Origin of the sequence: Pseudomonas sp. I2 (assembly GCF_040984075.1) — a bacterium.
Taxonomy (GTDB): Bacteria; Pseudomonadota; Gammaproteobacteria; order Pseudomonadales; family Pseudomonadaceae; genus Aquipseudomonas; species Aquipseudomonas guariconensis_B.
Map to the genome: position 1 here is coordinate 1 of NZ_JBCGFQ010000007.1, position 57671 is coordinate 57671.

Below are 57671 nucleotides of genomic sequence, written 5' to 3' on the forward strand. Positions count from 1 at the left end.
GCAAGCCGGCTCTCACAGGTTGTGCGCAAGGCCGAGGCATGAACGACAACGGCGCCCCTGTGGGAGCGGGCTTGCCCGCGAACACCGGCGAAGCCGGTGCCATCCACCGCGTCACCTGCTTCGCCGGCAAGCCGGCTCTCACAGGTTGTGCGCAAGGCCGAGGCATGAACGACAACGGCGCCCCTGTGGGAGCGGGCTTGCCCGCGAACACCGGCGAAGCCGGTGCCATCCACCGCGTCACCTGCTTCGCCGGTAAGCCGGCTCTCACAGGTTGTGCGCAAGGCCGAGGCATGAACGACAACGGCGCCCAAAAGGCGCCGTTGTCGTTTGCGTCGGTTCGCTCAGTAAACGCCACCACCTGTACTGCCGAACGCTGGCGTTTCCTTGAACTTGCCCGCCAGCTCCCGCAGGCCGCGCATCAGCACGGTGGTGTCGACGCCGACCGCGACGAAGGCCGCACCCAGCTCGATATAGCGCCGGGCCAGCTTCTCGTCCGCGCTGAGGATCCCGGCCGCCTTGCCAGCCTTGACGATGCGCACGATGGCATCTTCGATGGCCGCCTGCACTTCAGGATGCCCCGGGTTGCCACGATGGCCCATGGCTGCGCTGAGGTCGGCCGGGCCGATGAACACGCCATCGACCCCGTCGACCGCGACGATCTCGTCCAGGTTGGCCAGGCCTTCTGTGTTCTCGATCTGCACCAGCAGGCACATCTGCTCGTCGGCATGGTCGAGGTAGCCGGCGATGCTGTTCCAGCGCGAGGCTCGTGCCAGTGCGCTGCCCACACCACGGATGCCCGTGGGTGGGTAATGCACGGCCCTGACCAGCTGGCGCGCCTGCTCGGCGCTTTCGACCATGGGCACCAGCAGGGTCTGCGCACCGATGTCCAGCACTTGCTTGAGCAGCGCAGTATCGCCGATCACCGGGCGGATCACCGGTTGGCTGGGGTAGGGCGCCACGGCCTGCAACTGCGCGAGCATGCCGCGCAGGTCGTTCGGTGCGTGCTCGCCGTCGATCAGCAGCCAGTCGAAACCGGCATTGGCGGCCAGTTCCGCACAGTAGGCGTCAGCCAGGCCGAGCCACAGGCCGATTTGTGCCTGGCCGCTGCGCAGGCGTTGCTTGAAGCTGTTGATGGGCATGTGCATGGCGGGCTCCTCAGACGAAACGGCAGGCAATCGAGCCGAGCATGTCGTAGTCGACGTGGAAGGTGTCACCGGGCCGCGCGGCGACCGGGCGGGTGAACGAGCCGCCGAGGATGACCTGGCCCGGCTGCAGGGTAACGTCATACGCTGCCAGCTTGTTGGCCAGCCAGGTGACGCCCTTGGCCGGGTGGTTGAGCACTGCGGCGCTGACCCCCGACTCTTCGATCACGCCGTTGCGGTAGAGCACCGCCGGTACCTTGCGCAGGTCGATCTCGGTGGGGCGCACGGCGCGCCCGCCCATGACCACGCCGGCGTTCGCCGCGTTGTCGGAAATGGTGTCGAACACCTTGCGGGTCGCCTGGGTCTGCGGGTCGACCTGCTGGATGCGCGCATCGATGATTTCCAGTGCCGGGATCACCCACTCGGTGGCGTCCAGCACATCGAACAGGGTCACGTCCGGGCCTTTGAGCGGCTTGCCGAGGATGAACGCCAGCTCGACCTCGACCCGCGGCACGATGAAGCGCTCGAAGGGAATGTCGCTGCCTTCGTCGAACAGCATGTCATCCAGCAGGGCACCGTAGTCAGGTTCGGTGATATTCGACGATACCTGCATGGCCCGCGAGGTCAGGCCGATCTTGTGGCCGACCAGGCGGCGGCCGGCGGCGATCTTCTTGGCGACCCAGGCACGCTGGATGGCGTAGGCATCTTCAATGGTGATGCCCGGTTGCTCCAGCGAGAACTGGCGAACCTGCTCGCGGGTGCGTTCGGCCTGGTCGAGGCGCTCGGCGGCCTGCTGGATGAAAGCGTTATCAAGCATGGTTGGAATCTCTTGGTTCAAGGATTGACGATGGCCGCCCGGGTGCGCAGCACCAGCAGGCCGCCAAGGGTGATGAAGATCGCCAGCAGGTACAGCGCGAGGCTGGCGCTTTGCGTGGTGTCGCGGACCCAGCCGATGAAATAGGGCGCGGCGAACGAAGCGATGCTGCCCAGCGAACTGATCAGGGCGATGCCGGCCGCCTGGGTGCGTGCGTTGAGGAAGGCCGGCGGCAACTGCCAGAACATCGGCAGCGCGGCGCTGGCGCCCATGCCCGCCAGGACCAGCCCGGCCAGTACCGGCCAGGGCTGCTGCGGCATCAACCCGGCGATGGCGATGCCGGCGGCGGCCATCAGCATGGGCACGCACAGGTGCCAGCGGCGCTCGCGCTGGCGGTCGCTGGAGCGCCCGCAGGCGAGCATGAACACACAGCCGGCCAGGTAGGGCAGGGCACTGAGCAGGCCGACGCTGGCGTCGCTGCCGATGCCAGCACCATGGATCAGGCTGGGCATCCAGAAGGCCAGGGTGTTGACCGCCAGCATGACCGCGCAGTACACCGCCACCAGCAGCCACACGGCCCGGCTGGCGATGATCCCGCCCAGGGAGGTCACCGACTTGCGCTGCTCCTCGGCGCCGAACTGGGCGCGCAGTGTCGCCTTCTGCCGCTCGTCGAGCCAACGCACCTGCTCGAAGCCTTCCGGCAGCGCGGCCAGCACCACCAGGCCCAGCAGTATCACGGGGGCGCCTTCGAGCAGGAACATCCACTGCCAGCCGCGCAGCCCGGCGGTGTCGTGCATGAAGGCCAGGATCGTTCCGGAAACCGGCCCGCCGATGACGCCGGCCAACGGCACGGCAACGGCGAACAGCGCGGTGACCTGGGCCCTGCGCCCGGCGGGGTACCAGCGGTTGAGGTAGACCAGGATGCCCGGGAAGAAGCCGGCCTCGGCTGCGCCCAGGGCGAAGCGCAACAGGTAGAAGGCGCTGCTGGTCTCGATCAGCAGCATGCTGGTCGACAGCGCGCCCCAGACCACCATCAGGGTGGCGATCCAGCGGCGTGGGCCGATGCGCTCGAGCACCAGGTTGCTGGGCACGCCGAACAACGCATAGGCGATGAAGAACAACCCGGCGCCCAGGCCGTAGACCGTGTCGGAGAACTGCAGGTCCTGGCTCATCTGCATCTTGGCGAAGCCGATGTTGATACGGTCGAGGTGGGCGAACAGGTAGCACACCAGCAGCAGCGGCATCAGCCGCCAGGTGACCGTGCGGTGGGTACTGTCGGCCAGTTCGGCTTGGGTCTTGGCAGGCGAGGCATGTTCGAGAGTGCTCATGTTCTTGTACTTGTTCTGTGATGAGGGGGCAACGGCCCGTCGGCAGGCGTCACGCCGGGCGGTTGAACAGGGGGTGCAAGGTGCTGTGCTTGGCGTCGTAGACCTGCTGGGTGCTCTCGTCGATTTGCAGGGTGATGCCGATCGGACGGCGTTGCAGCAGCCCGTCCAGGCGGCTCTTGAGCACCTGCAGCAGGCTGTCTCCGACACGTTCGTGAACCTCGGCGCGGCGGCCGCTGCCCATGCGCAGGTTGGCGTACAGGAAGCCGTAGTCGCCCTGACCGTCAGCCACCGCGCAATGGGCGGCAGGGTAGGCCAGCACGCGGGTGCCGCCGGTGGGGAATACCGCTTTGCCGGTTTCGTCGCGCTGTTCGAGCATGCTGTCGGCCAGGGCACGGCACAGCCCTGGAATGTCGGCTTCAGTTTCCAGGTCGGGGGTGTAGAGCAGAACCAGATGGGGCATGAAGGGCCTCCTCGTTGCAGAAGCGGCTGGCCGCCCGCCAGGGACGGCCAGGTGGGTCACAGGCGGCTGGTGGAAACCACCGCCGCCGGGTGGGCAGCCTGGGCCGGGGGAATGGCCGAGCCATCCTGGGGCGTGACCGGGAAGATCGCGTTGATCTGGCCGGTACCCGAAGAGCCGAAGTAAGGCGTCACCACCTCGGCCTTGCCGTCGTACCCGGACCAGCCCAGGGCGCCGAGCAGCATCGCGGTGTCGTGCATGAAGCCTTCGCCGTGCCCCTTGGCGGCGTACTCCGGGAGCATGCCGCAGAACGCCTCCCACTCGGCGTTCTCCCACATCGAGACCACGCGGTTGTCCAGCGTCTCGAGGAACGGGCTCCAGACCTTGGTGGCGAACTCCGGTGCCTGGCCGTTCTGGGCGAAGCGGTGCGACAACGAGCCACTGGCCAGGAAGGCCACGGTGCCGTCGTAGTGATCTTCCACCGCCTTGCGCATGGCCCAGCCGAGGCGGGCACTGTCGGCCAGGTAGTGCGAGGTGCACAGCGCCGAGACCGAGATCACCTTGAAGTGCTGGTCCTGGTTCATGTAGCGCATCGGTACCAGGGTGCCGTATTCCGGGCCGAGGGTGGTGGCGTGGTGGGCCATGGTCTCGACGTCGAAGCGGTTGCACGCCTCGGCCAGCAGTTGGCCGAGTTCGGTATTGCCGGGAAATGCGTAGGGCATGTTGCTGATGAAGTGCGGCAGCTCGTTGCTGGTGTACACGCCCTGGAAGTGCGGCGCGCACAGCACGTGGTAATTGGCGTTGACCAGCCAGTGGGTGTCGAACACGACGATGGTGTCCACGCCCAGTTCGCGGCAGCGGCGGCTGATCTCGTAATGCCCGTCGATGGCCGCCTGGCGAAAGCCCTGGCGCGGGCCTGGCAGCTCCGACAGGTACATGGAGGGAACATGAGTGATCTTGGCTGCGAGTGCCAGCTTGCCCATGGTGAAACTCCTTGTTGTTGTGTAGCCACCCGGCTGGCGACATTCGCCAGCCGGGTGGAGGAGGGGTCATACGCCCCAGCGAGGGATGTGGTGGCTGCCCATCGAGATGCACACGTTCTTGATCTCGGCGAACACTTCGAAGCTGTATTGTCCACCTTCACGCCCGGTGCCGGAGCCTTTGACGCCGCCGAACGGCTGGCGCAGGTCGCGCACGTTCTGGCTGTTGATGAACACCATGCCGGCTTCGATGCCACGGGCCAGGCGATGGGCCTTGCCGATGTCCTGGGTCCAGATGTACGAGGCCAGGCCGTACTCGGTGTCGTTGGCCAACTGCAGTGCTTCGGCTTCGTCCTTGAACGGAATCAGGCAGACCACCGGCCCGAAGATTTCCTCCTGGGCGATGCGCATCTTGTTGTTGACGTCGGCGAACACGGTCGGCTGGATGAACTGCCCCTTGGCCAGGTGCGCCGGCAGGTTGGCCGGGCGCTCCAGGCCGCCGGCGACCAGGCGTGCACCTTCTTCGATGCCGATGCGGATGTAGCCGGTGACCTTGTCGTAGTGCTGCTGGGTGATCATCGAGCCGACTTGGGTCTTCGGGTCGGTCGGGTCGCCGACGATCAGGCGCTTGGCACGGGCGGCGAATTCGGCCACGAATTGGGGATACACGCTCTCCTGGATGAAGATACGGCTGCCGGCGGTGCACCGTTCGCCGTTGAGCGAGAAGATGGTGAACAGCGCCGCGTCCAGGGCGCGCTCAAGGTCGGCGTCCTCGAAGATCAGCACCGGCGACTTGCCGCCCAGCTCCATCGAGTACTTCTTCAGGCCCGCGCTCTGCATGATCTTGCGGCCGGTGGCGGTGCCGCCGGTGAAGGAGATGGCGCGTACGTCCGGGTGGCGTACCAGGGCGTCGCCCGCGGTGGCGCCATAGCCCTGGATCACGTTCAGCACACCGTTGGGGATGCCGGCTTCGACGGCCAGGCGGCCCAGTTCGTTGGCGGTCAGCGGCGACAACTCGCTCATCTTCAAGACTGCGGTGTTGCCCAGTGCCAGGCACGGTGCAGTCTTCCAGGTGGCGGTCATGAACGGCACGTTCCATGGCGACACCAGGCCGCATACCCCCACCGGCTGGTACAAGGTGTAGTTGAGCATCTGGTCGTCGACCGGGTAGGTGTGGCCGTCCATGCGCGTGCACACTTCGGCGAAGAAGTCGAAGTTGTGCGAGGCACGCGGGATCAGCACGTTCTTGGTCTGGTGGATCGGCAGGCCGGTGTCGAGGGTTTCCAGTTCGGCCAGTTTCGGCACGTTCTGTTCGATCAGCTCACCGAGCTTGCGCATCAGGCGGGCGCGTTCCTTGGCCGGGGTGTTGGCCCACTTCGGAAAGGCCTCTTTGGCCGCGGCCACGGCCTGGGCGACTTCCTCGGCGCCACCGCTGGCGACTTCGCCGATGGCCTCGCCGGTGGCCGGGTTGTAGTTGACGAAGGTGTCTTTGCTCTCGACCTCACGGCCGTTGATCCAGTGCTTGATCATGCTGCTCATGCCTTGTTGTTCTTGAAGAAGTCAGCCTCGCTGACGATGCGGTTGACCAGGCGGCCCACGCCTTCCACCTCCACCACCACTTCATCGCCCGGCACCACGTCGGCCAGGCCCTCCGGCGTGCCGGTGGCGATCATGTCGCCCGGCTGCAGGGTCATGAAGCTGGAGAAGTATTCGATCAGGTAGGGGATGTCGAAGATCATGTCGGCCGTGGTGCCTTCCTGCTTCAGTTCGCCGTTGATCCAGGTGCGCAGCTTCAGGGCGCTGACGTCCGGTACATCGGCCGCATCGACGATCCACGGGCCCACCGGGGTGGTGGCGTCACGGTTCTTCACCCGCAGGTTGGGGCGGTAGTAGTTCTCCAGGTAGTCGCGGATGGCGTAGTCGTTGCACACCGTGTAGCCGGCGACGTAGTCCAGGGCGTTTTCGCGCTTGACGTTCTTGGCCGCCTTGCCGATGACCGCGACCAGCTCGCACTCGTAGTGCATGTATTGGACGTTGTCCGGGCGCCAGGTGACCTGGTTGTGACCGGTGTAGGTGCCTGACGACTTGATGAAGGCCAGCGGTTCGGTCGGCGGGGTGAAGGCCAGCTCACGGGCGTGGTCGGCGTAGTTCAGGCCCAGGGCGAACATGCTGCCGGTGGCCGGTGGCAGCCACTCGACCTGGTCTTCGCCAAGCCGCCGGCCATCGACCAGGCGTACGGCGTTGTCGTCCTCGACCGTGACGGCATGGACGCTGCCTTCATAACGGATACGTGCGTGCTTCATGCTGGTTCCCCCGACTCGGCAACGATGGTGTTCGCCAGGCGGCCAAGGCCGGTGATCTCGACCTCGACGTGATCGCCCGGGTGGACGTCGACGCGCCCCTCCGGGGTTCCGGTGATCAGCACATCCCCCGCGTGCAGGGTCATGAATTCGCTGAGTTCGGCGATCAGTTGTGGAATACGGCGAACCAGGTTGGCGGTGGTGTTTTCCTGGACGACCACGCCGTTGACGTAGAGCTTCAGGGTCAGCTGGTGCGGATCGGCGATCGCCGCTGTCGGGACCAGTTGCGGGCCGATCGCGCAGAAGCCGTCGCGGCACTTGGCCTTGACCGCCGGGCGGTAGTAGCTGTCTTCCGGCAGGCTGTATTCATTGACGATGGTGTAGCCGAGCACATGGTCCAGCGCATCGTCCGCGCTCACCCGGCTGGCATCCTTGCCGATCACCACGCCCAGCGCCGGGCCTGGCTGCAGGCGCTCGACACCCGATGGGTAGATCACATCCGCACCATGGGCGTTGCGCGTGTTCGGTGTCTTGATGAACAGCACCGGTTTGACCGGCGCTTGCTTGTAGGGCGGCTGTTCGAACTCAGCCAGACGCTGCTGCAGCAGACCGTTGTAGTTCAGCGCTACGCCGAACAAGGTGCCGTTCGCAACGTCATGCAACGCATGGCTCATGCTTTTCTCCTGGCGGTGCTGGGCAACAGGTGCTCTCCAGCGATATCGTTAATGTGTTAACTTTATAATTAAGATGTTAACGAACGTCAAGATTCCATCCTGTGGCATCTGCCGTGCGGCGGGTGCACCATGGAAGCTGGTCAATTCGGTCAAGCGATTAGCGAGCAAGCAGTGATGAGCGATCGGCACCCCATTCCGAACATCAACATCGGCCAGGTCTACGACCAGCGCTACAGCGACAGCGAGGTGCATTACGATCGGCTCGGCAACCTGGCCGGCTTTTTCGGGCGCAACATGCCGGTGCATCGCCACGACCGGTTTTTCCAGGTGCATTACGTCAAGTCCGGCACGGTGCGGGTCTACCTGGACGACCAGCAGTTCATCGAGTCGGGGCCGATGTTCTTCCTCACGCCGCCCACGGTGACCCATTCCTTCGTCACCGAGCCCGACAGCGACGGGCATGTGCTGACGGTGCGCCAGCAACTGGTATGGCAACTGATCGAGGCGGATGCCAGCCTGCTGCCGGCGGGGGTGCACGTGCGCCCGGCCTGCGTGGCGCTGGCCAAGGTACCGGCGGCGGACCAGGCCGAGGCACGGCGCCTGGAGCACTGGCTGGAAGCGCTCAGCGACGAGTTCGCCAGCCCCCATCCGGGGCGTGAGGCGGCGCTGCAGTCGCTGACCCGGTTGATCATGATCAGCCTGCTGCGGCTGTGCCCCAACTCGCGGGAGTCGACCCCGGCCAGGCACGAAGACCTGAAGATCTTCCACCGTTTCAATGCACTGATCGAGGCGCACTACCTCGAGCACTGGCCGCTGGCGCGCTATGCGCAGCAGATCGGGGTGACCGAGGCGCGGCTCAACGATATCTGCCGGCGCATCGCCGACTTGCCTTCCAAGCGGCTGGTGCTGGAGCGGCTGATGCAGGAGGCCAGGCGCCTGCTGCTGTTTTCCAGCAGTTCGGTGAACGAAATCTGCTACCAGCTCGGCTTCAAGGACCCGGCCTACTTCAGCCGTTTCTTCAACCGGTATGCGAAGCTCACGCCCGGCGAGTACCGGCAGCGGCAGTCGCACCTGCAGTGAAATGGCCATGTAGGTCCACCCGGAGCGCTGTAGTTGTTTGCAGAGGATGCTCGCACCTTGCCGGGTCGCCTTGAATGGGTTTTCCGTGGAACAGATTGCACTTTCCATGGGGCTCATGGCGGTTGCCCGATGCCCCCGCGTAGCTACTGGATAACAATTAAAATGTTAACGACATTTGGATAAATGTTAAGATGTTATCGTTATTTTCCAGCCAACCCCTCCTGGAGTGCCGATGTTGCCCAACCCCAGTCGCCTGATCGTTCTACTGGCTGCCCTGGTAGCGTTCGCCCCCTTGTCGATCGACACCTACCTGCCGAGTTTGCCGGCCATCGCCGATGACCTCGCTGCCAGCGCTACCCATGTGCAACTGACAATCGGCGTGTTCCTGGCCGGGCTGTGCCTGGGCATGCTGTTCCATGGCCCGTGTTCCGACCGTTTCGGCCGCAGGCCGGTGTTGCTGTGCGGGATGCTGCTGTACCTGGGCGCGACCATCGGCTGCATGCTGGCGGGCAGCGTCAACGAGCTGATCGCCTGGCGCTTCCTGCAGGCACTCGGCGGGGCCGCCGCTTCGGTGCTGGCCAGGACCATCGTGCGGGACATCTTCTCGCTCAACGAGGCGGCCAGGACCCTGTCGCTGATGCACCTGGTGACGATGGTCGCCACGCTGGTGGCCCCTTTGGCCGGCAGCTTCCTGATGCTGGTGCACGGCTGGCGAACGATCTTCGCCGGGCTGTTCTGCTTCGCCGCGATCTGCCTGGCCGCCAGCGCGTGGAGCATTCCCGAGACCCATCCCGCCGACAGACGGGCAGGCTCCCTGGGTGTGGCCCTCGCTGGCTACTGGCACATCGCGCGAAACCCGCAGGCGCTGGCGTTCATCCTGTGCATGGGGCTGTCGTTCGGCGGCATGTTCGCCTTCATCACCGCATCGCCGTACGTCTACATCGAATATTTCGGGGTATCGACGCACCTGTATGGCTGGCTGTTCGCCCTGAACATCGCCGGGGTGATCGTGGTGACCACGCTCAACGCCCGCCTGGTGAGCCGGCTTGGCCCGTTGTCGATGCTCGGTGTCGGTGCGGCGATCGCCAGCGTGGCGGCGCTGGGGCTGGGCATCTTCGGGGCTGCGGGTGTGCTCGGCCTGAGCGAGATCGTGGTGCTGGTGGTGCTGTATGTGAGCGTCACCGGCCTGATGGGGGCGAACTGCGTGGCGAGGCTGTTGAAGCTGTTCCCCGGCAATGCCGGCGCCGCCGCCAGCCTGGCCGTCTCGACCCAGTTCGCCATGGGCGCTGCGTTCAGTGCGCTGGTGGGCAGTCTGGCCGATGGCTCGCCGCAGCCGATGTGCCTGGTTATCGCCGGCGCCGGGGCAGGGGCTGCGTTGTGCTACCTGTGGCTCAGACGGCGGGCGAAGTTGCTCGGCGAGGCGCCGGTTCCACGACCTTGCGACGACCGCGCCAGCCTGTAGAGGCGCTCAGGGGCGCCCGTCACCAGTCGTGCCCCTGGCCCAGCGACTACAAGGCGTGGTGACGGAGCTCCAGCAGCTTGTACGGCCAAGTTTGTATTCATGTCCAAGCCACATAAGGTAGCCTTCTCAACTTGACATGGAGGAAAAAGTGCAAAACAGGTATGGAAAACTCGCTTCCTGGATTTATCACCTGGATAAACCCATCGGTCACTCCTTCGGTGATCTGGAATACTATCGGCAGCGTCTGGCTGGGTGTGATGGTCCCATCCTGGAACCTGCGGTCGGCAATGGCCGGATCCTCATCCCGATGCTCGAGATGGGCCTGGTCATCGAAGGTTTCGACGCATCACAAGACATGCTCGACTACTGTCGGCAGGAATGCCTGAGTCGGGGTCTTCTCCCTACGCTGACATGCCAGACATTCGAGCAATTCAGCTACGACCGACGCTTCGCGGCCATCATCATGCCGGCGGGATCGTTTCAGTTGATTACGCAGACCGCCTCGGCAATGGCCGTGCTCACGCGCTTTCGGGATCATCTGCTGCCCGGTGGAAGGCTGATCCTGGACATTGATCCCATCGAAAGCATCGTTGCACAGGCGAGCCCCGTGCGCAGTTGGGCAGTGGGAGGTGGCGATCTACTCACGATGACCTGCCATCGGGCCGAGATCGATTACGTCAAACAAACGACCCTTTCGCATCTGCACTACCAACACTGGCGAGATAGCACGTTGCTGTCGGCAGAGCTTGATCTATTTCATTTGCGTTGGTGGGGTGTCGATGAGTTGGCATTCGCGTTGCGCGAAGCGGGTTTCGTGGATGTCGTGGTGTCGGGCGATTACCAGCATGGACGCCAACCCCGCAAGGGCGATCGGATCATCAGCTTCGAGGCGAGCCGCCCTGATGGATGAGTCGCTGGCCTAACACCGCATTCACCATTGCCCACTTTCGACCGAGGCTGTGTGAAAACTTCGACGGCGCTCAGGCTGGTTAAAAAACAGCGCGACACTGTGGGAGTGGCTTGCCGGAGTGCCGGACCATCGCGAAGCAGGCGCTGCGCTGGATGGCTCCGGCTGTGCCGGTGTTCGCGGCTCAAGCCCGCTCCCACAGCGGGCGCGCCGGCTTTTAGAGCTGGAGCAATGCCGCTGACTTTCGCTCACTACCACGCAGCCTTCTTCGGTCTCGAGGTGGGCGCAGGCGGTCGGGGCGGGGATGCGTGTCATGGGCGGCTCGGCGGCTGGCAAAAGAGGTACGGTAGCCAATGTCAGCGTTCAGTGCCTACCCCAGGGCGTCAGCCAATAGAGAATGAGCGCCTTGCCAGGCGTCGAAGCGGCCAGCTGCCGGCCTCGACGCCAGGGTGGGTGTCAGGCTTCGCGGTAGGTGCCTTTTTGCTTGGCGGCATGAATGGCCAGGGCGTCCATGAGCGCGGGCGACAGACAGTCGTAGGGCTCAAGGCCCAGCTCGCGCAGGCGCCCGCGGATCGCCTCCATCTGCGCCGGTGGCGTGCCGCTTTCGATCACCGAGGACACGAACGCGGCAAAACCCGGTGCAGACCAGCCGGTCTGCGGGGACAGCTCGGTATGCACGAAGTCGAGGCCGTAGAACGGGTGGCCGGTGTTCTCGATGCGGCCGAACAGGTGTGCGCCGCAATCGCGGCAGGCGTGGCGCTGGATCACCGCGTTCGGGTCCACCACCTGGAGCTTCTCGCCATGGGCCTGCACACTGACCTTGTCGCGTGGGACCACGGCCACCACCGAGAAGATCGCGCCTGCGGGCTTCCAGCACTTGGTGCAGCCACAGGCATGGTTGTGCAATGTTTGTGCGTTGACGGCGACTTGCACCTTGTCGGTCGGGCACAGGCACTGGAGGGTGCCACCGGCGAAACCGGGCTGCTCTGGTCGGATACCCTGGTCGATCGAGGGGTGTAGGTGTAGGGCGTTCATGGTACTGGTCCCTCCTGGTTCTGGCGTGATAGGCGTGGCCATGGACCACGCCCAGGGTGGTCAAGCGAAATGGATGACCGTGCGGATCGACTTGCCTTCGTGCATCAGGTCGAAGGCTGTGTTGATGTCTTCCAGCCCCATCGTGTGGGTGACGAAGGGCGCCAGCTCGATCTCGCCGCGCATGGCTTCCTCGACCATGCCGGGCAACTGGCTGCGCCCTTTGACCCCACCGAAGGCGGAGCCTCTCCAACTGCGGCCGGTGACCAGTTGGAACGGTCGGGTGGAGATCTCCTTCCCGGCACCAGCGACACCGATGACGATCGACTGACCCCAGCCACGGTGGGCCGACTCCAGGGCGGCCCGCATGACGTTGACGTTGCCGATGCACTCGAAGGTGTGGTCGATGCCCCAGCCGCTCATGTCCACGAGCACCTGCTGGATCGGCTTGTCATGGTCGTTGGGGTTGATGCAGTCGGTGGCGCCGAAGGCGCGCGCCAGCTCGAACTTGGCCGGGTTGGTGTCGATGGCGATGATGCGCCCGGCCTTGGCCTGGCGCGCTCCCTGGATCACGGCCAGGCCGATGCCGCCGAGACCGAACACGGCGACCGAGTCCCCCGGTTGCACCTTGGCGGTGTTGTGCACGGCGCCGATGCCGGTGGTGACACCGCAGCCCAGCAGGCAGACATGCTCATGGTTGGCATTGGGATTGATCTTGGCCAGCGAGACCTCGGCCACCACGGTGTACTCGCTGAAGGTCGAGCAGCCCATGTAGTGGAAGATCGGTTGCCCCTTGTAGGAGAAGCGTGTCGTGCCGTCCGGCATCAGGCCCTTGCCCTGGGTGGCGCGCACGGCTACGCACAGGTTGGTCTTGCCGGACTTGCAGAACAGGCATTCGCCGCATTCGGCGGTGTAGAGCGGTATGACATGGTCGCCGGACTCGAGGCTGGTGACGCCTTCGCCCACTTCCACCACCACGCCAGCGCCCTCGTGACCGAGCACGGCGGGGAACACACCCTCCGGGTCGTCGCCGGAGAGGGTGAACGCGTCGGTATGGCAGACGCCGGTATGGGAGATCCTCACCAATACCTCACCTTTGCGGGGCGGGGCTACGTCGATGTCCACGATTTCAAGCGGTTTGCCTGGCTCGAAGGCAACAGCGGCACGTGATTTCATGATGGGTCCTCGATGGGTTGCCTTACGCAGCGACGATTCAGATCGATCGTCGATGTATTTTCATGCCGGAGGCGTTTGTCGGCTGGGATACCAGACATCCGGCGTATGGCCAGTGTGCAGGGGAGGGTTAAATCCTGTATATGGAATTGTCTGGATTTTATTATTCCAAAATCAGGAATTATCATGGTCCCCCAAACCCCATGACAGGCTTTAATGGAGCAGCAGAGAACCCGAGCGCGCGGGCTTGCCCTTTCGATCTCTGTTCTCCAAAGGGCCAGGTAATCGCTCATGAACAACGAACTGGAACTTCTGCGCATCTTCCGTACCGCCGCCGAGCATGGCAGCTTCCGTGAGGCGGCCGTGCGCCTGGGGTCTTCTCCCCAGGGTGTCACGCGCGCCATACAACGCCTGGAGCGGCACTTTGGCGAGTTGCTGTTTCACCGCAACACGCGCCAGGTACGGATCACGGTCTTCGGCGAGGGGCTGCTGGAGCGCGTGCGGCCGGCGCTCGACCAGTTCGATGAGCTGTGGCGCCCGCCAGGCGTGGGGCAGGAGGTTTGCGTGGCCGGCACGGTGCGGGTCAGCGCGCCGCACAGCCTGGGCAACCGTGCGGTGCTGCCGGCGCTGGAGCGCATTGCCGCGCAGCACCTGGGCATCACCCTGGACGTGCGGTTGTCCGACCGCCTGAGCGCCGTGGTCGATGAGCAGATCGATGTCGGCATCAGGGTGGGGTTCCTGCACGACAGCCGTTTCGTGGCGCGCCAGGCGAGCCATATGCGGCTTCCCATTGTCGCGGCGCCGAGCCTGATCGCGCGCCTGGGGGCGCCGCAGCGGGTGGAAGACCTGGCTGGCCTGCCGGTCACGGCGTCCCTGGACGTCAACACCGGCCGGCCATGGCCCTGGTATTTCAAGGCCGGCCGACAGTGGGCGCCCACGTCACAGGCGTTCGTCGCCGATGACGCCGACATGGAGATGGGGGCGGTGCTGGCCGGGGTGGGCTTTGCCCAACTGGCCGACTACATGGTCGCCCCCCATATCGCCAGTGGCAAGCTCGTGCAGGTCTTGCCGCACGAAGAGCCGACGGCCTGGGGGCTGTATGTCTACCGTCCCCAGCGCGGCCCTGTGCCTGCGCGGGTCAGGGTGGTCTTCGACGCGCTTCATGAGGCCGTTGGCGCGCTGCCGCGGCTGGGGTGAGGGCGTATCTGGCCCGGGCAGGGCAAAAAGCAGGTAAACCCACTACAGGCCACCTTCGGGTGGCCTTTTGGCTTTCGCGGGCAATACTTCTCTGTACAGGCGGGCGGGCTGCTGGTGGCGCGCGCCGCGGGAGGTGAGAGATGAACAAACTATCCATTGTGGGTGCCGGTATGGTGGGCGAGGCGGCGGCTCAGATCATCGCCCGGGAAGAGTTCTGTCGTGAGTTGGTGTTGATCGATGTGCAGGGCGAGTTGGCCCAGGGCAAGGCGCTGGACGTCTGGCAGGCGGCAGTCGAGTCAGGTTCCGATACCCGGGTTCACGGTGGGGCCAATGCCCAATTGCTGCAGGATTCCGACCTGGTGGTGATCACGGCGGGTGTGCCCCGCAAGCCAGGTCAGTCGCGCCAGGATGTGTTGAGTATCAATCTGCCCATTCTCGATGGGATCATGCGCGACATTAATCGTCATGCCCCGGCGGCGACGGTGTTGGTGGTGTCGAACCCAGTCGATGTGCTGACCTATCGGGCATGGTCCCTCAGTGCGCTGGGACGTGACCGGGTGTTCGGGCAGGCGGGGGTGCTGGATACCGCGCGCATGAAGTGTTTCATTGCCGAGGAGACAGGGTTTTCTGCTCGGGATATCTCGGCGCTGGTGCTGGGAGGGCATGGCGATAGCATGGTGCCGCTGATGCGGTACTGCACGGTCGGCTCGGTGCCGCTGTCCCATTTCCTGTCCAGCGAGCAGATCGAGCGGATCGTGGAGCGCACACGTCAGGGTGGCGGCGAGATCCTGGGCTTGAAGAAGCTGGGGAGCGCCTGCGATGCGCCGGGCGTGGCGATTGCGCAGATGGTGGATGCCATCGCCAATGGGCGAAACCGCATTTTGCCGGCGGTCGCGATCCTCGAGGGCGAGTACGGGCGAACGGATATTGCCATGGGGGTCCCCTGCGTGCTGGCAGAGGCGGGGATTGCGCGGGTGATCGAGTTGCCTCTGGATGCGCAGGAGCAGGCGATGTTCGACCACTCTGCAGACCATGTGGTGCGTGATATTGCTGAAATGAAGGCTTTGTGAGCGGGGCATGAGCGTTCTTTGGGCGCCCTCGAGTTAAGGGGGCGCCTAAGCTCAGCGCACGCTATGTCTAAATCCGCGCCAGCGCCTGGGCCAGGTCGGCGCGCAGGTCCTCGACATCCTCGACCCCCACCGACAAACGCACCAGTGCATCCCCAATGCCAAGTTGCGCTCGGGTTGGTGCAGGGATGCTGGCGTGGGTCATGATCGCCGGGTGTTCGATCAGGCTTTCCACCCCACCCAGGCTCTCGGCCAAGGCGAAGATCTGCACGCCTTCGAGGAAGCGCCTGGCGCCGGCCAGGTCGCTGTTCAGGTCAAGGGAAATCATCCCGCCGAACCCGCGCATCTGCCGCCGTGCCAGTTCGTGCTGCGGGTGCGACGGCAAGCCCGGGTAATAGACCCGTGCAACCTGCGGCTGACGTTCAAGCCATTGCGCCAGCTCCAGCGCATTGCAGCAGTGGCGCTCCATGCGCAGTGCCAGGGTCTTCACGCCACGCAGGGTAAGAAATGCATCGAACGGCCCGGCGATGGCCCCCACCGCGTTCTGCAGGAAGCCCATTCGCTCGCCCAGTTCGGCATTCTGCCCGACCACCGCGATGCCACCGATCACGTCGGAGTGGCCGTTCAGGTACTTGGTTGTCGAGTGCAGCACGATATCGAAGCCCAGCTCCAGCGGACGCTGTACCCACGGGCTGGCAAAGGTGTTGTCGGCCACGCAGAGGATGCCGCGCTCGCGACAGGTGCGGGCGATGGCGGCAAGGTCGGTGAGGTGCAGCAACGGGTTGCTCGGCGTCTCGACCCAGACCATCCGTGTGTCTTCTTGCAGCGCCGCTTCGAATGCCGCCAGGTCGGCCAGGTCGACGAAGCTGAAGCGATGCCCGGCGCTGCGCCGGCGCACCCGTTCGAACAGCCGGTATGTACCGCCGTACAAGTCGTTGCCGGAGACGATGTGCGCACCCGCCTCGAGCAGTTCGAGCACGGTGGAGATCGCCGCCAGCCCGGAGGCGAAGGCGAAGGCCTGGGTACCGCCCTCAAGGTCCGCCACGCAACGCTCCAGCGCCCAGCGCGTAGGGTTGTGCGAGCGCCCGTAGTCGAGGCCCTTGTGCACGCCAGGGCTCTGCTGCGCATAGGTGGAGTTGGCGTAGATCGGCGGCATCAGTGCCCCGGTGGAAGGGTCCGGAGCCTGTCCGGCATGGATCACGCGGGTGGCGAAGGCGCGTGGTGCGCCGGTTTCATCGTGCTGGCTCATGGTAGCGACCTGCGCAGGTGATTGAGCATGTCGACGCGGGTGATCATGCCGTGGAAGCCCGAGGCGTCTTCGATGATCGCCACCAGACCACGGTCGAGCTCGGCCTGCAGTTCGGCCAGGCTGGCGCCGGGAGGCAAGGTTTCGAGCTTGTCGGTCATCGCGCTGGCCACGCTCATGTGGAAGTGCGAGGCGTCGTGGTGCACGCCCAGCAGAATATCGGACTCGTCGATCACGCCGACCAGGCGCTGCCCATTCTCCAGCACCGGCAGTTGCGACACATCGGCCAGGCGCATGCGCTGGAAGGCGGTGAGCAACGTGTCGTCCGGGCTCACGCTGATCACCCGGCCATCCTCGAAGCGCCGCGCGATCAGGTCGCGCAGGTCGCCGTATCGCTTGCGCGCCAGCAAGCCCTGGTCGGTCATCCACTGGTCGTTGTAGACCTTCGACAGGTAGCGGGTGCCGGTGTCGCAGACGAAGCTGACCACACGCTTGGGCTCGGTTTGCTCGCGGCAGTAGCGCAGCGCCGCTGCCAGCAAGGTGCCGGTCGAAGAGCCGCCGAGAATGCCTTCGGCGCGCAGCAGTTGGCGGGCATGATCGAAGCTTTCTTCGTCGCTGATGGAGTAGGCCTGGCGCACACTGGAAAGGTCGGCAATAGACGGAATGAAGTCCTCGCCGATGCCCTCCACCGCCCAGGAACCGGCGGTACCGAGGGTGCCGCTACGGCTGTATTCGGCGACCACCGAGCCGAGCGGGTCCGCCAGCACCATGGCCAGGTTCGGTTGCACCCGGCGAAAGAAGCGGGTCAGCCCGGTAAGCGTGCCGGCTGAGCCGACGCCGACGACGATGGCATCCAGGTCGTGTTGGGTTTGCGCCCAGATCTCCGGCGCGGTGCTGCACTCATGGGCCAATGGGTTGGCCGGGTTGTTGAACTGGTCGGCGAAGTAGGCGTCGGGAATCTCCTGCGCCAGCCGCGCAGCGACATCCTGGTAATACTCGGGATGGCCCTTGCCGACGTCGGAGCGCGTGATGTGCACCTCGGCGCCCATCGCCTTGAGGTGCAGGACCTTCTCGGTGGACATCTTGTCCGGTACCACCAACACCACCCGGTAGCCCTTGGCGCGGCCGACCAGGGCCAGGCCGAGCCCGGTGTTGCCGGCGGTGGCCTCGACGATGGTGCCGCCAGGCCGCAGGCGGCCGTCGCGCTCGGCGGTGTCGATCATCGCCAGGCCGATGCGATCCTTGATCGAACCACCGGGGTTTTGCGATTCGAGCTTGAGGAACAGTGTGCACGGGCCGGTATCGAAGCGGCTGACGCGCACCAGCGGTGTATTGCCGATCAGTTCGAGCACGGCGGGGCGGGAGTCGTTCGGCATGTCGTCACCTCACTGCGGGCATTCGCATTGGATGGACGGTAGCCTGCGGCGCGTCGTTGCGTGCCGGCCACAGGTGAAGCCTCGCTTGGAACATAGGCCCGGATGGCACCGCCCGCAACCGTTGGCAGCTGGCCGGTAGCGTTGCCCGTTCTTACAGACACTGCAGTACAGTGAGTGGCGTGCCCCGGCTAGTGCACAGGGAAATCAGGGAATCCGGATCCCCAGCGCATTCAGCGTTGCCGTATCCATTCGACCATTCACCGTCAGCGCGCTGTCCATCTGAAACGCCATCAGCGCTCCTCGGGTCGCTTTGCCCATCACCCCGTGGCAGCGGAACCACTCTTCTCATCCAGGAATACAGCCTCACCGACGTGCTCGAAGCCACGCCAGGTATCACTGTGTTGCGCAGTCGAGAACGATACAAAGCATGGCGATGTACGACCGCGTCTAGTGCTAGAGCCTATTTCGTTCCTTAATAGTTATGTTATAACATCTTTTTAAAGTGCATTGTCGAGCATACAGCAGCTACCCGTTAGCCCAGTCGCGCCTGTCGGCAAGCACCAGACGCATCACATTTCACCTCACATCAGGTGCGCCATCCCGGTGCGCAGGCTGATTACTGGAAGGATCACCATGGCCGTATCGAAGATGCGCAGCTTAGCGCTGCGCCGTCCTCTATCGTTGCTTGCATTCGGGCTTTTCCCGCTAACCGGCCTGGCCGAGGTGCTCGAGCTGGGGTCGACGGTAGTGAGTGCCACCAATACCGAGCGAACGCTGAAGGACGCCCCTGCCAGCGTGTCCGTCATCACCTCCGAGGAGCTGAGCAAGCGGCCCGTGCGGAATCTGGAGGATGCCCTGCGTGGCAGCGAAAGCCTGCAGTTCAATGGCGTTGGCATGAGTCGCCGGGGGATCAGTATCCGAGGCATGTCTAGCGAGCACTCGCTGATGCTCATCGATGGCAAGCGCATCAGCACTTCTTCCGGTGCCATCGCCCACTCCGATTTCGACCTGGGCTGGGTGCCGGTGGAGGCCATCGAGCGTATCGAGGTCGTCCGAGGCCCGATGTCATCGCTCTATGGGTCCGAGGCGCTCGGCGGTGTGGTGAATGTCATTACACGCAAGGCCACCGATATCTGGATGGGCAGCGGGATATTGGACGGCGGTATCCGTGAAGATGGCCTTGGTGGGCAAACTCATCAACTGGCTGCATACGCTGGAGGCCCTCTGATTCCCGGCGTGCTCGGGCTGACGCTGAACGGTGAGACCCAGCGTCAACAGGAAACCCCCGACTTCGATAATCCCAAGCTGTCGGAGTTGGAAGGGCGCAATGCCAACAGTGGCGGTGCAACCCTGACCTGGACACCCGATGAGTCGCAGCGCATCGACCTGGGTCATGAGAGGGGGCGCGAGCGCCGCTGGCGAAACACCGAAACCGGTGGTTCACGGTCGAGCGACTACGAATCCACCGATGTCATCGAGCGCGAACAGTGGTCGTTGGCACATGCTGGCGATTGGCAATGGGGGCACACCCAGGTTCGAGCCTACCGAAACCGATTGGACCGGAAGAACTCCCGTAGCGATGCTGTGGCTCCTACCCGCCCGCAACGTCTGACTGACAGCGTGGTGGATGGAAACCTGAGCGTGCCTCTGTTCGACATGCAGCGTGTGACCATCGGTGGCGAGTGGCGAAAGGAGGAGCTGGAAGACAGCTCTGTGAGCCACAGCGGTGAGGACCAGGCGATTCACAGAGCGCTGTTCGTCCAGGACGAAATCACCTTCAATCCCGCTTGGTCGCTGACACTGGGCAACCGCTTCGACATTCACGAGGAATACGGCTGGGAAAATAGCCCGCGCGCCTATCTGATTCACCACTTCAGCGATAAGTTGACGTTGCGTGCCGGTATCGGCAAGGGGTTCAAGGCACCCAGCCTGAAACAGTTGTCCCCCGAGTACTCCGCCGTCGGTGGCGGTGGTCGCTTCACGATCGTTGGCAACCCCGATCTTCACCCGGAAACCAATACCGCCTATGAGTTCGGCGCTGATTATCAGGCTGACGGCTGGTCGTTGAAGGGCATGCTGTTCGAGAACGATGTGAAGGATCTGATTCAGACGGTCTGTGTCGAGAACTGCGGCATGCGTGGTCGTGAGCTGCGCAACTACGAGAATGTCGAGAAGGCGCGTATTCGTGGCATCGAGCTGGGAGGGGGTGTCGATCTCATGGCAGACCTGCACTGGGCGCTCAACTACACCTACCTGGATGCTCGAAATCGGACTGCTGGACAGCGCCTGGGCGATCGCTCGCGGCACCTCGCTAACAGTGTGTTGAAGTGGAGCCCGACGTCTGCTTTCGAGGCCCAGTTGCGTACTGAATACGTGGGAAGCCAACTGACCTATAGCAGCAACGTGGCGTACTCCTTGCCAGCCTACACTTTGTGGCACCTGGAGCTGAGCCAGAAGCTGAGCCGCAACCTGACGCTGCGCGGTGGCATCGAAAACATCGGCGACGAACGCTTGGCCGACCAAAGCGAGCGCTTCACATACGCCGAGCCGGGCCGTACTTACCACATTGGTTTGGTGGCCAGCTTCTGATGCGTAGCTTGATACTCCTGCTCTGCTGCTTGAGCTGTAGCCTTGCCTCAGGGGCCACTGAGTCGTCGGCGCAGGTGCGGATGCTCAGCAGCGACTTCGTCCTCGCCGGTAAGCATGCAAGACTTGCAACGTGGGCACAGCAAACCGGCGTTCGCTTTGCCAGCCTGCAAAGCCGTGCCCTGCAGGCGCCCGATGCCGACTGGCTGGCGCCAGCGGACCTGTTGATCCTCGATACGCCGCGTCCTTCCGACCTGGCTGTTGTTCAGCAGCGGCTGGGTGACGTCTTGGCGCGGCAACCGGTGCCTTGGATCCGCGTCGGAGGAGGGCCGCCGGCGTACGGTAATCTGCCTGCACCTGTCGCCATGCGCTTGATCGGCTACTACAGCCATGGCGGCGAAGCCAACCTCAAGCAGCTCTTCACGCTCGTACAGCGCAGGAAGGCGGGGCTGCCTTTCGACGACTTGGCAAGGCCTGCGGAGCTACCCAAGACGGGTTTCTACCATCCCGATGCACCATCTCCCTTCGCCCGTTTGGCCGAGTACCTTGCGTGGGGGCACGATCGTTGGGAGGCGCGAGCGCCTCGAATCGCCTTTGCCATACACCGAGGGGTGATCGCTGACGGGCAATTGCAGGCCATCGATGACCTGATCCGGCGTAGCGAACGCCATGGCCAGTTACCGGTAGTCTTCTGGTTCGATGACAATAACCCGAACGCTCTGACCGAGATCTTTGCTGGGGCCAAGATACAGGCGCTGGTGAATCTGCAACACATGCAGAACGGCCCTGCGCGCAAGGCGGAGTTCCTGGTGCTCGACATGCCCGTGCTGCAGACGTTTGGTCACCGAGGGGGCACCGAGGAGCAGTGGCTGGCCAGCCCGAGCGGGATGCAAGCGCGTACAGCGGCTGCCTTCCTCAGTGTCCCGGAAGCCTGGGGCATGAGCGACCCACTGGTGCTCACGGCGCTGGACGACGGTGATCCGGTGCTCATGGTGGATCAGGCCGAAGCCCTGCTGCGAAAACTGGACCGGCTGGTCCGCCTTCGCCAGCTTCCGGCGAAGGAAAAGCGTCTCGCGCTGATGTTCTGGAACCATCCGGAAGGTGAGCGTAATCTCGCGGCTTCCCATCTCAACGTTCCAGCCAGCCTGGCTGCGCTGAGTGCATCGCTCGAGCATGCCGGCTACGAGGTTCCAGCCACTTCGGAGAAGGTGTTGATCGATTCGGGGCAGCGACTGCTGGCAGGCTACTATCGCCCGGAGACGCTGGACCAGCTCCTGCGAGAAGGCCTGGCTGACCGCTTCCCGCTGAAAGATTACCAGGCATGGTTCAATAGCCTCCCGCAGGCCACGCGCGATGCATTGATTGCACGCTGGGGCGACCCTGCCAAGCATTGGGCGCTTCGGGAGGTGAACGGTGAGCGCCAGTTCATCATTCCCGCGATGCATCTGGGCAAGCTGCTGCTGCTTCCTCAACCTCCCAGGGCTGGAAGGCCGGGCGAGTCATACCACGACAGTAAAGTTCCGCCGGATCATCTCTATCTTGCGGTCTACCAGTATGTTCGCGAGCGCTTCCAGGCGGATGCGTTGATTCACTTCGGCACCCACGGCACCCAGGAGTGGCTACCTGGAAAAGATCGCGGGTTGTCTGTCGCTGATTACCCATTCCTGGCGGTAGGAGACATGCCAGTCTTCTATCCCTACATCCAGGACAACATCGGCGAAGCCATCCAGGCACGCCGTCGTGGCCGCGCTGTGACGATCAGTCACCAGACCCCAGCCTTCGCTCCGGCAGGCCTCTACGATGAGTTGCGTGACTTGCATCATCTGATCCACGAGTACGAGCAACTGGACGAGGGCGCGGTGCGTGAAAGAAGCGCAGAACAGATCCGGGCGGCAGTATTGAAGATGGGCATGCAGTCCGACTTCGGCTGGGATGAGGCGTCGATGCGCAAGGATTTCCCGGCCTTTCTCGCGGCGCTGCATGATCATCTGCACGAGCTCGCGCGGGGCGCCAGCCCACTTGGGCTTCACACGTTCGGCGAGCCGGCGTCCCCGGAACATCGCTTGAGCACAGTGATGCAGCAGTTGGGCGAGCCTTACTATCGGGTGTTGGGCCTGGATCCCAGTGAGGTCTTCGCTACGGATTACCAGGACCTCCAAAAATCGCTCCCCTATAGCACACTGAAGGTCTACCTCCGGGAGGGGCGCTCGATCGACGAGGTCCGTTCGCCTGAGCTGGGAGCGCTGCTGGCCAGGGGGCGTGAACTGGATCGTCATCTGAGCGATACCCATGAGATGGCGGCTCTTCTGGCAGGGCTCGAGGGGCGCTTTGTCGCGCCCGGTTCCGGAGGGGACCCGATCCGCAATCCAGATGTGCCTAGCGGTCGCAATCTCTATGCGTTCGAAGCAGACAAGTTGCCGACAAAGGCGGCCTATGAGGCTGGCGGGGAGGCACTGGCGCAACTGATCGAGCAGTACCGGCTCGATCATCGAGGGCAAACGCCACGGAAGCTGGCGTTCAGCCTCTGGGCCTCGGAGGCGATGAGGCACCTCGGGATCGTCGAGAGTCAGGTGCTGCACGCCATGGGGCTGCGGCCGGTCTGGGATGCCGGGGGGCGCGTTGTCGCGCTGGAGGTCATTGCGCTTGGCGAGTTGGGGCGCCCCAGGATCGATGCCGTCTTGCAGGTCACCAGTGTCTATCGCGATCAGTTCGACGGGTTCATGCGCTTGCTCGCCGATGCTGCCGAGCGCTTGGCCGAACGGGATGAGCCAGGCAATGCCATCGCAGAGAACAGCCGAGCGCTGGCGGCACGGCTTCAGCAGGAACAGGGGATGCCGGCCGACCAGGCCCGGCGTTTGTCCCGTCTTCGAGTATTTGGCAACGAGCCCGGTGATCATGGGACGGGTATGTCGCAATTGGCACTGGATTCGACGAAGTGGGAAAACGACGCCGAGCTTGCCAAGCAATTTCTGCAGCGCCTGCAGTATGGATACGGGAGCCAGGAATGGGGCGTGAAGCTGAAGGCAGGCAACCTTTTCGCCGAGCAATTGAAAGGTGTCCAGGCGGCCGTCATGTCGCGCTCCTCCGAGCTCAATGGCCTGTTGTCCACGGACCACCCATTCGAGTTTCTAGGTGGCCTCTCGGCAGCCGTGAAGCACCTCGATGGCCGCAGCCCATCGCTCTATATCTCCGATCTGCGCAAGGCCACTCCCCGAACCACGGGGGCCGCCCAGTTCCTGTCCACGGAGTTGCGCGGTCGTTACCTGAACCCTCACTGGATTGGTGAGATGCAGAAGGAGGGCTACGCCGGCACGCTGGAGATGCTCGACCTGGTGAACAACCTCTGGGGATGGCAAGCCACCGACCCGAACATGGTTCGTGCCGATCAGTGGCAGGCGATACATGACACCTACGTCATGGACACGCGCAGGCTTGGTTTGAATGCCTGGTTCGAACAGCACAACCCCACTGCTCAGGCCCAACTCATCGAACGAATGGTCGAGGCGATCCGCAAGGGGTACTGGGACGCCAGCGAGCAGACCCGACGCGACCTCGTCGAGCGCCGGCTGCAGCTCGAAGCGACACAGGCTGGGCCGGTTGGCCAGGAAGCAACACGCACGTTCCTCGAACAGATGGCGGCTGGCTTTGGTTTGCAAAGTGAAGGCAATCCTTCGTCAGCAGAGCCAGCCGGCGTGGCGGCGCAGGTCGTCACTGGGCAAGTCCTCGAAGAGGTGAAGCCAGACGGCGAAGAGCAACCGCAGTGGCTGCTGTGGTCAGGCCTGGTGTGCCTGCTCGGTTTTTTCGTTGCCGGTGCTACCCGGCAACGCATGACAAATTCTCGGCTTACGGAAAACGCACTATGAATGGTCTTGAAACCAGCATCTACGAACTCACTCGGCTGTTTCTCGTGCCGGTGATGCTGCTGATCCTTGCCTCGCTGGCTTATGCATTCTTCGCGTTGGGCGCTTTTGCCCTGGAGGCTTGGCAACGCCACGCAGGCCGTTACAACTCGAGGCTGGCCAGTTGGCACTGGAAGCATGGCGGCACGAGCGACGACCTGGAACTGTGGATCATGAAGCAGTTGGAGTGGCTGCGTATCACTTCGCGCAGCGCACCGATGCTCGGCCTGGTGGCCACCATGATCCCGATGGGGCCCGCTCTTCTCGCGCTGACGCGCGGTGATTCCCAAGGTATCGGAGAGAACATGGTCGTGGCGTTTTCGTCTGTGATCGTGGCCCTGGTCAGCGCCAGTATCACGTTCTTCATCCTTACCGTGCGCCGGCGATGGCTGCTGCAGGAACTACGTAGCCTCGAACGAGCACAGGAGAAGGGCTAATGCGCTTTCTGGACCATGACGAGGCCGATGACCCGATCATTTCAATGGTGAATCTGATCGACCTGTTCCTGGTGGTGATCGGCATCTTGATGGTAGTCATCGTGCAGAACCCATTGAATCCCTTCAGTAAAGACAAGGTAGTGGTCATCGAGAATCCCGGTGAGGCTGACATGCGCATGTTGGTGAAGGACGGGCAGGAGCTGAAGCGCTACGAGTCCAGCGGCGAAATTGGGGAAGGGCAGGGGACCAAGGCGGGTGTTACCTATCGCCTGGCCGATGGAAAGATGATCTATGTGCCAGAGGCTGCCGACACTGAGTGACAAAGGTATCGGCTTTATGAAGAAACGACCCGTGCAGCTTACATGACGATTGCGCTCGCATGCAGTGGGGGCGGGCCTGGTGCCGACAGGTCTGTGCTACCCGCTGAAGAGCGCAACCTCACCCTTGATAGCGTCGTCCAGGTTCACGCTGTGGCCGGCGTTGGCCAGTATCGTTTGAGCGAGGTCTTGCGGCAGTGCGCTGATGTTGCGGCCGGTGCGAATGTCGGCTTCCAGCAGGCTGAGAAATGCGCCGATGGCTGGGTCTTCATGAGCCTTGTCCGCGCGGGTGACAACTACCTCGCCAACTCGCACGTTCACAGTGGTGTGTCCATGATGCCGAGACTCTTTCACAGGCTGTCCGGGTCCCCGAAGAACATCTGTATCCTCGACCTCAACCAACGCTCCGCCGGGTCGTTGTCCTGTGCACCGCGCCAGGCCATGTGCAGCTCGAAGCTACGCACATCCAGGGGCAGGTCCTCGGCACGCAGGCCGCCGGCGGCGGTCAGGGCGTCGGCGGTGTAGTCGGGCACCGTGGCGACGATGTCGGTCCCCGCCAGCAGGCTGCCCAGGCCGTTGAACTGGGGCACGGCCAGGACCACATGGCGCTTGCGACCGACCTCGTCGAGGGCTTCGTCGATAAAGCCCGAGAGGTCGCCGGCAAAGGACACCAGGGCATGCGGGCGGGCGCAGAAATCATCCAGGCTCAGGCTGCCGGGCATGCTGTCGGCACGCAGCAGCTTGGGCATGCTGCGGCGCAGCACCTTGCGCTTGGCGTTGGCCGGCAGCTCGCTGGTGTAGCTCACGCCCACCGAGATTTCTCCCGAGGCCAGCAGCGTGGGCATCAGCAGGTAGTTGACCCGGCGCACCACCAGCACGATACCCGGCGCCTCGGCCCGGATGCGCTTGAGCAACTGCGGCAGCAGGGCGAACTCGGCGTCGTCCGACAGGCCGATGCGGAACACCGAGGTGCTGGTGGCCGGGTCGAACTCGGCGGCGCGGCTGACCGCGGTAGAGATCGAGTCCAGCGCCGGCGAGAGCAGGGCGAAGATCTCGTGGGCCCGCGCCGAGGGCTCCATGCTGCGCCCGGTGCGCACGAACAGGGGGTCATCGAACAGGTTGCGCAGGCGCGACAGCGCGGCACTGATGGCCGGCTGGCCGAGGAACAGCTTCTCGGCGGCACGGGTCACGCTGCGCTCGTGCATGAGCGTCTCGAACACGATCAGCAGGTTCAGGTCTACGCGACGCAGGTCGTTACGGTTCATCGATGCGTTTCGCCTATTCGCCTAAAGTGGGGCAGGGGTGAATCTTAAGGCCAAAGGCTGTTACCCTGCACCGGTTTCCGGGTGCCAATGCACAGATACGCCGGGAGCCCAATCAATGACAGGCATGTCGACTATTAATGGCCACTGATGGTCTAACCGTGAAAGCCCGGATAAAGTCCGTGGTAATACGAGGTTCACACAGGCGAGGTATGCGATGTCCCGCATGATCCGATTCCACAAGTTCGGTGCGGCCGATGTGCTCCGCTGCGAAGAGCAGCCCGAGCCATCCCCCGCGGCGGGCGAGGTGCAGATCCGCGTCGAGGCGATCGGCGTCAGCTGGTACGACGTGCTCTGGCGGCAGAACCTGGCGCCGTCCCAGGCGCGCCTGCCGGCGGGGATCGGTCATGAGATGGCTGGCGTGGTCACTGCGGTGGGCGAGGGGGTCGAAGACATCGCGGTGGGCGACCGAGTCGCCAGTTTCCCGGCCACCAGTGCCAACGACCACCCGGTCTATGGCGACGTCATCGTCCTGCCGCGCACGGCCATCACCCGCTACCCCGACAACCTGACGCCGATCGAAGCCAGCGTTCACTACACACCGATGCTGATCGCCTATTTCGCCTACGTCGACCTGGCCCGGGCCAAGGCTGGCCAGACTGCCCTGGTCACCGATGCCAGCCACTGCGCGGGGCCGGCGTTCGTGCAACTGGGCAAGGCCCTGGGGCTGAAGGTGTTCGCCGCCACCAAGGCGCCGGAGCAGCGCGAGTACCTGCTGGCCCTGGGAGCCGACAAGGTGATCGTCACCGAGGAGCAGGACCTGCTGCTGCAGATCAACAAGTACACCGATGGTCGGGGCGTGGACATGGTCCTCGATGGCATGGGCGGGCCGCAGATGTCGCTGCTCGGCGATGTCCTGGCGCCGCGCGGCAGCCTGGTGCTGTACGGCCTGCAGGGCGGCAACCAGACACCCTTCCCGGCGTGCGCGGCGTTCCAGAAGAACATCCAGTTCTACGTGCACTGCATCGGCAACTTCACCGGCAAGCCGGAGCTGGGCATCAGCCAGGACCAAGTGGCCCTGCAGCGGGCCCTGCGCGATATCAACCAGTTCACCGCCGACCAACTGTTGACGCCGCAGATCGTCAAGGTCTACCCCTTCGACCAGGTGGTGGAGGCCCATCGCTACATGGACGAGTGCCCTTGTGGCGGCCGTGTCGTGCTGGACATGGGGTGAGGGTGCGTTGACGTGTTAGTCGTCTGTGGGGGCACGAAGTTGCCCCCTTTGCATGTTGGCTTTCAGATATCTCCTACAGCCTTTAAATAAACTGCTGACAGATTTAAAGGCTGCTCTTTCTTTTTTGTCCTCAATCTTTCCGCGTTCCCAAGAAATTTAAAGCAGGTTCGACCGAGCATTGTCGAAGTCGGACAGGGCTGAATGGTTTTTTTCCCTTGATCTGTATCTTTTATTCGTGCTGCAACGCTTGATAATGGCGGAGTGATAGTCATTGCAAGGAGCACCGGATGAGCTGTGGAAGGCCTTGGGGTATGGGCGAGGCGGCGGTAAACAGGGGGGAGGGGACGTCGTTTTTCTCAATGGCTTGGCGATAGCATATTGTCACTTCGAACTTTCCCAAAGCTTTGTGGGAAAAGTCCTGATAGTTGATTTTTATGTGTTTCACGCTCGACAATTTTCGCCAAGACGGCATGTCGAGAAACATGGAGTGTTCCCATGAGCAATATTCACGATCAAGCCATGCACTATATCTACCAGCAAGTTCTGGAACGTTTGCTCGCGCATATGTCCCAGGCGCAACGTGCCTCGTTGCAGTTGCTGATCCAGCGCCTGCTGGTAGCCGCCGGGGGGCCGGAACACATCGGCAGGTTCCAGTTGCTGGTGGTACACGGCGGCGACCGGCGCAGTGCCCATTTGCTGGCCAGCCTGCGGGCCGCTCAACTGAGCATCGCCGTGCGCACCCCCGATACCTTTCGCCTGCGGGTGCTGGTCGCCTGCCTGCCCTACACGGGCCAGGAGGCCCTCGGTCACCATGAGCGCTGTTTCAGCGCGCTGTTCCTGCAGGACGACCCTCGGGTGGAACTGCTCATGATGGCGGACGACAGCCTGCAGCCCTTCGACAGCCGCAGCCCAGTGGCGATGCGGCCCTGGGCAAGCGCGCGCGAAACGCTGCTGTTGTTCGGGCACCTGGCCGAGAGAAGTCCAGAGGCCTTGCTGGGCAGCCGCCTGCACCTGCAACTGGCCAACGCCGTGCGCCTGGCACTTGGCTGGAACGGCGGGGCGAGCGCGTTGGTCACGGCGCTGCCCGAACGCCAGCGACGCCGATACCTGGCTTGGGGCCGGCGGGTCCTGCGCCTGGCCGGGGAGCCGGCCCCGCAAGCCCTGGCGCAGTGCGCGGCGGCCCTGGCCGAAGGGCTGGGGCGATTGCAGGCGTTGGCCGACGCGCCCCTGGCGCCGCCCGCTAACCCGGCGCAGCAGGCGGACACCGAGGCGCCGCTGCGGGTGATCGCGGTCGATGACCTGTTGCGCCACATGCTGGCGCAGGATGGGCTCGACCGTATGCTGGGATGCCAGGCGGTTGGCCAGGCCGCGCTGGCGGGCTGCTTCGAGCCGCACCTGGTGGCCAGCCTGCGGCACCTGCAGGCGCGGTTGACCGAGCGTTATGCCCAGCGGCAACCGGCACGGTTGTCCCTCAGGGAGGCCCAGCGGGGCTGGGCGCAAAGGGCCCATGAGCCGGAGCGGGCGCGCTTTCTGCAAGCCCAGGGTCTCGACGAGGCGCAATTGGGCTGCCTGCTGTTCGCACCGTTCGCCGAGCGTGGGCGCGGCCTTGCGTTCTTCGTGCAGTGCTGCCATCCGCGCATGCGTGTGGCCCTGCCTTACCTGCACAGGGCATTGCAGGGCAAGCCGTGCCCCGAGGCGGTGAAGCGCTGGCTGGTGGATATCAGTGGCCTGTCCCTGGCGCAACTGCAGGCGATCTACCTGGGGCGGCTCGAGCCATCGGCCAGTCGATTGCTGGCTGGCCTGGCACGGCGCAGCGCCGACCTGCGGTGGCTGGCGTGCCCGTCATCGGCCTGGGAAACGGTTCGTCAGGCGGCGCCTTGATGGGCCGGTCAGTACGGGGTGAGTTCGCTTACCAGGCGGTGTACCGCTACCTCGAGGCCCTGATCGCCCAGGTCGACCCCGATGGAGACGGGCGCTTGCCCTCGCTGCGTGACCTGGCGCAACGGCTGCGTGTCTCCCTGGCCACGGTGCAGAGTGCCTACGGCCTGCTGGAGCACGAGGGACGGGTGCGCTCGGTACCCAAGTCTGGCTATTTCGTACGATTCGGCTCCAGGGACACCGGGGTGACCTTGCCCAGGCCACAGGCCCGGCCGCTCTTCGCCTTGCCGATGCCGTCCCCGCCACCGCTCGAGCGCGCGCTGCTCGCCCAGGAGCGGCGCCTGTCGCGTCAGGCAGCCCGGCGCGGGGCGGGGGACGCGCTGCTACGCAATGCCCTGGCTGCGCGCTACACCCGGTCGTCCGGGCACTACTGGAGTGCGGAGCATGTCCACCTGGGTAGCGACGTACAGGCGCTGCTGGAGACCGTGCTGCTCGCCTTGCGCTTGCGTGGGGCGACAGCACTGGTGGCTGCGCCTTGCTGCTGGCGTCTGCTGCAGGCGCTACAACGGGCCGGGATGCGTGTGATCGAGGTGCCGCTGGAGGCCGGCGGCGGTCTGGACCTGGACAGCCTGGCGCGCCTGCTGGACCGCGAACCCGTGCGCCTGGTGGTCATGCCATCGTGCCTGGGCATGCCCCTCGGGCATCTCATGCCCGTGGGCGATCAGCAGGCGATCGCGGCCTTGCTAGCACAACATCCGGCCTGGCTGTTGGAAAACGACCTGGACAGCGAGCACTGCTACGACGGGCCGCCGGCCTCACGCCTGCGTGACTTGGCCGCCCCGCGCAGGTTGCTGGTGCTGGGGGCGCTGGAGGCCACGGTCGGTGCCGAGGCGCCTTACGCCTATGTGCTGTGCCGCCACGCCGGGGTGGGCGAGGCCTGTGCCAGGCGTGGCTTCCTGCTGCCGCCCCTGCGTCAGCAGGCCCTCGCGCACCTCTATGCAAGAGGGGATATCGATGCCTGCCTGCCGGCACTGCGTGCGGCGTTGCGAGCCGGGATGGAGCGGTTGTGCCAACGGGTCGAGGCGTACCTGGGCGACCAACTGACCTTTGCCATGCCCCAGGGCGGTTGGGCGCTCTGGGTGTGCCTGCGCTACCCGGCGGACCTGCAGCATGTCCAGGAGGCGGTGGCCGGCACGGCCTTGTTGGTTGTGCCGGGCAGGTCGTTCAGCCTCCAGGGGCGCTATCGGCAGCATTTGCTGCTGATCTGGCAGGGAGAGTGTCGCGATGCGTTGGACAGGGCGTTGCGCGCGCTGGGTGGAGCCTTGGCCCAGGCACCAAGGCCGGCCAGTTGAATGTGCGGCTGCAAGGCAGCCCCAAAAATGACAACGCGCCACCTGAGTGACCGGCATCAGGGCGTCGAGGCGCATGACCGCTGATCCACGGGGCTTGCCAGTGCGCTTGGTCTGTATGTATAACCAGTGCATTTCCAGTGCCCGATCCAACACCGTGATTGCCCATTCCGTCGACGATCCCCTCTACTACCTGCACAACTTCAGGCAGGTGCTGGCCTGGGTCGAACAACGCTACGCCGACCTGCTCGATGCCCCTGAGCAGGCCTTCCTGGACGCCTTCGCCCGCCTGCCCGAGCCGGCCCAGGCGCTGCTGGTGCGCATGGTCATGCGCAAGGGCGAGCTGTTTCGCAGCGACAGGCTCGTGTATGCCGAGATCGGCGACTGTGACGTGGCGTTGCAGCCACTGATCGCGCTGGGCTGGGTCAGCGAGCACACGCCGCTTGCCCTGGAGCAGGTGTTCGCCCTGCTGCGCAAGGACGAACTGGCACAGTGCTTCGCCGCGCAACTGGAGCGACCGCGGGCGGCCAAGGCCGACCTGCTGGCGCAACTGCTGCCGCTGGAGCTGGCGGCCAGGCCCCTGGGCGAATGGTTCCCGGGGTTTGCCCCACGCATCCTGCACTGGCGCCTGCAGCCGCTGTGCGACCGTCTGCGCCTGCTGTTCTTCGGCAACCTGTACCAGGACTGGTCGGAGTTCGTCCTTGCCGACCTGGGCCTGCTGCGCTACGAGCAGGTGCCGTTCGCTGCCGATGCCCGGGCCTGGCACCAGCGCGCCGAAGTCGACCTGGCGATGGCCCTGCATGCCTGCGCCGAACGCCTGGAGCAGGGTGAGGCCCCGGCCACGGTGCTGGCGGCGCTGGATGGCCTGCACAGCGACACGCCGTGGCTGGCCCGGCGGCGTGCGCGCCTGCTGTTCGGCCTGGGCCAGCACTGCGAGCGGATGGGTGACTGGGAGCTGGCCCTGACGGTATATGCCCGCAGCCAGCACCCTGAAGCACGGATCCGCCAGGTGCGGGTCTTGGAGCGTAGCGCTCGTTGGGCGCAGGCCCAGGCGTTGGCGCTGGAAATGGCCGAGGCGCCCGGCAACCCTCTTGAAACCCAGGCCCTGGAGCGCATGCTGCCGCGCCTGGCGCGCAAGCTCGGCGGGCCGGCGCAACCCCGCCGTCGCCCTGCGGCTTTGGAACTGATCGAACTGGAGCTGCCCGCCGAACAGGCCGGGCTGGGTGTCGAGGAGGCCGTGCGCCTGCACCTGGAGCAGGAGGGGGGAGAGGCCCATTACGTGGAAAACACCCTGTTCAACGGCCTGTTTGGCCTGCTGTGCTGGGACGCGATCTTCGCGCCGGTGCCCGGTGCTTTCTTCCACCCATTCCAGGCGGCACCGCAGGACCTGCTCGACGCCGATTTCCAGCAACGCCGTGGCGCACTGTTCGACGCCTGCCTGGGCCGGCTCGACGATGGCAGCCATCGCCAGGCCATCCGTGAGTGCTTCACGGCCAAGCAGGGCGTGCAGTCACCCTTCGTGGCCTGGTCGATGCTGACCGACCCATTGCTCGAGCAGGCCCTGGCCTGCGTGCCGGCGCAGCACCTGAAGCAGTGCTTCCTGCGCCTGTTGCAGGACATCCGCAACAACCGTGCCGGCATGCCCGACCTCATCCAGTTCTGGCCGCAGCAGGGGCGCTATCGCATGGTCGAGGTCAAGGGCCCCGGCGATCGCTTGCAGGACAGCCAGTTGCGCTGGCTGGATTTCTGCCGTGAGCACGGCCTGCCGGTAGCGGTATGCCATGTGCGCTGGCGCGAGGCGGCGGCATGACCTATACCGTGGCCGTCCGTGCCCTGTGCGAGTTCAGCGCCAAGGTCGGCGACCTTGACTTGCGCTTCACGCCATCGCCCACGGCCCAGGAGGGGATTGCCGGTCATCGTCGGGTGGCGGCCCGGCGGGGGGAGGGCTACGAGGCGGAAATAGCCCTCGAAGGGCACTACTCGGGCCTGCGGGTACGTGGTCGGGCCGACGGCTACGACCCGGAGCTCAACCGCCTGGAGGAGATCAAGACCCACCGGGGCGACCTGGGCCGCCAGCCGGCCAACCATCGCCAATTGCACTGGGCCCAGGCCAAGGTCTATGCCTGGCTGCTGTGCCAGGCCCGGCAACTGGAGGCGATCGAGGTAGCGCTGGTGTACCTGGACGTGGACAGCGACCGCCAGACCCTGATCAGCGAGCAACACCGTGCAGCAGAGCTACAGCGCTTCTTCGAGGCCCAGTGCCAGGCGTTTCTCGCCTGGGCCCAGGCGCAGTCGCGACGCATCGCTGAGCGCGACCAGGGCCTGCAGGCCCTGGGCTTTCCTTACCCGCAATTCCGCCAGGGCCAGCGTCAATTGGCCGAGACCCTGTACAAGGCCGTGAGCACCGGCCGCTGCCTGATGGCCCAGGCCAGCACCGGCATCGGCAAGACCCTCGGCACCCTGTTTCCGCTGCTCAAGGCCATGGTGCCGCAACAACTGGACAAGCTGTATTTCCTCACCGCCAAGACCCCAGGTCGGGCGCTGGCCCTCGATGCCTTGAAGCAGATCACCCGAGCCACGCCGCAACCGGCCTTGCGCACCCTCGAGCTGATCGCCCGCGACAAGGCCTGCGAGCACCCGGGCAGCGCCTGCCATGGCGAGTCGTGCCCGTTGGCCAGGGGCTTCTACGACCGCCTGCCGGCTGCCCGCGAGGCCGCCTCGCAGCAGCCATTGCTGGATCGCGCAGGCTTGCGCGAGGTGGCCTTGGCGCACCAGGTCTGCCCTTACTACCTGGGGCAGGAGATGGCCCGCTGGGTCGATGTGCTGGTGGCCGACTACAACTACTACTTCGATGCCCACGCCTTGCTGCACGCGTTGGCCCAGGCCAACCAGTGGCGGGTCGCGGTGCTGGTGGACGAGGCGCACAACCTGGTCGAGCGGGGCCGTGGCATGTACAGCGCGAGCCTCGACCAGGGCCAGTTGCAGGCCTTGCGCCAGGGCAAGCCGGCTGGGCTGGGCAGTGCCCTGGACCGGCTGAACCGGCAGTGGAACGCCCTGTACAAAGCGCAACGGGCGCCGTACCAGGCCGTCGAGCAGTTGCCGGAGGCCTTCGTACGTAGCCTGCAGCACTGCATCGGGCTGATCCAGGAGCGCCTCGAGCAGGCACTCACCGAGGTGGATCCCGCGCTGTTGCAGTTCTTTTTCCAGGCCTTGCAGTTCACCCGGGTCGCCGAGCTGTTCGACGAGCACTTCATCTTCGATATCAGCCTGCGCAACGGGCCACGCAAGCGCCGCCTGGCTACCCTGTGCCTGCGCAATGTGGTCCCGGCCCGGTTGCTGGGCCCGCGCATGCGTGCGGCGCGTAGCGTGGCGCTGTTTTCCGCGACCCTTGGCCCCCGGCATTTCTATGCCGACCTGCTGGGCATGCCGCCCGACACCGCCTGGCTGGAGGTTGCCGCGCCGTTTCGTGCCGAACAGCTCGAGGTGCGTATCGTCAGCCAGGTGTCGACCCGTTATCGCGAACGCCAGGCGTCGCTGGCGCCGATCGTCGAGCTGATCGCCGGGCAGTATCGGCGGATGCCCGGCAACTACCTGGCGTTCTTCAGCAGTTTCGAATATTTGGGGCAGGTCGCTGGGCTGCTGGCCGAGCGCTACCCCGACATCCCGCGCTGGGAGCAGGCGCCGGGCATGGACGAGGGCGCGCGCGAGGCCTTTCTCGCGCGCTTCGTGGCCGACGGGCAGGGCATCGGCTTCGCCGTGCTGGGCGGCGCTTTCGGCGAAGGTGTCGACCTGCCGGGCACCCGCTTGGTCGGGGCGTTCGTCGCCACCCTGGGCCTGCCCCAGGTCAATCCGGTCAATGAACAGTTCAAGCTGCGCCTGGGCAGGCAGTTCGGCGCGGGGTTCGACTATGCCTATCTCTACCCTGGCGTGCGCAAGGTGATCCAGGCGGCTGGCCGGGTCATCCGGGGCGACCAGGACCGTGGCGTGCTGCTGCTGATCGATGAGCGCTTCGCCGAGCCACGGGTGCAGCAGATGTTCCCAGGCTGGTGGCAGGCGGTTTGACTCAGCGGCCCTAATCTTCGCAAGCGTCATCGCACAGGCTTGCAACTCCCAGTACACTGCGCGTTCCAACACCTACATCCCGTTGATCTCGAGGTTCTTGCATGACGCTCAGTCCTTTGGCAGGCAAGCCGGCTCCGGCCTGCGTGCTGGTCGATATCCCCCGCCTGCTCACCGCCTATTACACCGGCCGCCCCGACGCTGCCGTGGCGGCTCAGCGCGTGGCCTTCGGCACCTCCGGGCACCGTGGCACGTCACTGGAATTGAGCTTCAACGAACACCATGTATTGGCCATTACCCAGGCCATCTGCCTGTACCGCCAGGAGAATGGCATCGACGGCCCGCTGTTCGTCGGTGCCGACACCCACGCACTGTCCGCCCCGGCCGCGGCCAGTGCCCTGGAGGTGCTGGCGGCCAACGGCGTGCAGGTGATGCTGTCCAAGGACGACGAGTACACGCCGACGCCGGCGGTGTCCCATGCCATCCTCTGCCATAACCGTGGCCGCCAGCGAGGCCTGGCCGACGGCATCGTCATCACTCCGTCGCACAACCCGCCACAGAGCGGTGGCTTCAAGTACAACCCACCCAATGGCGGCCCGGCCGACAGCGACGTGACCAAGTGGATCGAGGCCAAGGCCAACGAGTTGCTGGCTGCCGGGCTCGAGGGCGTCAAGCGCATGGACCATGCCCAGGCATTGCAGGCCAGCACCACCCAGCGCCATGACTATGTGAACAGCTACGTGGCCGACCTGGCCAACGTCATCGACTTCGAGGTGATCCGCAAGGCCGGCCTGCGCCTGGGCGTCGACCCGCTGGGCGGGGCAGGGGTGCGCTACTGGCAGGCGATCGCCGAGCACTATCGCCTGGACCTGGAGGTGGTCAACACCGAGGTCGACCCGACGTTCCGCTTCATGACCGTCGACTGGGACGGGCAGATCCGCATGGACCCTTCCTCGCCCCACGCCATGCAGGGCCTGATCGGCCTGCGCGAGCGCTTCGACGTGGCCTTCGCCTGCGACCCGGACCACGACCGTCATGGCATCGTCACCCCCGACGGCCTCTTGCAGCCGAACAACTACCTGGCGGTGGCCATCGACTACCTGTTCCGCCACCGGCCGCAGTGGCGCGCCGATGCCGCAGTGGGCAAGACCGTGGTCAGCAGCGGCCTGATCGACCGTGTCACGGCACGCCTGGGGCGCAAGCTGCATGAGGTGCCGGTGGGCTTCAAGTTCTTCGCCCAGGGGCTGTTCGATGGGACGCTGGGCTTCGGTGGCGAGGAGAGTGCCGGGGCGTCGTTCCTGCGTCGCGATGGCTCGGTGTGGACGACCGACAAGGACGGCCTGATCCCGGCATTGCTGGCGGCGGAGATGACGGCCCGCACCGGGCGCAACCCGAGCCAGGCCTATGCGGACCTCACCGAGGCGCTGGGCCGACCGTTCGCTACCCGTGTCGAAGCCAAGGCCGATGCGCGGCAGAAGGCCCTGCTGGGCAAGCTGGCACCGGAGCAGGTCACCTCCACCGAGCTCGCTGGCGAGGCGATCGAGGGGATTCTCAGCCATGCACCGGGGAATGGGCAGGCCATCGGTGGGCTGAAGGTGATGACCGCCAACGGATGGTTCGCCGCGCGGCCGTCCGGGACCGAGGATATCTACAAGATCTATGCCGAGAGCTTCGTCGACGAGGCGCATCTGCAGCGCTTGGTGCAGGAGGCGCAGGTATTGGTCGATGCTGCCATTGCCTGAGGCTGTGGCGCTTCAATGATTCGGGGGCGCGAAACGCCCCCGAATGGCAGAGATGAAGTCGATCCAGCATGCCGGGGCGCGCAGGCCCCTGACGGCGCAGCCCAAGCCGCCGCGGTGTCGGTGCTGGCCAAGCCTATCGCCAGCAGCAGGCCGGCCAACAGCGTTGTAGTCTTCTTCATCGAGGCCTCGTCGGTAGCCGTTCCTTGGGTCCGGGCAAGTGTAGACGACGAGGCCCACGGGCCTGGCGGGCCCGCCTCAGACGCGGAACTGGTCCATCAGCCCCTGCTGCTGGTTGGCCAGGCTGTTGAGCGACTGGCTGACCCGCGCCGACTCGTTGGCCTGCCCGGAGAGCGACTCGGTGACGTCGCGGATGGTCGCGACGTTCCTGTTGATCTCCTCGGCCACTGCGCTCTGTTCCTCGGCCGCCGAGGCGATCTGCAGGTTCATGTCGGTGATCACCGTCACCGCCTGGCCAATGCGCTGCAATGCGGTGACCGCCTGGCCGACCTGCTCGACACCGCCCTGGGCCTGGCGGTGGCTGTTGTCCATGGCGCCGACCACCTCGCGGGTGCCGGCCTGCAAGGCCTCGATGACCTGACGGGTTTCCTCCACCGACTCCTGGGTACGCCGCGCCAGGTTGCGTACCTCGTCGGCGACCACGGCGAACCCACGCCCGGCCTCGCCGGCGCGGGCGGCTTCGATGGCGGCGTTGAGCGCCAGCAGGTTGGTCTGCTCGGCGATCGAGCGGATCACCTCCAGCACCGAACCGATCTTCTCGCTGTTGTGCGCCAGGCCCTCGACCTGGGTCATGGCGCTGCTCATGTCGGCGGCCAGGGTGTCGATGCTGCGGGTGGTGCTGTCGATCACCGCCAGCCCCTCGCGAGTGGCCTGGTCGGCGTCACGGGCCGCCTGCGCGGCCTGGGAGGCGCTGCGGGCGACGTCCTGGGCGGTGGCGCTCATCTCATGGGAGGCGGTGGCCACCTGGTCGACCTGGCGGTACTGTTGCTCCATGCCGGCGCTGGTCTGGGTGGCGATGGCCGAGGACCGGTCGGCAGTGCCACGGGCGGCCTGCACCGAGCGTTTCACTTCGGCGATGGTCGGCTGCAGCTTGTCGAGGAAACGGTTGAACCAGCCGGCCAGCTCGCCTAGCTCGTCGCGCTTGTCGTAGGCCAGGCGGCGGGTCAGGTCGCCTTCGCCGCTGGCGATATCCTTGAGCATGGCGGCAACGTCGAGGATCGGCCGGGTCACCCCGCGGGCCATCAGCCAGATCAGCAGCAGGCCGGCGAGCGCCGCCGCCAGGCCCAGGCCGAGCTCGAGCAGGGTGCCGCTGGTGTTGAGGGCATCGAGCTCCTGCTCGAGCACCTCGGCCGGCCCGGCCAGGGCGCTTTGTGGTACGTCGAGCAGCACGCCCCATGGCCGGGCACCAGGAATCGGCGCGAAGGCGGCCAGCACTTTCAGGCGCTGCTGGTCGGCCAGCACCTGCAGCTTGCCGTCGGCGAGCCTGCGCACCAGCTCGGCGCCCTGGGCCGGGTCGGCTTGCTCGAGGCGCTGGGCCAGCTTGCTGGCATCTGCGCTGTAGCCGGCCAGCAGGCCTGCGGGGCTGAGGATGCCGACCGTGGTGCGGCCTTCGTAGAGGCTGCGGCTGGCGGCCTGGCTCAAGGCCTGCAGGCTGTTGAGGTTGATGTCGACGGAGAGGGTGGCGATCACCTTGTCGGCCACCATCAGTGGGAACACGATGCTGGTCATCAGCACCTGCTGGCCATCGATCTGGTAGAAGTATGGCTCGATCACGCAGACCTTGCGGGTACTGCGCGGGCAGGCCCACCAGCTGTTGAGCGGCTCGCCGCTGGGGCCGACCTCGGTGTTGGCCAGGTCTTGCTCGGGCAGGGCCATGGCGGTCAGTTGGCCGGCGCGCGGCTGCGACCAGTAGAGGGAGAAGCGCCCGGTCTCGTTGCTGCCCAGTTCGCTCTGGCCAGTGAACAGGTCGTCCTTGCCGTCCAGGGCGCCTTGTTCGAACACCAGGGACAGGCCGAGTAGATCAGGGTTGGCCTGCAGGGCAGTGCGCACCTGGCGGGTGAGGTCTTCGCGCAAGTCGTAGGCGTCGAGGAAACGCTTTTCGGCCTGTTCGCGCAGGAACAGCACCTGGCGGGCGAAGCCAGCCCCGTACTGGTAGGCATCCATGAACTGGCGGCTGATGTTCAGGGCCTGCACCTCGCCTTGCGACGCGATGCGCGCCTGGGCCGCCTCGCCGAGCATCTGCATGCTGCTTGCCTTGACCAGGTCGGAGCTGTGCACCATGCGGTACAGCGAAAGGCCGACCAGCAAGGTGACGATGCCCGCCAGGCACAGGCCTGCGAGCAGGGTGATCTTCCACTGGATGGACAGTTGTCGCAAAGGCATTGGGCGAATCCCTTGTAATAGGTCTTGGGGTGAACAGTGTTTCGGCAGGATGGGCATTTTCTTTATTCAAACGTTCAATTGAATCACCCCGGCTTGCTGCCCTGTCGCGGCGCAGAGGGCTTTGACATCCGCCGGCCACTGCTTCAGAGTGTGCGCCCTTCATAACAACATCCCCACGCCCGGCCGCTGCCTGCCCGTAGCCTGTCGCCGGTGCGCCCGCTTTTTGTCTGTCGCAACGAGGTAACCCACACCATGAATGCAGTCATTGCCGCGGTCGGCATCATGCTGATATTGAGCCTGTCCCGCGTGCATGTGGTCATCGCCCTGATCGTCGGCGCACTGGTCGGTGGCTTGGTCGGCGGCCTAGGCACCGAGGGCACGCTCAAGGCCTTCAACAGTGGTTTGGGCGGTGGCGCCACGGTGGCGCTGTCGTATGCGTTGCTGGGTGCGTTCGCCGTGGCCATCGCCAAGTCGGGCCTGGCCCATGCCCTGGCGGATCGTGCCCTGGCGGTGATCGACCGCCAGGGGCATGCCAATGGCAGCTCGCTCAAGTGGCTGCTGATCGGCCTGATGCTGGTGGTAGCGGTCTCGTCGCAGAACATCCTGCCGATCCACATCGCCTTCATCCCGCTGCTGGTGCCGCCACTGCTGTACGTGCTGACCCGCCTGCGCATCGACCGCCGGCTGATCGCCTGTGTGATCACCTTCGGCCTGATCACCCCGTACATGTTCCTGCCGGTGGGCTTCGGCAACATCTTCCTCAACGAGATCCTGCTGGCCAACGTCAGCCGCGCGGGCGTGGATGTCAGCGGGGTCAACGTCACCCAGGCCATGGCCATCCCCGCCGCGGGCATGCTCGCGGGCCTGCTGCTGGCGGTGTTCTTCAGCTACCGTCGCAAGCGCGACTACGACCTGGCGCGCATCGAGCAGGTCGAGCAGGTCAGCGTGCGCTACAACCCCTTGACCTTGCTGGTGGCGGGCGCGGCCATCGCCGCGGCGTTCATCATCCAGCTGTGGCTGGACTCGATGATCATTGGCGCCATGGTGGGCTTCCTGATCTTCTCGCTGTCGGGCATCGTGCGCTGGAAGGACACCGACGACCTGTTCACCGAAGGCATGAAGATGATGGCCATGATCGGCTTCATCATGATCGCGGCCTCGGGTTTCGCCGAGGTGATGAAGGCCACCGGCGAGGTGAAGAGCCTGGTGGAGGCGTCGGCGCGGTGGATCGACCACAGCAAGGGCATCGGCGCCTTGCTGATGTTGTTGGTGGGGCTGCTGGTGACCATGGGGATCGGCTCGTCGTTCTCCACGGTGCCGATCCTGGCGGCGATCTTCGTGCCGCTGTGCGTGCAACTGGGCTTCGATCCGCTGGCCACCGTGTGCATCGTCGGCACCGCCGGGGCGCTGGGCGATGCCGGTTCGCCCGCTTCGGACTCGACCTTGGGGCCGACCTCGGGGCTCAATGTGGATGGGCAGCATCACCACATCTGGGACACCGTGGTGCCGACCTTCATCCACTACAACCTGCCGTTGCTGGCCTTCGGGTGGTTGGCGGCGATGGTGCTCTGAGGTATCGAGCCCACTGGGGGCGCGAAGCGGCCCCAGTATCGAAAAGGCTCAGCCCTTGTCCGGGAGCGGCGAGATACGGTTGAGGACGGTGCCGCCGTCCTTGCTGCGGGTCAGGTAGACGGGCAGTACCTGGGGCAGGTTGTCCACCAGCCGGTGCACTTCGCGGGTGTTGTACACGCCACTGACGCGCAGCTTGCCGGTGTTGTCGTCGGCCAGTCGCAGCGGCTTGTCCAGGTAGCGGTTGATCACCGGCAGGGCCTGGCTCAGGCTGAGGTTGTCGAGGATGAGCTTGCCGTTGCGCCAGGCCAGGTCGTTGCCGTAGTCGCCGCTCTGCGCAAGGGTCGGCTCGAAGTCGCCGGCATGGTAGCTGGCCTGCATGCCGGGGCCGAGGCGGTAGCCGCCGTCGCTGCCATTGCTGCTGACCAGCACCGAGCCTTCCACCAGGGTCACCTCGACCTGGTCCTGGTACTTCCAGACGTTGAACTGGGTACCGGTAACCCGCGTCTGGCCATGCCCAGCGCGGACGATGAACGGGTGCGCGCTGTCATGTTCGACCTTGAAGAACGCCTCGCCCTTGACCAGGGTGACCTGGCGCTGGTCCTTGTAGTTCAGGTAGCGCAGCTCGGTATTGAGGTTGAGCTCGACCACGCTGCCATCGCCCAGCGTTACCTGGCGCACCTGGTCGGTGCTTTCGAAATGCTGGTAGCGATTGGGCACCCAGCCTTGTTCCCAGCCCACCCAGCCGGCCAGGGGCAAGGCGAGCAGGGCGATCGCCGCCGCGCAGGCGAACGGGCGCCAGTTGCGCTGCCGGGCGCGGGGCTTGAGCTTGGTCACGGTCGCGCTGCGTGGCAGCAGGTCGGCGGTCTGCCAGATGTCCAGCATCGCCTGGTATTCCTCGAGGTGCCGCGGGTCGGCCGCCAGCCACTGGGCGAATGCCGCCTGCTCGGCGTTCGTGCAGTCATCGGCATGCAGGCGCATGCACCAATGGGCGGCGGCGTCGGTGATGGCATCGTCTGGAGTGGGGGTGAAGCGGTCGTGGTTCATTGCGGCTCCCGGTTTTGCGCATTCTACCCCTGCGAAGGGGCTGCGAGAACCGAGATAATGGCGAATGACTATCAAATGTGCGTTTTTTCGTCTGAATAAAGGGCCGGTTCTGACACTCAACCGGCCCAATCCCGCACAGCCCGAGTTCAGAACTGCCCTGACGCCATGCCATAGAGGCTGGCGCTACCGGCCTGGATGCTGGCTTCCAGCGCCAGGCTGCGCGGCAGCAGGCGCTGGAAGAAGAACTCGGCACAGGCCAGCTTGGCACCAAGGAACGCCGGATCCTCGTCGAGCTTGCGCTGGGCTATGGCCGCCATACGTGCCCACAGGTAGGCGTAGGCGGTCAGGCCGAACAGGTGCAGGTATTCCACTGCCGTGGCGCTGACCAGGTTGACGTCCCGAGGCGCCTGCTCCAGCAGCCATTGGCTGGTGCGCTCCAGACGCACCAGGGCCTCCAGCAGGGCATCGCGGTGCAGTGGGGCGTCGACACAGAAGGCCCGGACCTCGCTGGTGAAGGCGAACAGGGCCTGGCCGCCGTCGGCAAGGACCTTGCGCCCCAGCAGGTCGAGGGCCTGGATGCCGTTGGTGCCTTCGTAGATCTGCGCGATACGCACGTCGCGCACCCGCTGCTCCTGCCCCCATTCACGGATATAGCCGTGGCCGCCGAATACCTGCTGGCCGAGCACGCAGCTTTCCAGGCCGTTGTCGGTGAAGAACGCCTTGGCCACCGGGGTCAGCAGGGCCACCTGGCGTTGGGCGCGTTCACGCTCGCCGGCGTCCTCGGCGTAGCGAGACAAGTCCAGTTGTTGGCCAACATAGGCGGCGAAGGCACGGCCGCCTTCGGTGAGCGCGCGCATGGTCAGCAGCATGCGCCGTACATCGCCGTGGTGGATGATCGGGTCGGCGATCCCGTCGCGTACCTGCGGTCCTGCGGCGGCCCGGCTTTGCAGGCGTTCGCAGGCGTAGCGCGCGGCGCTCTGGTACGAGGCCTCGGCGCAGCCGAGGCCCTGGATGCCGATGGACAGGCGCTCGTAGTTCATCATGGTGAACATCGCCGCCAGGCCGCGGTTCGCTTCGCCGACCAGGTAGCCGGTGGCCGCGTCGAAGTTCATCACGCAGGTGGCCGAGGCCTTGATACCCATCTTGTGTTCGATCGAGCCGCAGTGCGCCCCATTGCGCGCGCCCAGGCTACCGTCCGCCTCGACCAGGTACTTGGGCACCAGGAACAGCGAGATGCCCTTGGGGCCGGCCGGTGCGTCCGGCAGCCTGGCCAGCACCAGGTGGACGATGTTCTCGGTCAGGTCCTGCTCGCCGCCGGTGATGAAGATCTTGCTGCCACTGATGCGGTAACTGCCATCGGCCTGGGGTTCGGCACGGGTGCGGATCAGGCCCAGGTCGGTGCCGGCCTGGGGCTCGGTCAGGCACATGGTGCCCGCCCACTGGCCGCTGTACAGCGGCGCCAGGAAGGTGGCCTTCAAGGCCTCGTCGGCATGGGCATCGATGGCCAGGCAAGTGCCGGCGCTCAGCGCCGAATACAGGCTGAAGCTGCAATCGGCGGCGTAGAGCATCTCCTCGAACAGCACGGCGAGCATCTTCGGCATGCCCATGCCGCCGTACTCGGGGTTACCGCCCAGGCCAACCCAGCCGCCTTCGCGGTAGGTCCGCCAGGCCTCGCGGAAACCGTCGGGGGTGGTCACCTGGCCGGCCTCGAAGTGCACGCCCTGTTCGTCGCCGTTGCGGCTGAGCGGGGCGATCAATTGGCCGGTGATCTTCGCCGCCTCTTCGAGGATGGCGTCGGCGGTGTCGGCATCGACCCGCTCGGCCAGCGCCGGCAGGCGGGCCCACAGGGCTTGGGCATCGAACAGGTCATGGAGAACGAAGCGCATGTCGCGCAAGGGGGCCGTGTACTGGGTCATCTGGGAGCTCTCGAATGCAAGGGAGGAATCCGCGGCGCAGGGTCGCCCACCCTGGTAGGGGGGCGACATGGTCGGTGAGGCAGGCGTTGGGGTCAGAGGGCCCTGGCCTGGTCGCGCAGGAGGTACTTCTGGATCTTGCCGGTGGAGGTCTTGGGCAGCTCACCGAAGACCACCGTCTTCGGCACCTTGAAACCGGCCAGATGCTCGCGGCACCAAGCGATGATGTCCGCCTCGCGGGTGGCGCCGTGGCCGGGCTTGAGGGCGACGAAGGCGCAGGGCGTCTCGCCCCATTTCTCGTCCGGGCGGGCCACCACAGCTGCCTCGAGGACAGCCGGATGCCGGTAGAGGGTATCTTCGACCTCGAGGGTGGAGATGTTCTCGCCCCCGGAGATGATGATGTCCTTGAGCCGGTCCTTGATCTCGACATAGCCGTCGGCATGCCACACGGCCAGGTCGCCGGTGTGGAACCAGCCGCCGCGGAAGGCCTCGGCGGTGGCCTCGGGGTTCTTCAGGTAGCCCTTCATCACCGTGTTGCCACGCATGAAGATCTCGCCCAGGGTGTTGCCATCGCGGGGCACCGGCTGAAGGGTCTGCGGATCGGCGACCATCAGGCCATCGAGGGTCGGGTAGCGCACACCCTGGCGCGACTTGATCCGTGCTCGCTGCTCCAGGGGCTGGTCGTCCCATTCGGCGTGCCAGGCGCACACGGTCACTGGGCCGTAGACCTCGGTCAGGCCGTAGGTATGGGTGAGCTGGATGCCCATTTCCTCCACCGCGCCGATCACCTTGGCCGGTGGTGCGGCGCCGGCGACCATGGCCTGCACTGGATGGTCGATGGCCGCCTTGTCGGTCTCGGGCATGTTCACCAGGGCATTGAGCACGATGGGCGCGCCGCACAGGTGAGTGACCCGGTGCTCGCGGATGAGGGTGAGGATCTTCTGCGGGTCGACCCGGCGCAGGAACACATGGGTGCCAGCCAGGGCGGTGATGGTCCAGGGGTAGCACCAGCCGTTGCAATGAAACATCGGCAGGGTCCACAGGTACACCGGGTGATGGCCCATGGCCCAGGTGATCTGGTTGCCCAGGGCATTGAGGTAGGCGCCGCGATGGTGGTAGACCACGCCCTTGGGGTTACCGGTGGTGCCGGAGGTGTAGTTCAGCGAAATGGCCTGCCATTCGTCCTCCGGCCATTCCCAGGCGAACGCCGGGTCGCCCTCGGCGAGCAGGGCCTCGTAGTCCAGCTCGCTGACCGCGCGGCCTTCGCCGTACTCCGGGTCGTCCACGTCGACCACCAGGGGCGGGTGTTCGAGTAGGGCCAGGGCGGCTTCGATCACGGCGTGGAACTCGCGGTCGGTGATCAGCACCTTGGCCTCACCGTGCTGCAGCATGAAGGCGATGGCTTCGGCATCCAGGCGCACGTTCAGGGTGTTGAGCACCGCGCCGATCATCGGCACGGCGAAGTGCGCCTCGAGCATCGCCGGGATATTCGGCAGCATCACCGCCACCGTGTCGCCACGGCCGATGCCACGTCCGGCCAGGGCGCTGGCCAGGCGGCAGCAGCGCTCGTAGGTCTGGCGCCAGTCGCGGCGCAGGGCACCGTGGATCACTGCCGGGTAATGACCGTACACCGCGGCGGTGCGTTCGATGAAGCTCAGCGGCGTGAGGGCGACATGGTTGACAGGGGCGGGCATCAGGCCCTGGGAGAAGATCGACATGCGGTGGTCCTGTAGGGGAGGCAGGCGCAGCCTGTGCGCATGGCCCCCGGTGGCTGATTGTTAGCTCTGATCAGGGTGGGGAGCGCGCGTGGGTGCCGCTTCCCCTGTCGCATTTTTAAGCGAACCGCTATGGTAGATGGAATATCGACTATAGCAATATAGTAAAAATACTATAAGAACGAGCCCGAAACCGTGGACAAGCACCTATCCCCCTTGCTCGCCAAGGATCCCCAACCCAGCCTGCTGCTGGCGCCCGATGCCCGTCCGCTGGCCCTCAACGCGGCCCTGCAGGCGCTGATCGAAGCGGGGCCGCCGCTGGCGCGCTGGTTGCCGGCCAACAGCGCGGCGCTGGTGCGTGCCTGCCTGCGCCAGGGGCGGGCCATCGCTGAGGTGGAGGCCGAGCAGGGCGAGCGCATCCTGCTGTGGACCTTCATCCCCGACGACCGCGGCCAGCAGGTGCTGGCCCGCTGCCGCGACGCCAGCGAGGAGCGCCACGGCGCCCGCGAGGCCAGCCGAGCCCGGCGCCTGTACCGCTTGATCATCGAGAACACCACCGACCTGATCTCCCGGCACAGCCCCGATGGCCGCTTCCTCGATGCCTCGCCCGCGGCATTCCGCCTGCTCGGCCTGTGGCCGGAGCAACTGCGCGGCATGCCGGTCCGTGCCTTGCTCCATCCCCGCGAGCGGCGCCAGGCCCTGCAGCAGGCCGCTGCCGCCCTGGACCAGGATGGCTACCACACCATGACCTGCCGGGTCCGCCATGCCGCTGGCGGCTATCGCTGGTTCGAGATCGCCAGCCGGGCCATCCGCGAGACCTACACCGGCGCGGTGGTGGAGATCGTCAGCGTGTCCCGCGACATCAGCCTGCGCATCGAGGCCCAGGAGAGCCTGGCCCATGGTGCCCGGGTGGCCACCCTTGGCGAACTGGCGTCGGGCATCGCCCATGAGATCAACCAACCGCTGGCGGCGGTGGTCAACTACGCCAACGCCAGCCAGCGCTACCTGCAAGGGCTGGAACGCGACCCGCAGGCCCGCGAGCGGGTCGGCCAGGGGCTGCAGCGCATCATCGAGCAGGCTACCCATGCCGCCGAGGTCATCCGCCGCTTGCGGGCCTTTCTGCGCAAGGGCCCGCGACACTTGCAGGCACTCGACATCGTCGAGGTGGCCGGCGAGGCGATGCGCCTGTGCGCTTGGGAGGCGGCGCGTGAGCAGGTCAGCATCGAGCTGCGCATGAGCGGGACCTTGCCGAGCGTGCATGCCGACCGCGTGCTGCTGGAGCAGGTACTGCTCAACCTGCTGCGCAATGCCATCGACGCCAACCGCGAGCGGCACGATGGCAGGCCCTCGCGTATCCTGCTGGGCGCCGTGCGCCAGGGCGACTGGCTGCAGGTGGAGGTCGCCGACCAAGGGCCGGGCGTGGCTGCCGAGCGTCTGGACGAGATCTTCACGCCGTTCACCACCAGCAAGGCGGACGGCCTGGGGCTCGGCCTGAGCATGAGCCGCAGCATCGTCGAGGGTTTCGGTGGCAGCCTGCAGGCGCGGCCGGGCGAGGCGGGCGGCTTGGTGTTGTGCTGCCGCCTGCCGGCGAACAAGGGATGAGGGAGGGTGAAGGTGCAAGCGAAGGTCTATGTGGTCGATGACGACCAAGGCATGCTCGATTCGACGGTCTGGCTGCTGGAGTCGGTGGGGCTGTGTGCGCTGCCGTTCACCAGCGGCCAGGCGTTCCTGGACGCCTGCGACGACCGGGGGCCGGCCTGCGTGCTCCTGGATGTGCGCATGCCTGGCCTGGGCGGGCTGGCGGTACAGGAGGCGTTGCGCGAGCGTGGGCGGCGGATCCCGGTGATCTTCGTCAGCGGGCACGCCGATGTGCCCATCGTGGTCCGTGCCTTCAAGGCCGGGGCCTGCGATTTCATCGAGAAACCCTACAACGACCAGTTGCTGCTCGACAGTGTCCAGGCGGCCTTGGGCCACGCTCGCCGCGAGCACCAGGGCAGCGAGGCGCTGGCCGCCGTGCAGGCGCGCATCGATGGGCTGACGCCGCGCGAGCGGGATGTGTTCATCCCGTTGGCCCAGGGCCTGAGCAACCGCGAGATCGCCGAGCAGCTCGGGGTCAGCGTCAAGACCGTGGACCTGTACCGGGGGCGGGTGATGAAGCGCATGCAGGCGGCAAGCCTGGCGGAGCTGGTGGGGATGGCGATTGCCTGTGGGCAGGTGCAGGCGCTGGGCTTGGCGGCTGCCCGGGTGGTTTGAGTAGCCACCTAATAAAGGTTTTGACATTCACTGCCTAGGCAGTAATATTTTTACACAATTGTTCGAGCCGACCCCGATGTCCCATTTCACCCCGGAAAATTTCCAGAGCTGCACCCTCGGCATGCTGCTGGGCCGTGCCACGTTGTTGAAGGACCGCATCCTCGATTCGCACCTGGAGGCCGACGGTATCACCGCCGCGCAGTTCAAGGTGTTGATCATCGTCGCCCAGTACCAGGTGGACACCCCGGCCGAGCTGTGCCGCTACCTGGGCCTGGACAGCGGCTCGATGACGCGCATGCTCGACCGCCTCGAGCAGAAGGGGCTGGTCCTGCGCAATCGCTGCCCGCAAGACCGTCGCCAGGTGCGCCTGGCCTTGACCCGCGAGGGCCAGCGCCTGGCCGATCGCCTGCCGCAGATCGGCGCGGCATCGATGAACGAGCTGCTCGGCGTGCTGCAACCGGAAGAACTCAAGACCCTCGAAGGCCTGTTGGCCAAGGTGCTGATCAGCGCCGGCGACCCCCTGACGATCCGCCGCTTCGGCGATCGTTGATCCCTGTCACGATTCATCCAAGGTACCGTCATGGCCACTCCCGTCGACACCCCCTCCACCAGCGCGACGCCTGAAGCCTCGCGCAAGCGCAAGACCTGGCTGCTGGGCCTGTTGCTCGTGCTGGTTCTCGCCGGCGCCGCCACCTGGGCCTGGTACGCCCTGGTCGGGCGTTGGCACGAGAGCACCGACGACGCCTACGTCAACGGCAACGTGGTGGAAATCACTCCCCTGGTGACCGGCACCGTCACCAGCATCGGTGCCGACGATGGCGACCTGGTCCACGCCGGCCAGGTACTGTTGCGCTTCGACCCGGCCGACAGCGAGGTCGCCCTGCAATCGGCCGAGGCCAGGCTGGCGCGCACCGTACGCCAGGTGCGTGGCCTGTACAGCAACGTCGATGCCCTCAAGGCCCAGGTACAGACCCGCCAGGCCGAACTGAAGAAGGCCCGGGAAAACTACCAGCGGCGCAAGGTGCTGGCCGACAGCGGGGCGATCGCCGCCGAGGAGCTTTCCCATTCCCGCGATGACCTGAGCGCCGCCCAGAGCGCCCTGGACAATGCCCGTCAGCAGCTCAGCACCAGCACTGCGCTGGTCGACGACACCGTGGTCTCCTCGCATCCCGAGGTCATGGCCGCCGCCGCCGACCTGCGCCAGGCCTACCTCGACCACGCTCGCACCACCCTGGTGGCGCCGGTGACCGGCTACGTGGCCAAGCGCACCGTGCAACTGGGTCAGCGCCTGCAGCCGGGTACCGCGACCATGGCGGTGATCCCCCTGGACCAGGTGTGGATCGACGCCAACTTCAAGGAAACCCAGCTGCGCGACATGCGCATCGGCCAGCCGGTGGAGGTCACCGCCGACCTCTACGGCAGCGCCGTGAAGTACAGCGGCACCATCGACAGCCTCGGCGCCGGTACCGGCAGCGCCTTCGCCCTGTTGCCAGCGCAGAACGCCACCGGCAACTGGATCAAGATCGTCCAGCGGGTGCCGGTACGTATTCACCTCGACCCCCAGCAACTCAAGGCGCACCCGCTGCGCATCGGCCTGTCCACCGTGGTCGAGGTCGACCTGCACGACCAGAGTGGCCCGGCCCTGGCACAGCAACCGCCGCAGCAGGCCAGCTACACCACTCAGGTGTATGACCGCCAACTGGTCGAGGCCGACCACCTGATCGCCCGGCTGATCCACGAGAACAGCGCGTCCGGCAAGACGGCCCAGCGATGAGCGACAACGCACCCGCCCAGTTCACGCCGCCGAGCCTGCTGCTGACCACCATCGGCCTGTCGCTGGCGACTTTCATGCAGGTGCTCGACACCACCATCGCCAACGTGGCCTTGCCGACCATCTCCGGCAACCTGGGGGTGAGCTACGAGCAGGGCACCTGGGTGATCACCTCGTTCGCCGTGAGCAACGCCATCGCCTTGCCGCTGACCGGTTGGCTGAGCCGGCGTTTCGGCGAGGTGAAGCTGTTCATCTGGGCCACGCTGCTGTTCGTGCTCGCCTCGTTCCTGTGCGGCATCGCCCAGTCGATGCCCGAGCTGGTGGCCTTCCGTGTGCTCCAGGGGGTGGTGGCAGGCCCGCTGTATCCGATGACCCAGACCTTGCTGATTGCGGTATACCCGCCGGCCAAGCGGGGGATGGCCCTGGCCCTGCTGGCCATGGTCACGGTGGTGGCGCCGATCGCAGGGCCGATCCTCGGCGGCTGGATCACCGACAGCTACAGCTGGCCATGGATCTTCTTCATCAACGTGCCTATCGGCCTGTTCGCCGCCGCCGTGGTGCGCCAGCAGATGCGCGCGCGGCCGGTGCTCACCAGCCGTCAGCCGATGGACTACATCGGCCTGCTGACCCTGGTCATCGGCGTCGGTGCGTTGCAGGTGGTGCTGGACAAAGGCAATGACCTGGACTGGTTCGAGTCGTCGTTCATCGTCGTTGGCAGCCTGATATCGGTGGTGTTCCTGGCGATCTTCGTGATCTGGGAGCTGACTGACCGCCATCCAGTGGTCAACCTGCGGCTGTTCGTGCACCGTAACTTTCGCATCGGCACGTTGGTGCTGGTAGGTGGCTATGCGGGGTTCTTCGGCATCAACCTGATCCTGCCGCAGTGGCTGCAGACGCAGATGGGCTACACCGCCACCTGGGCGGGCCTGGCGGTGGCGCCGATCGGCCTGTTGCCGGTGCTCATGTCGCCCTTCGTCGGCAAGTACGCCCACCGATTCGACCTGCGCCTGCTGGCGGGGCTGGCGTTCCTGGCGATCGGCACCAGTTGCTACATGCGGGCCGGCTTCACCAGCGAGGTGGACTTCCAGCACGTGGCGCTGGTGCAGTTGTTCATGGGGATCGGTGTGGCGCTGTTCTTCATGCCGACCTTGAGCATCCTGTTATCGGACCTGCCGCCCCACCAGATCGCCGATGGCTCGGGCCTGGCCACGTTCCTGCGCACCCTTGGCGGCAGCTTCGCCGCCTCGCTGACCACCTGGATCTGGATTCGCCGGGCCGACCAGCACCATGCCTACCTGAGCGAGAACATCAGCCAGTACGACCCGACCACCCGTCATGCGCTGGAGCAGTTGGGTGGGGCGAACCCGCAGAGCTACGCGCAGCTGGAGCAGATCCTCAACGGGCAGGCGTACATGATGTCGACGGTGGACTACTTCACCCTGATGACCTGGATATTCGCCGGCCTGATCCTGCTGGTATGGCTGGCGCGTCCGCCATTCACGGCCAAGGCCGGGCCGGCTTCGGCGGGGCATTGAGCCGGTGAGCGCCCTTTAGGGGCGCTGCCCCGCCGGCATTCACAATCGGGCGCTTTTCCCCTATTGTCGAAGGTTCATTCCCAGGCAATTGGCAGGCTCATGGAGAAAGTCATCGTGATCACCGGTGCCAGCCGTGGCATCGGCGCCGCCACCGCGTTGCTGGCGGCCAGGCAAGGTTACCGTATCTGCATCAACTACCACGCCGACGACCAGGCCGCCGAACAGGTGCTCGGCCAGGTCCGCGCGCTGGGGGCCATGGCCATCGTCGTGCGCGCCGACGCCAGCGTCGAGGATGAGGTGATGCAACTGTTCCACCGTGTCGACCAGGAGCTCGGCCCGGTCACCGCGTTGGTCAACAACGCCGGCACCATCGGCCAGCAGAGCCGGGTCGAGGAAATGTCCGAGTTCCGCCTGCTCAAGGTGATGAAGTCCAACGTGGTCGGCCCGATGCTGTGCGCCAAGCATGCCCTGCTGCGCATGGCCCGGCGCCATGGCGGCCAGGGCGGCGGCATCGTCAACGTGTCGTCGGTGGCCGCGCGTCTCGGGGCGCCCAACGAATATGTCGACTACGCGGCCTCCAAGGGCGCACTGGACACCTTCACCATCGGCCTGGCCAAGGAAGTGGCGGGCGAGGGCGTGCGGGTCAACGGCGTGCGGCCGGGTTACATCCATACCGGTTTCCATGCCCTGAGCGGCGATCCCGAGCGGGTGGCCAAGCTCGAGCCAGGGCTGCCCATGGGGCGTGGCGGGCAACCCGAGGAAGTGGCCGAGGCGATCCTCTGGCTGCTGTCGGACAAGGCGTCCTATTCCACCGGCAGCTTCATCGAGCTGGGGGGCGGGCGCTAGTGCCCTGTCTCGGAAATACGCTGTTCGCTTTTGGCGGCGTCTTGGGCGCCCGGCCGGCGTTGCCACTGCTCGCCATAGCCCTGCTATGACTCGTCGCGGCGCCTTGGCCGAACACCCAAGCCACTCGCCAAAAGAGAACGTATTTCCGAGACAGGACACTAGGGCGTTTTGGGGGCGCTGTCAGCCGAACGTTCCCTGTGCCCCAGCGCAGCCCGAAGGGTCGTGTAATCCCTGCTGTCAAAACGATCGTGCGATCCGCCCCAGGGTTGCCATCGCCTGCTCCGCGCCATCGCTCCAGGGGCTGCCATAGTTCAGGCGGATGCAGTTGCCAAAGCGCCGGGTGGGCGAGAAGATCGGCCCCGGGGCGATACTGATACCCTGGGCCAGGGCCATGTGGAACAGCTTGAGCGCATCCATCCGTTGGGGCAGCTCCAGCCACAGGAAGTAGCCACCTGTGGGCTGGCTGACCCGGGTCTGGGCCGGCAGGTGGCGGGCGATGGCGGCGAGCATGCTGGTCTGTTGCCCTTCCAGGGCATACCGCAACTTGCGCAGGTGACGGTCATAGCCGCCATGCTGCAGGTAGTCGGCGATCGCCGCCTGGGCTGGCATCGATGCACACAGCGAGGTCATCAGCTTGAGCCGCTCGATCTTGCGGGCGAAGCGTCCGGCGGCCACCCAGCCGATGCGGTAGCCCGGTGCGAGGCTCTTGGCGAAGGAGCCGCAGTGCATCACCAGGCCTTCGCTGTCGAAGGCCTTGGCCGGCTTGGGCGCCTGCTGCGAGTAATAGAGTTCGGCGTAGACATCGTCCTCGATCAACGGCACCTGATGGCGGCGCAGCAGCTCGACCAGTGCCTGTTTCTTCGCCTCCGGCATGCTGGCGCCCACCGGGTTCTGGAAGTTGGTCATGCACCACACGGCCTTGACCGGATGCTGCTCCAGGGCTTGCGCCAGGGCGTCCAGGTCCATGCCTTCGCGTGGTTGCACCGGGATCTCCACGGCCTTGAGCTTGAGCCGCTCCAGCACCTGCAGGCAGGCGTAGAAGGCCGGCGCCTCGATGGCCACCAGATCGCCAGGTTCGGTGACCGCCTGCAGACACAGGTTCAGGGCCTCCAGGGCGCCGTTGGTGATCAGCAGTTCCTCCATCGGCAACATCAATCCGCCAACCATGTAGCGCAGGGCGATCTGCCGGCGCAGCTGCGGGTTGCCCGGCGACAGGTCGCTGACCACCATGTGCGGGTCCATGGCCCGGCTGGCGCTGGCCAGGGAGCGTGCCAGGCGTTGCAGCGGGAACAGCCCCGGGCTGGGGAAGGCCGAGCCGAACGGCACGGTGTGCGGGTCCTTGATCGAGTCGAGGATGGAGAACACCAGGTCGCTGACGTCCACGTCGGTGGAGCCGCCGGCCGGCGCCAGGGCCTGGGGCTCGCTGAACTGGCGGGGCGCATGGGCATTGACGAAATAGCCCGAGCGCGGCCGGGCGCGGATCAGCCCACGGCGCTCGAGCAGGTAGTAGGCCTGGAACACCGTGGACGGGCTGACCCCGTGGGTTTGGCTGGCATAGCGTACCGATGGCACGCGCTGGCCCGGGCCGAGCACCCCGGAGCGGATCAGTTCGGCAATGTCGTCGGCGAATCGTTCGTAGCGTTTCATTGTGGCTGGGCCAGGCGGGGTGAAGGGCGTAGGAATGCCGCCCGGCCCAGGCAGTATGAGGTGTGCCCTGTTTTCAGTACAGACTCAGTTTGCGCGATGAAAACCGTATCAGATTGTCGCTAGATCACCGAGCCTGGCGTGCTGGCCTTCAGGTGCCGGCGGCTGTCCAGCGCGCCTGCGACGGTGAGGGCATCGGCCTCGGCTTCGGTGATCGGCACGCGCTGGCCGGCGAGCAGCGCCACGGACATGCGCAGTTGCTCGTCGGTGACGATCTCGATATCCGGGCCATCGCCCTCGATGCGCAGGTCTTCGCCGATCAGGGTGCAGCGGCGGGTGCTTTCGTCGATTTCAACGGGCATGGCGGGTTCCTCCTGGTGGCGGTCATTGGTTGTGACCGCGCAGGCATTGGGGTTGCTGCATCGTTCCGCTCGGCGGATCCGGTCGCACTCCCGGGTAGCGGTATGGTCAACGTCTTAAAGCCGTGCGGGCTCTTTCGCGGGCAAGCCCGCTCCCACATGGCCTTTGCAAACCGCATCATGTTGGCCGACTCGGAACCTGTGGGAGCGGGCCTGCCCACGAAGGGGCCCGCAACGGCCCTGGTGCGTTGCCCGATACGAGAGGGTTTCCATGGATATCTGGCCCACGGTATGGCAGGCCATTCAAGCCGAGTTCGCCGACATCGCCGACGAGCGCGAGGTCACGCAGATCCTCGTGCGCCTGCTGATGGCGGCGCTGCTGGGCGCGGTACTGGGCTTCGAGCGCGAGCACAAGGGCAAGTCCGCCGGCGTGCGCACCCATATGCTGGTGTCGCTGGGGGCTGCGTTGTTCGTGCTGGCGCCGAGCATGGCCGGGGCCGACGAACAGGCGCTCAGCCGGGTGATCCAGGGGATCGTCGCCGGTATCGGTTTCCTCGGTGCCGGCACCATCCTCAAGGGCAACGGGCAGGACACCAGCCACGTGAAGGGGCTGACCACCGCCGCTGGGTTATGGATGACCGCTGCCATCGGTACCGCCGCCGGCATGGGCCGCGAGGCCACGGCGCTGATCAGTACGGTCATGGCACTGCTGGTGCTGGGCACCATGCCGCTGCTGGTGGACAAGCTGGAAGGGGAGAATGGGGAGAAGCAGGAGGAAGAGGAGGGCGGGAAGCACTGAGGGGAGCCGAAGCTCCCCTCAAAGCGTTGTTGCCTGCTCTTTTTTATTATTGGAGACCGGCTTGTTGTTGTTTTTGTCAGCCCGTGCCTCGGTGTAGCGGGAGGCCCCCATCCGGGGCCAAGAGCAAACGTATTTTTTTGAGCGCTGACCTGCTTTCATCATTGCTGATCCGACCCTGACCGTCGCTACCTCGTGGTAGTTTTATTGTTCTGTGCCAGGTCGCGGGGGCATGCCCCCTGGAATGCATGTCTACTCCAAAAAAATCTGCTTGCTACGCCTCTGCCGTGTTGTTCTTGTTATGTCAGAGCCGTCATCTGTTGTTTTTATTGGGTGTCACGTTTTTGTTCTTGTTATGCCAGAAGATATAGCAGGTGCCGTGCCAACTTTTTTAATTACTTTAAAATCAATAGCTTGCTGTGTTTGGCGAAAATCGCACCACCTGAAAATCTGTCGAATTGTTTCCCTGTTACCCGATTTTTCGCTGCCAGGTGTGTGGGCGGTAACACTCACCCACACCTATGTGACACCCGTATGACTCACTGCGCGCTGCGTGCCCGTGCCACCCGCGAGCCGTTGGCCCGGCCCAGCACGTCGCTGATGCGCTGGCCGGCGGCGATCAGCCGTTGCAGGTCGATGCCGGTGTCGATACCCAGCCCCTGCATCAGGTACACCACATCCTCGGTGGCCACGTTGCCGGTGGCACCCTTGGCATAGGGGCAGCCGCCCAGGCCCGCCACGGAGCTGTCGAACACCCGGATGCCTTCGAGCAGGCTGGCATAGACATTGGCCAGTGCCTGGCCATAGGTGTCGTGGAAATGCCCGGCCAGCCGCTCGCGCGGTACCTGCGTCGAGACCACCTCGAACAGGCGCCGGGCCTCGCCGGCGGTGCCGGTGCCGATGGTGTCGCCCAGCGACACCTCGTAGCAGCCCATGTCATGCAGGGCCCGGGCCACCGGGGCGACCTGCTCGGCGCTGACCTTGCCTTCATAAGGGCAGCCGAGTACGCAGGACACATAGCCGCGCACCTGGATGCCATGGCTACGTGCGGCCTCCATGATCGGTTCGAAGCGCTTGAGGCTGTCGCTGATCGAGCAGTTTATGTTGCGCTGGGAGAATGCCTCGGACGCAGCGGCGAACACCGCCACTTCCTTCACGCCCGCTACCAGGGCATCCTCGAAACCGCGCAGGTTGGGGGCCAAGGCAGCGTAGGTGACGCCGGGACGTTGCTGGATACCGGCGAACACCTCGGCGGAGCCGGCCATCTGCGGTACCCACTTGGGCGAGACGAAGCTGCCCACCTCGATATAGGAGAGCCCGGCCTCGCTGAGGTCGTCCACCAGGCGCACCTTGTCGGCGACGCTGATGGGCTGGGCTTCGTTCTGCAGGCCGTCGCGTGGGCCGACTTCGACCAGGCGGACGTTCTTGGGCAATGACATGGCGGGCTTCCTGTGGCGGGTCAACGGTTGGCGTTCTGCGTGTTCAAGGTGGCGGCCAGGGCCTGTTCGCAGCGCTCCTGGGCGGTGTCCAGCTCCAGGTGCATCTGCTGGATGTCGAGCATCTGCTGTTCCAGCTGGGCGCGGCGTTCGGCGATCTTCGCCAGCATGCTGTTGAGCTGCTTGAGGTTGCCGCTGCTGGGGTCGTACAGCTCGATCAGCTCGCGGCATTCGGCCAGGGAGAAGCCGATGCGCTTGCCGCGCAGGATGAGTTTCAGGGTGACCTTGTCACGTGCCGAGTAGATGCGCTCCAGGCCGCGGCGCTCCGGGCTCAGCAGGCCCTGTTCCTCGTAGAAGCGGATCGCGCGGGTGGTGATGTCCAGTTCGCGGGACAGGTCGGAAATGCTGTAGGTCTGGCTGCTCATGCTCGGGCTCGAAAGAGGGTATGGCAGTAACCTAAATGCAGGTTGACGTATACGTCAAGCAGGCGCGTGCCGTGCCGACTGTCGATAACCCTTGGGCGTCTGCCCGCTCAGGCGCTTGAAGAAGCGCGCGAAGTAGGTCGGGTCGCTGAACCCCAGGCTGTCCGACAACTGGCCGATGCTCATGCGCGTATACACCAGGTTGCGCCGGGCCTCGAGCAACAGGCGCTGGTGCACGACCTGCAACGCGCTCTGCCCGGCCAGGTCCCGGCATAGCTGGTTGAGGCGCAGGCTGGAGACCCCCAGGCGGGCGGCGAAAGTGTCCACCGAGAGGTGCTCGCGGTAGTGCGCCTCGACCAGGCGCAAGTAGCGACCGAGCAGTTGCCGATCACGTTCGTCGCGGTTGCGCGGCAGTTGGCCGGACTGCTGGCGACGGCTGATCCAGACCATCAGCGCGGTCACCAGCGCCTGCAGCATCGCTGCCCGGGAGGGGGCGTTGCCCTGGTATTCCTGTTGCAGCGTGTCGATCAGGGCATGCAGCCGATGGCGGTCGCTGCCCAGCGGGTAGCAGGTGGCCGACGCCAGCACGGCCAGCGGTGCGCCCAGGCGTTGCTCCAGGTCCGCCACCAGCGCCGTGCCGAAGGTCAGGACATGCCCCTGGATATCGGCGCTGAAACGAAAACCATGCACGGTCAGCGGCGGCACCACCTGGATGGCCGCTTCGCAGATCTCGCTGCGCTTTCCCTCGATCTCCACCTGGGCCTGGCCGCGCTGCACGTACAGCAGCTGGAACAGCTTGGCGTGGCGATGGGGCTTGATCTCCCAGTGGTGCAGGCGGCTGCGTGCCGGGATCGACTCGCAGTGCAGCAGGTCGGTCCCCGGCCAGGCGTGGTTCTCGCCATAGAGCTGGAACAGCGGGACACCGGGGAGGCTCGACATCATGCGCGTACCTGTCCGTTAATCGAAC

General features: G+C 65.4%; 45 protein-coding genes and 2 pseudogenes. 23 read left to right on the forward strand and 24 right to left on the reverse strand.

All coding sequences use genetic code 11. The annotated features are described in order from the left end of the window. Nucleotides 1-341: 341 nt before the first annotated feature. The 8 genes from hpaI to WCE05_RS05290 form a co-directional block, all read right to left on the reverse strand. Entirely contained in the window at nt 342-1145 is an 804-nt protein-coding gene (gene hpaI / locus WCE05_RS05255) for a 4-hydroxy-2-oxoheptanedioate aldolase (protein ID WP_368815540.1), read from the reverse strand. 10 nt (nt 1146-1155) lie between these two features. Continuing rightward, nucleotides 1156-1959, reverse strand: a complete 804-nt coding sequence (gene hpaH / locus WCE05_RS05260) for a 2-oxo-hept-4-ene-1,7-dioate hydratase (protein WP_368815541.1) — start codon at nt 1957-1959, stop codon at nt 1156-1158. 17 nt (nt 1960-1976) lie between these two features. Beyond that, entirely contained in the window at nt 1977-3284 is a 1308-nt protein-coding gene (locus WCE05_RS05265) for an MFS transporter (protein ID WP_368815542.1), read from the reverse strand. 49 nt (nt 3285-3333) lie between these two features. Beyond that, the gene (locus tag WCE05_RS05270) at nt 3334-3744 is read right to left on the reverse strand and encodes a 5-carboxymethyl-2-hydroxymuconate Delta-isomerase (RefSeq protein ID WP_225789004.1); all 411 of its coding nucleotides are present in this window, start codon (nt 3742-3744) and stop codon (nt 3334-3336) included. Between the two features lie 56 nt (nt 3745-3800). Next, nucleotides 3801-4724 carry a 3,4-dihydroxyphenylacetate 2,3-dioxygenase gene (gene hpaD / locus WCE05_RS05275; protein ID WP_225789005.1) on the reverse strand — a complete coding sequence of 308 codons (924 nt, stop codon included), beginning with the start codon at nt 4722-4724 and terminating at the stop codon, nt 3801-3803. 66 nt (nt 4725-4790) lie between these two features. After that, the gene (gene hpaE, locus WCE05_RS05280; RefSeq protein WP_253167876.1) at nt 4791-6251 is read right to left on the reverse strand and encodes a 5-carboxymethyl-2-hydroxymuconate semialdehyde dehydrogenase; all 1461 of its coding nucleotides are present in this window, start codon (nt 6249-6251) and stop codon (nt 4791-4793) included. Nucleotides 6252-6256: 5 nt separating this feature from the next. Beyond that, on the reverse strand, nt 6257-7024 hold the full coding sequence (locus tag WCE05_RS05285) for a fumarylacetoacetate hydrolase family protein (protein ID WP_368815543.1): 768 nt from the start codon (nt 7022-7024) through the stop codon (nt 6257-6259). After that, entirely contained in the window at nt 7021-7695 is a 675-nt protein-coding gene (locus WCE05_RS05290) for a fumarylacetoacetate hydrolase family protein (protein ID WP_225789007.1), read from the reverse strand. The genes WCE05_RS05285 and WCE05_RS05290 overlap by 4 nt, the downstream gene beginning before the upstream one ends. Before the next feature lie 174 nt (nt 7696-7869). Between WCE05_RS05290 and hpaA the strand changes: the two genes are divergently transcribed. The 3 genes from hpaA to WCE05_RS05305 all read left to right on the forward strand — a co-directional run bounded on the left by hpaA (nt 7870) and on the right by WCE05_RS05305 (nt 11147). Further along, the gene (gene hpaA / locus WCE05_RS05295) at nt 7870-8775 is read left to right on the forward strand and encodes a 4-hydroxyphenylacetate catabolism regulatory protein HpaA (RefSeq protein WP_253104468.1); all 906 of its coding nucleotides are present in this window, start codon (nt 7870-7872) and stop codon (nt 8773-8775) included. 232 nt (nt 8776-9007) lie between these two features. After that, nucleotides 9008-10237 carry a Bcr/CflA family multidrug efflux MFS transporter gene (locus WCE05_RS05300; RefSeq protein ID WP_368815544.1) on the forward strand — a complete coding sequence of 410 codons (1230 nt, stop codon included), beginning with the start codon at nt 9008-9010 and terminating at the stop codon, nt 10235-10237. Between the two features lie 136 nt (nt 10238-10373). After that, nucleotides 10374-11147, forward strand: a complete 774-nt coding sequence (locus tag WCE05_RS05305) for a methyltransferase domain-containing protein (protein WP_253104476.1) — start codon at nt 10374-10376, stop codon at nt 11145-11147. A gap of 453 nt (nt 11148-11600) precedes the next feature. On the opposite strand, the gene gfa is transcribed toward WCE05_RS05305, so the two are convergent. Together gfa and WCE05_RS05315 are read right to left on the reverse strand one after the other, a co-directional pair. Further along, the gene (gfa, locus tag WCE05_RS05310) at nt 11601-12179 is read right to left on the reverse strand and encodes an S-(hydroxymethyl)glutathione synthase (RefSeq protein WP_368815545.1); all 579 of its coding nucleotides are present in this window, start codon (nt 12177-12179) and stop codon (nt 11601-11603) included. 60 nt (nt 12180-12239) lie between these two features. Next, nucleotides 12240-13352, reverse strand: coding sequence for an S-(hydroxymethyl)glutathione dehydrogenase/class III alcohol dehydrogenase (locus WCE05_RS05315; RefSeq protein WP_368815546.1), 1113 nt, complete (start codon nt 13350-13352; stop codon nt 12240-12242). 288 nt (nt 13353-13640) lie between these two features. Here WCE05_RS05315 and WCE05_RS05320 point away from each other — a divergent pair, with 288 nt between their 5' ends. Then, nucleotides 13641-14546 carry a LysR family transcriptional regulator gene (locus tag WCE05_RS05320; protein ID WP_368815547.1) on the forward strand — a complete coding sequence of 302 codons (906 nt, stop codon included), beginning with the start codon at nt 13641-13643 and terminating at the stop codon, nt 14544-14546. Nucleotides 14547-14686: 140 nt separating this feature from the next. After that, nucleotides 14687-15616, forward strand: a complete 930-nt coding sequence (locus WCE05_RS05325; protein ID WP_368815548.1) for a malate dehydrogenase — start codon at nt 14687-14689, stop codon at nt 15614-15616. Nucleotides 15617-15683: 67 nt separating this feature from the next. Here WCE05_RS05325 and WCE05_RS05330 read toward each other — a convergent pair whose 3' ends face one another. From WCE05_RS05330 to WCE05_RS05340, 3 genes and pseudogenes are all read right to left on the reverse strand, one after another. Continuing rightward, nucleotides 15684-16862 (reverse strand): cystathionine gamma-synthase, encoded by a 1179-nt coding sequence (locus WCE05_RS05330; protein WP_225789015.1) that lies wholly within the window; start codon nt 16860-16862, stop codon nt 15684-15686. Further along, nucleotides 16859-18235 carry a pyridoxal-phosphate dependent enzyme gene (locus WCE05_RS05335; protein WP_225789016.1) on the reverse strand — a complete coding sequence of 459 codons (1377 nt, stop codon included), beginning with the start codon at nt 18233-18235 and terminating at the stop codon, nt 16859-16861. The genes WCE05_RS05330 and WCE05_RS05335 overlap by 4 nt, the downstream gene beginning before the upstream one ends. A gap of 204 nt (nt 18236-18439) precedes the next feature. Beyond that, nucleotides 18440-18559: pseudogene (locus tag WCE05_RS05340) on the reverse strand (peptidoglycan-binding domain-containing protein); the annotation flags it as partial. A 324-nt stretch (nt 18560-18883) separates the two neighbouring features. On the opposite strand from WCE05_RS05340, the gene WCE05_RS05345 reads away from it, so the two are divergent. From WCE05_RS05345 to WCE05_RS05360, 4 genes are read left to right on the forward strand one after another with little or no spacing between them, the layout of a single operon-like run. After that, entirely contained in the window at nt 18884-20824 is a 1941-nt protein-coding gene (locus WCE05_RS05345) for a TonB-dependent receptor (RefSeq protein WP_368815582.1), read from the forward strand. Further along, nucleotides 20824-24684, forward strand: coding sequence for a cobaltochelatase subunit CobN (cobN, locus tag WCE05_RS05350; RefSeq protein WP_368815549.1), 3861 nt, complete (start codon nt 20824-20826; stop codon nt 24682-24684). The genes WCE05_RS05345 and cobN overlap by 1 nt, the downstream gene beginning before the upstream one ends. Next, nucleotides 24681-25157 (forward strand): MotA/TolQ/ExbB proton channel family protein, encoded by a 477-nt coding sequence (locus WCE05_RS05355; protein ID WP_225789018.1) that lies wholly within the window; start codon nt 24681-24683, stop codon nt 25155-25157. Before cobN ends, WCE05_RS05355 begins: the two co-directional genes overlap by 4 nt. Then, entirely contained in the window at nt 25157-25477 is a 321-nt protein-coding gene (locus WCE05_RS05360) for a DUF2149 domain-containing protein (RefSeq protein ID WP_368815550.1), read from the forward strand. Before WCE05_RS05355 ends, WCE05_RS05360 begins: the two co-directional genes overlap by 1 nt. 96 nt (nt 25478-25573) lie before the next feature. Here WCE05_RS05360 and WCE05_RS05365 read toward each other — a convergent pair. After that, a pseudogene (locus WCE05_RS05365) lies at nt 25574-25792 on the reverse strand (AbrB family transcriptional regulator); the annotation flags it as partial. Nucleotides 25793-25824: 32 nt separating this feature from the next. Then, complete coding sequence (locus WCE05_RS05370) at nt 25825-26739, reverse strand: LysR family transcriptional regulator (protein ID WP_225789020.1); 915 nt, start codon at nt 26737-26739, stop codon at nt 25825-25827. A 214-nt stretch (nt 26740-26953) separates the two neighbouring features. Between WCE05_RS05370 and WCE05_RS05375 the strand changes: the two genes are divergently transcribed. The 6 genes from WCE05_RS05375 (at nt 26954) to pgm (ending at nt 36998) form a co-directional block, all read left to right on the forward strand. Then, nucleotides 26954-27970, forward strand: a complete 1017-nt coding sequence (locus WCE05_RS05375; RefSeq protein WP_225789021.1) for a zinc-dependent alcohol dehydrogenase family protein — start codon at nt 26954-26956, stop codon at nt 27968-27970. A gap of 495 nt (nt 27971-28465) precedes the next feature. Beyond that, the gene (locus tag WCE05_RS05380) at nt 28466-29851 is read left to right on the forward strand and encodes a hypothetical protein (protein WP_253080220.1); all 1386 of its coding nucleotides are present in this window, start codon (nt 28466-28468) and stop codon (nt 29849-29851) included. Continuing rightward, a complete protein-coding gene (locus WCE05_RS05385) occupies nt 29851-31200 on the forward strand; it encodes a PLP-dependent aminotransferase family protein (RefSeq protein ID WP_253102482.1) in 1350 nt (449 codons plus the stop codon). The genes WCE05_RS05380 and WCE05_RS05385 overlap by 1 nt, the downstream gene beginning before the upstream one ends. Before the next feature lie 154 nt (nt 31201-31354). Further along, nucleotides 31355-33007 (forward strand): VRR-NUC domain-containing protein, encoded by a 1653-nt coding sequence (locus tag WCE05_RS05390; RefSeq protein ID WP_225789024.1) that lies wholly within the window; start codon nt 31355-31357, stop codon nt 33005-33007. After that, a complete protein-coding gene (locus WCE05_RS05395; RefSeq protein ID WP_368815551.1) occupies nt 33004-35259 on the forward strand; it encodes a helicase C-terminal domain-containing protein in 2256 nt (751 codons plus the stop codon). The genes WCE05_RS05390 and WCE05_RS05395 overlap by 4 nt, the downstream gene beginning before the upstream one ends. A gap of 101 nt (nt 35260-35360) precedes the next feature. Beyond that, nucleotides 35361-36998, forward strand: coding sequence for a phosphoglucomutase (alpha-D-glucose-1,6-bisphosphate-dependent) (gene pgm, locus WCE05_RS05400; RefSeq protein ID WP_368815552.1), 1638 nt, complete (start codon nt 35361-35363; stop codon nt 36996-36998). Nucleotides 36999-37253: 255 nt separating this feature from the next. Here pgm and WCE05_RS05405 read toward each other — a convergent pair whose 3' ends face one another. After that, nucleotides 37254-39398, reverse strand: a complete 2145-nt coding sequence (locus WCE05_RS05405) for a methyl-accepting chemotaxis protein (protein WP_368815553.1) — start codon at nt 39396-39398, stop codon at nt 37254-37256. Between the two features lie 252 nt (nt 39399-39650). Between WCE05_RS05405 and WCE05_RS05410 the strand changes: the two genes are divergently transcribed. Continuing rightward, nucleotides 39651-40970, forward strand: a complete 1320-nt coding sequence (locus WCE05_RS05410) for a Na+/H+ antiporter family protein (protein WP_253091454.1) — start codon at nt 39651-39653, stop codon at nt 40968-40970. A 48-nt stretch (nt 40971-41018) separates the two neighbouring features. Here the strand turns inward: WCE05_RS05410 and WCE05_RS05415 are convergent, their stop codons facing one another. From WCE05_RS05415 to WCE05_RS05425, 3 genes are all read right to left on the reverse strand, one after another. Further along, nucleotides 41019-42014 (reverse strand): FecR domain-containing protein, encoded by a 996-nt coding sequence (locus WCE05_RS05415; RefSeq protein ID WP_368815554.1) that lies wholly within the window; start codon nt 42012-42014, stop codon nt 41019-41021. Between the two features lie 146 nt (nt 42015-42160). Continuing rightward, a complete protein-coding gene (locus tag WCE05_RS05420; RefSeq protein WP_368815555.1) occupies nt 42161-43930 on the reverse strand; it encodes an acyl-CoA dehydrogenase C-terminal domain-containing protein in 1770 nt (589 codons plus the stop codon). 92 nt (nt 43931-44022) lie between these two features. Beyond that, on the reverse strand, nt 44023-45645 hold the full coding sequence (locus WCE05_RS05425) for an acyl-CoA synthetase (RefSeq protein ID WP_253091455.1): 1623 nt from the start codon (nt 45643-45645) through the stop codon (nt 44023-44025). 192 nt (nt 45646-45837) lie between these two features. Here WCE05_RS05425 and WCE05_RS05430 point away from each other — a divergent pair, with 192 nt between their 5' ends. The 6 genes from WCE05_RS05430 to WCE05_RS05455 all read left to right on the forward strand — a co-directional run bounded on the left by WCE05_RS05430 (nt 45838) and on the right by WCE05_RS05455 (nt 52047). Next, entirely contained in the window at nt 45838-47244 is a 1407-nt protein-coding gene (locus WCE05_RS05430) for a sensor histidine kinase (protein WP_368815556.1), read from the forward strand. 12 nt (nt 47245-47256) lie between these two features. After that, a complete protein-coding gene (locus WCE05_RS05435; RefSeq protein WP_225789033.1) occupies nt 47257-47895 on the forward strand; it encodes a response regulator transcription factor in 639 nt (212 codons plus the stop codon). A 76-nt stretch (nt 47896-47971) separates the two neighbouring features. Continuing rightward, nucleotides 47972-48445, forward strand: coding sequence for a MarR family winged helix-turn-helix transcriptional regulator (locus tag WCE05_RS05440; RefSeq protein WP_225789034.1), 474 nt, complete (start codon nt 47972-47974; stop codon nt 48443-48445). 30 nt (nt 48446-48475) lie between these two features. Further along, a complete protein-coding gene (locus WCE05_RS05445; RefSeq protein ID WP_368815557.1) occupies nt 48476-49669 on the forward strand; it encodes an HlyD family efflux transporter periplasmic adaptor subunit in 1194 nt (397 codons plus the stop codon). Next, complete coding sequence (locus WCE05_RS05450) at nt 49666-51201, forward strand: DHA2 family efflux MFS transporter permease subunit (RefSeq protein ID WP_368815558.1); 1536 nt, start codon at nt 49666-49668, stop codon at nt 51199-51201. The genes WCE05_RS05445 and WCE05_RS05450 overlap by 4 nt, the downstream gene beginning before the upstream one ends. Before the next feature lie 99 nt (nt 51202-51300). Beyond that, nucleotides 51301-52047: an SDR family oxidoreductase gene (locus tag WCE05_RS05455; RefSeq protein ID WP_368815559.1), complete on the forward strand. Its 747-nt coding sequence runs from the start codon at nt 51301-51303 to the stop codon at nt 52045-52047. Between the two features lie 237 nt (nt 52048-52284). Here the strand turns inward: WCE05_RS05455 and mapR are convergent, their stop codons facing one another. Then, nucleotides 52285-53694, reverse strand: a complete 1410-nt coding sequence (gene mapR, locus WCE05_RS05460; protein ID WP_368815560.1) for a GntR family transcriptional regulator MpaR — start codon at nt 53692-53694, stop codon at nt 52285-52287. 119 nt (nt 53695-53813) lie between these two features. Then, on the reverse strand, nt 53814-54053 hold the full coding sequence (locus WCE05_RS05465; RefSeq protein ID WP_225789039.1) for a DUF3203 family protein: 240 nt from the start codon (nt 54051-54053) through the stop codon (nt 53814-53816). Nucleotides 54054-54321: 268 nt separating this feature from the next. On the opposite strand from WCE05_RS05465, the gene WCE05_RS05470 reads away from it, so the two are divergent. Beyond that, a complete protein-coding gene (locus WCE05_RS05470; protein ID WP_225789040.1) occupies nt 54322-54849 on the forward strand; it encodes an MgtC/SapB family protein in 528 nt (175 codons plus the stop codon). 536 nt (nt 54850-55385) lie between these two features. Here the strand turns inward: WCE05_RS05470 and WCE05_RS05475 are convergent. The 3 genes from WCE05_RS05475 to WCE05_RS05485 are packed head-to-tail and all read right to left on the reverse strand — an operon-like array spanning nt 55386 to nt 57646. Further along, nucleotides 55386-56285 carry a hydroxymethylglutaryl-CoA lyase gene (locus tag WCE05_RS05475; RefSeq protein WP_368815561.1) on the reverse strand — a complete coding sequence of 300 codons (900 nt, stop codon included), beginning with the start codon at nt 56283-56285 and terminating at the stop codon, nt 55386-55388. A gap of 20 nt (nt 56286-56305) precedes the next feature. After that, the gene (locus WCE05_RS05480; RefSeq protein WP_225789042.1) at nt 56306-56707 is read right to left on the reverse strand and encodes a MerR family DNA-binding transcriptional regulator; all 402 of its coding nucleotides are present in this window, start codon (nt 56705-56707) and stop codon (nt 56306-56308) included. Between the two features lie 54 nt (nt 56708-56761). Further along, nucleotides 56762-57646, reverse strand: a complete 885-nt coding sequence (locus tag WCE05_RS05485) for a helix-turn-helix domain-containing protein (protein ID WP_368815562.1) — start codon at nt 57644-57646, stop codon at nt 56762-56764. Between the last annotated feature and the right edge of the window lie 25 nt (nt 57647-57671).

Coding starts and splice junctions, on each gene's coding strand:
- hpaI (WP_368815540.1), bottom strand. CDS start 1,145: ATGCACATGCCCATCAACAGCTTCAAGCAACGCCTGCGCAGCGGCCAG.
- hpaH (WP_368815541.1), bottom strand. CDS start 1,959: ATGCTTGATAACGCTTTCATCCAGCAGGCCGCCGAGCGCCTCGACCAG.
- WCE05_RS05265 (WP_368815542.1), bottom strand. CDS start 3,284: ATGAGCACTCTCGAACATGCCTCGCCTGCCAAGACCCAAGCCGAACTG.
- WCE05_RS05270 (WP_225789004.1), bottom strand. CDS start 3,744: ATGCCCCATCTGGTTCTGCTCTACACCCCCGACCTGGAAACTGAAGCC.
- hpaD (WP_225789005.1), bottom strand. CDS start 4,724: ATGGGCAAGCTGGCACTCGCAGCCAAGATCACTCATGTTCCCTCCATG.
- hpaE (WP_253167876.1), bottom strand. CDS start 6,251: ATGATCAAGCACTGGATCAACGGCCGTGAGGTCGAGAGCAAAGACACC.
- WCE05_RS05285 (WP_368815543.1), bottom strand. CDS start 7,024: ATGAAGCACGCACGTATCCGTTATGAAGGCAGCGTCCATGCCGTCACG.
- WCE05_RS05290 (WP_225789007.1), bottom strand. CDS start 7,695: ATGAGCCATGCGTTGCATGACGTTGCGAACGGCACCTTGTTCGGCGTA.
- hpaA (WP_253104468.1), top strand. CDS start 7,870: ATGAGCGATCGGCACCCCATTCCGAACATCAACATCGGCCAGGTCTAC.
- WCE05_RS05300 (WP_368815544.1), top strand. CDS start 9,008: ATGTTGCCCAACCCCAGTCGCCTGATCGTTCTACTGGCTGCCCTGGTA.
- WCE05_RS05305 (WP_253104476.1), top strand. CDS start 10,374: ATGGAGGAAAAAGTGCAAAACAGGTATGGAAAACTCGCTTCCTGGATT.
- gfa (WP_368815545.1), bottom strand. CDS start 12,179: ATGAACGCCCTACACCTACACCCCTCGATCGACCAGGGTATCCGACCA.
- WCE05_RS05315 (WP_368815546.1), bottom strand. CDS start 13,352: ATGAAATCACGTGCCGCTGTTGCCTTCGAGCCAGGCAAACCGCTTGAA.
- WCE05_RS05320 (WP_368815547.1), top strand. CDS start 13,641: ATGAACAACGAACTGGAACTTCTGCGCATCTTCCGTACCGCCGCCGAG.
- WCE05_RS05325 (WP_368815548.1), top strand. CDS start 14,687: ATGAACAAACTATCCATTGTGGGTGCCGGTATGGTGGGCGAGGCGGCG.
- WCE05_RS05330 (WP_225789015.1), bottom strand. CDS start 16,862: ATGAGCCAGCACGATGAAACCGGCGCACCACGCGCCTTCGCCACCCGC.
- WCE05_RS05335 (WP_225789016.1), bottom strand. CDS start 18,235: ATGCCGAACGACTCCCGCCCCGCCGTGCTCGAACTGATCGGCAATACA.
- WCE05_RS05345 (WP_368815582.1), top strand. CDS start 18,884: ATGCGCAGCTTAGCGCTGCGCCGTCCTCTATCGTTGCTTGCATTCGGG.
- cobN (WP_368815549.1), top strand. CDS start 20,824: ATGCGTAGCTTGATACTCCTGCTCTGCTGCTTGAGCTGTAGCCTTGCC.
- WCE05_RS05355 (WP_225789018.1), top strand. CDS start 24,681: ATGAATGGTCTTGAAACCAGCATCTACGAACTCACTCGGCTGTTTCTC.
- WCE05_RS05360 (WP_368815550.1), top strand. CDS start 25,157: ATGCGCTTTCTGGACCATGACGAGGCCGATGACCCGATCATTTCAATG.
- WCE05_RS05370 (WP_225789020.1), bottom strand. CDS start 26,739: ATGAACCGTAACGACCTGCGTCGCGTAGACCTGAACCTGCTGATCGTG.
- WCE05_RS05375 (WP_225789021.1), top strand. CDS start 26,954: ATGTCCCGCATGATCCGATTCCACAAGTTCGGTGCGGCCGATGTGCTC.
- WCE05_RS05380 (WP_253080220.1), top strand. CDS start 28,466: ATGAGCAATATTCACGATCAAGCCATGCACTATATCTACCAGCAAGTT.
- WCE05_RS05385 (WP_253102482.1), top strand. CDS start 29,851: ATGGGCCGGTCAGTACGGGGTGAGTTCGCTTACCAGGCGGTGTACCGC.
- WCE05_RS05395 (WP_368815551.1), top strand. CDS start 33,004: ATGACCTATACCGTGGCCGTCCGTGCCCTGTGCGAGTTCAGCGCCAAG.
- pgm (WP_368815552.1), top strand. CDS start 35,361: ATGACGCTCAGTCCTTTGGCAGGCAAGCCGGCTCCGGCCTGCGTGCTG.
- WCE05_RS05405 (WP_368815553.1), bottom strand. CDS start 39,398: ATGCCTTTGCGACAACTGTCCATCCAGTGGAAGATCACCCTGCTCGCA.
- WCE05_RS05410 (WP_253091454.1), top strand. CDS start 39,651: ATGAATGCAGTCATTGCCGCGGTCGGCATCATGCTGATATTGAGCCTG.
- WCE05_RS05415 (WP_368815554.1), bottom strand. CDS start 42,014: ATGAACCACGACCGCTTCACCCCCACTCCAGACGATGCCATCACCGAC.
- WCE05_RS05420 (WP_368815555.1), bottom strand. CDS start 43,930: ATGACCCAGTACACGGCCCCCTTGCGCGACATGCGCTTCGTTCTCCAT.
- WCE05_RS05425 (WP_253091455.1), bottom strand. CDS start 45,645: ATGTCGATCTTCTCCCAGGGCCTGATGCCCGCCCCTGTCAACCATGTC.
- WCE05_RS05440 (WP_225789034.1), top strand. CDS start 47,972: ATGTCCCATTTCACCCCGGAAAATTTCCAGAGCTGCACCCTCGGCATG.
- WCE05_RS05445 (WP_368815557.1), top strand. CDS start 48,476: ATGGCCACTCCCGTCGACACCCCCTCCACCAGCGCGACGCCTGAAGCC.
- WCE05_RS05450 (WP_368815558.1), top strand. CDS start 49,666: ATGAGCGACAACGCACCCGCCCAGTTCACGCCGCCGAGCCTGCTGCTG.
- WCE05_RS05455 (WP_368815559.1), top strand. CDS start 51,301: ATGGAGAAAGTCATCGTGATCACCGGTGCCAGCCGTGGCATCGGCGCC.
- mapR (WP_368815560.1), bottom strand. CDS start 53,694: ATGAAACGCTACGAACGATTCGCCGACGACATTGCCGAACTGATCCGC.
- WCE05_RS05465 (WP_225789039.1), bottom strand. CDS start 54,053: ATGCCCGTTGAAATCGACGAAAGCACCCGCCGCTGCACCCTGATCGGC.
- WCE05_RS05470 (WP_225789040.1), top strand. CDS start 54,322: ATGGATATCTGGCCCACGGTATGGCAGGCCATTCAAGCCGAGTTCGCC.
- WCE05_RS05475 (WP_368815561.1), bottom strand. CDS start 56,285: ATGTCATTGCCCAAGAACGTCCGCCTGGTCGAAGTCGGCCCACGCGAC.
- WCE05_RS05480 (WP_225789042.1), bottom strand. CDS start 56,707: ATGAGCAGCCAGACCTACAGCATTTCCGACCTGTCCCGCGAACTGGAC.
- WCE05_RS05485 (WP_368815562.1), bottom strand. CDS start 57,646: ATGATGTCGAGCCTCCCCGGTGTCCCGCTGTTCCAGCTCTATGGCGAG.